Genomic DNA, 55,285 nt, shown 5'->3' with positions numbered 1-55,285 from the left:
TCCACGGCGCGGGAAACGCCCAGCAGCATCGATTCGATACGGCCCTTGCGGGTGAACTGCTCGCGCAGCTGGCGGTTTTCGCAGACCAGTCGGCGCTTGTCCTGGGCGCGGCGCACGCTGTCCAGCAGGCGTTCTGGCGTAAAGGGCTTTTCGATGAAGTCGTAGGCGCCCTGGTGCAGCGCCTGCACCGCCATCGGCACGTCACCATGACCGGTGACCATGATCACCGGCAGCTCGGGATCAAGCGCCACCACCTGTTCGAGCAGGGCGAGGCCGTCCAGGTCCGGCATGCGCACGTCGCTGACCAGCACGCCGGCAAAGTCCCGGTCGATCAGGCCCAGCGCTTCGCGCGCACTGGCGCAGGTGCGCACGCCGAACCCGGACAGCTCCAGCCATTGCTGCACCGCTTTGCGGATTGCCGCTTCGTCGTCGATGAAGATTACCTGGCCGCTCATGTTGCACTCCTTTACCGCTGGGCTGTTACTCGGCAGCGAGGTCTTCGGCGGCGGGCAGCTGCAGCTCGAATACCGCGCCCTGTGCATTGTTGCGCACTGCGAGGCTACCGCCGAGATCGCGCAGGATGCCATAGGACACCGCCAGTCCCAGGCCGAGGCCCTGACCAACCGGCTTGGTGGTGAAGAAAGGCTCGAACACCTGATCCAGATGCTCAGCGGAAATGCCGCCTCCACTGTCGGCCACGCTCAGCCGCCAGACGCCGGCATCGCGACGGCAGTCGATGTGCAACTGCCGGATGGCGCTGTCCTGCATGGCATCCAGTGCGTTGTTGAACAGGTTGATCAGCACCTGTTCCAGGCGGATCGCATCGGCACTGACCCAGGCGTCGACGGGCACTTGCCGCAGGATATCGACGTGTTCACTGCGGATACGCGGGGCGAGCAGTTGCAGGGCCTGTTCCACCACATCGTCCAGGCGCACGCGCTGGGGCAGCCCGGCGGGGTTCTTGCGGGCAAAGGTCTTCAGGTGGCTGGTCAGCGCCGCCATGCGCTCGATCAGCCCTTCAACCTGGCCAAGGCCTTCGCGCACCGCCTCGCTGCGACCACTGTCGAGCAGCAGGCGCTGGCTGGCCAGCTGCATGCGCAGGGCGGTCAGAGGCTGGTTGATTTCGTGGGCCAGCGCGGCAGACATCTGCCCCAGGGCGGCCATGCGTGCGGCGTGGACCAGGCCGTCCTGGGCGGTTTGCAGCTCGCGGGTGCGGGCTTCCACCAGGCGCTCCAGCTCGTTGCGGCTGCGCTGCTCGACCCGGCGCGTTTTGCGCCGCTGGGCCAGGTAGAGCAACAGGAAGGCCAGCGTCATCCACACGCCAGCCGCCGCCAGCCGATAGCTGCGGATGCTGGCGGCAACCTGTTGCGGCTCCTGCAACAGGTGCAGCGTCCAGTCCTCTTCGGGCAGCGGCAGGCGTTGCCAGAAATAGGTGTTGAGGCCGTCCGGGCCATCGACCTGCCGGCGCTCGCTGTTCTCGGCGATACGTTGCAGGGGCTTGCTGTACAGCGGTTGCAGGGTCTGCTCGGCATAGCGGCGGGCATCGATCAGGCGGTTCCGTACCTCGTCACTGAGCGGCTGCAGATAGCGGAAGCGCCAGGCGGGCCGGTTGCTGAGAATCACGATATCCAGCGAGTCGGTGATCAGCAGAATGCCGGACTGGCCGGCCCATTCGCGCTGCATGTCTTCCAGCTCCAGCTTGACCACCAGCACGCCAAGCACTTCGCCGGTGGCGTTTTTCACCGAACTGGAGAGAAAGTAGCCGGGTATGCCGGTGGTCACGCCCACCGCGAAATAGCGGCCCGAGTCCTGGCTCATGGCGTCGCGGAAATAGGGCCGAAAGCCGTAGTTGCTGCCGACGAAGCTGCTCCATTCGCGCCAGTTGCTGGCAGCCAGGGTGTCACCCTGGCGGTCGATGAGGTACAGCACCGAGGAGCCGGCAGCCTGGTTCTGCTGCTCCAGTCGATGATTGAGATGGTCGCGCAGCTGCGGGTCGTCGGGATTTTCCAGCAGTTCGCGGATATCGCTGTCCAGCGCCAGCAGGGCCGGCACTGAGCGGAAACGTTCGACCTGGGTGTGGATCGCCTGAGCGTAAAGCTCCAGCTGCCCACCGGCTTCCTGGCTGCGTTCGGCCCAGGTGCGCTGCTCGGCCAGTCGTCCCGCCCAGTACATGCTCAGCAGCAGACCGCCGAGGATCAGCAGCACGATCAGGGCGACGCGAACACGGCTGGATAGGGCAGGCATGGCAGGCTTCGTTGTAGGAAGCCGGCATGATAAGCCAAAGCACCGGCATCAGGGTTTTCCCGGCGTGGCTGCCGGCACCCGCGCGGTTACGGGTCGCGGTGGCGGGATGATTTGGGTATCCTTGCCGCCCCCTGCGACCTCTTCGAACCGTAGAAGTCTGCAATCGAGACGAATGTTCATGATCTGGCTGCCTGGTCCGCCATAGCGCAACGCCCCCTCGCCTGATGTGACCGCCTGTCATGGGCGTGTACGTATGCTGCTGCGCGTCGTTTGCCCGCGCCAATCGTAGCGACTCAAATTTGTAAAACTGACCTTGTGACAGCCCGCGTTTCGCTTCAGCGCAGGCTGTGCTTTTGTACTGGATACCCTGATGCTCCATTCGATCAAACAGAACTGGTTCTCCAACGTCCGTGGTGATGTGCTGTCTGGCCTCGTTGTCGCGTTGGCGTTGATTCCCGAGGCCATCGCCTTTTCCATCATTGCCGGTGTCGATCCGCGGGTCGGCCTCTATGCCTCCTTCTGTATCGCCGTGGTAATCGCCTTTACCGGCGGTCGTCCCGGGATGATCTCTGCCGCGACCGGCGCGATGGCGCTGCTGATGGTGACGCTGGTACGCGAGCACGGCCTGCAATACCTGCTGGCGGCGACGCTGCTGTGCGGTGTGCTGCAGATCGGCGCGGGTTATCTGCGCTTGGGCTCGCTGATGCGCTTTGTCTCGCGCTCGGTGGTCACCGGCTTTGTCAACGCACTGGCGATCCTGATCTTCATGGCGCAGCTGCCGGAGCTGACCAACGTCACCTGGCATGTCTACGCGATGACGGCAGCGGGTCTGGGCATCATTTATCTATTCCCCTACGTGCCGAAGATCGGGCGGGTGATCCCCTCGCCGCTGGTCTGCATTCTTACCCTCACCGCAGTGGCCATGTACCTCGGCCTGGATATCCGCACGGTTGCCGACATGGGCGATCTGCCCGACACCCTGCCAGTCTTCCTCTGGCCGGAAGTACCGCTGACCTTCGAGACCCTGGCGATCATCTTTCCGTACTCTGTCGCGCTGGCCGTGGTCGGCCTGCTGGAATCGCTGATGACCGCGACCATCGTCGACGACCTCACCGATACCGGTAGCGACAAGAACCGCGAATGCAAAGGGCAGGGCGTTTCCAACATCGTCTCCGGCCTGTTTGGCGGCATGGCCGGTTGCGCGATGATCGGCCAGTCGGTGATCAACGTGAAATCCGGTGGCCGCACGCGCCTGTCGACGCTGATCGCCGGCGTGGTGCTGCTGTTAATGGTGGTATTCCTCAGCGACTGGGTCGGGCAGATCCCCATGGCCGCGCTGGTGGCGGTGATGATCATGGTGTCCATCGGCACCTTCAGCTGGGATTCGATCCGCAACCTCAAGCGCTACCCGCTTTCCACCAACATTGTCATGGTCGTCACCGTGGTGGTGGTGGTCTTCACCCACAACCTGGCTTACGGCGTGCTCGCCGGGGTGCTGCTGGCGGCGATGTTCTTCGCCAACAAAATCGGGCATTACCTGCATATCGAGTCGGCAGTGGATGCCGGCGGCGAGCAGCGTACCTACCGGGTGGTCGGCCAGGTGTTCTTCAGCTCCTCGGACAAGTTCGCCGCGGCGTTCGATTTCAAGGAAGCCCTCAGCAGCGTTACCATCGACCTGACCCAGGCGCATTTCTGGGATATCACCGCTGTCTCGGCGCTGGACAAGGTGGTGCTCAAGTTCCGCCGCGAAGGCACCGAAGTTCAGGTGCTGGGGCTGAACGAAGCCAGCGCAACCATCGTCGACCGCTTCGGGGTGCATGACAAACCCGAAGCCATCGATAAACTCATGAGCCACTGAGCAGGAGAGCGATATGACTCAGGTAATGGCATGCATCGACGGATCCCCACAGGCAGCCGCCGTCTGCGATTGCGCGGCCTGGGCCAGCCAGCGCCTGCGTGCGCCGCTGACGCTGCTGCATGTGCTCGACCGGCAGCGCTACCCGCTATCGGGTGATCTCAGCGGCATCATCGGGCTGGGCAGCCGCGAGTTTCTGCTTGAAGAGCTGGCCTCGCTGGACGAAAAACGTAGCAAGCTGGCCCTCGAGGAGGGCCGCATGATGCTCGATTCGGCCCGCCAGCGCGCCATCGAGGCCGGCGTTGCGCAGCCCGCGTTGCGCCAGCGGCACGGCGACCTGGTGGAAACCCTGCGCGAACTGGAAGGCGATACCCGCTTGCTGGTCATCGGCAAGCAGGGCGAAGACAGCGGCAACGACATCCAGATGATCGGCAGCCAGCTGGAAAGCGTGATCCGCACCATGCACCGTCCCATCCTGGTGACGCCGGCCAATTTCCGCGCGCCGACAACCGCCATGCTCGCCTTCGACGCCAGCGCCACCACGCGCAAGGGTGTCGAGATGCTGGCCGCAAGCCCGTTGCTCAAGGGCATGCCGATACATCTGGTCATGGTCGGTAGCGATACCGGAGAGGACAAGACAGCGCTGGAGTCCGCGCGAGATGCGCTGGCGGCTGCCGGCTTCGAGGTGCATGTCGCGGTCCTCGCAGGCGAGGTTGAACCTGTCCTGCATGCCTATCAGACCGAGCACGCCATCGACCTGCTGGTAATGGGCGCTTACGGGCACTCGCGGATTCGGCAGTTCTTCGTCGGCAGCACCACCAGCAACATGCTCCGCTCGACTACCACGCCACTGCTGCTGTTGCGCTGAGCCTGACGGCCACCGCCCTGGCGCGGTGGCCGGCGTTACCGGTACAGATCGGCGCGCGACCAGGGCACCTCATGGGAACCATCCGGTAACGGCTTGCTCGCCAGAATCTGGTGCAGGTTGATCCAGTTGCGCCGAAAACCATAGGCGCAGCCGGCCAGATAGACCCGCCAGATACGCAGCGCGCGCTCGGGAACCAGCCGCTGCGCTTCGGCCAGTTTCGCTTCCAGGCGCTGACTCCAGAAATCCAGCGTGCGCGCGTAATGCAGGCGCAGGCTTTCCACATCGACGATCTCCAGCCCCGACTCACTGATGCAGGCGCCGATCTTCATCAGATGCGGCAGCTCGCCGTGCGGGAAGACATACCGCCCGATAAACGCCCCCGCGCCGTAGCCCACGGGTCGCCCGTCGATGTGCCGGGCGGTGATGCCGTGGTTCAGCACCAGCCCGCCGGGGCGGACCACTTCCGCCAGTTGCTGGCAATACAGCGGCAGGTTGGCATGGCCGACATGCTCGAACATGCCGACGCTGACCACCTTGTCGAAATGGCCGTTTCCGGGCAGGTCGCGGTAATCCATCAGCTCCAGCTGCACGCGATCCTCCAGACCTTCGGCAGCGACACGTTTACGCCCCAGCTTCAACTGCTCGCGGCTGAGCGTGATGCCGAACACCTCGGCACCGAACTCACGCGCCGCAAAGCGCGCCAGCCCGCCCCAGCCGCAGCCGACATCCAGCAGCCGATCACCGGGTTTGAGCCGCAACTTGCGACACAGATGACGCAGCTTGGCCTGCTGGGCCTGGCCGAGATCTTCGGTTCCGGTCTCGAAATAGCCGCAGGAATACACCATGTCCCGATCCAGCCACAGCTGATAGAACTCGTTGGACAGGTCGTAGTGGTAGGAAATGGCCTCAGTATCGGTAGCCTTGTCGTGCGGCGTGCGTGTTGGCGGTGCCGCATCATCCTTGCCCAGCGCGCGACTCAACTCATCGCCGATACGGATCACCTCGGCCAGCGGCCCCTCCAGATCGACCCGCCCTTCAACGTAGGCCGCCCCCAACAAGTCGAGGCTGGGGTGCGCGAGATCGGCCACGATCCCGGGATCATTGATGGCCAGCGTCACCGTGGGCGCCGGCCCCAGATCAACCGCCTTGCCGTCCCACAGCCGAAGGCGCAACGGCAGTGATAGTCCACGCAATGCGGGTAGCAAAGTCGCCAACATGCCCGATCTCCTTCGTTTCGTTTCGTTTCAGAGAATCCTAGACCAACAGTCATGGACTATAGGACCGCGTGCGATTTTTTCCTTTTATGCGATTTTGATAGAGAACGTGGACTGTGTGGTTAAGGTAGGCTCTTTGGCGGGTAGGGGGCGCCTACGCAGCTTGTGAGGACCGGCGAAACAGCGGCCTAAGTAATGCATGCTCGACTCACATCGAGACAAAAGGTTGCTGGAAGAGATCGAAGCTGGGTCCGGTATCGCGTGCATGTTGGTGTGACTGTTATTCCATTGTGTTAGCTCCAGAGTGCAGGATATTCTCGGAGTTGATTTATGGGTGTGAGCGAAATTTAGATATGGTGTGCATTTATATTTCGACTCGAAAGCATTATTTTTCAGATGTCATTGGAGACTTAGCTGTGACTGAAGTAGCTTATCCTGGCGGTTCTAAGTCTCGTGTTAATCGCGCTGGTGATGCAGTGCGGAACGGCATAATGACTTCCGAAGACTTGGAGGTTATCGAGGATTGGCGTGCGGCGCATCGTGCTGTCCTGAATACGTTTCAAGCGATACTGCGTGGTAGGTTGCGCGGAAAAAGTGTCATTGTTGCTCAGCGGCACAAACGCAAGAATACTATTTTCGACAAATTGCAGCGGCTACCGAGCATGTACTTGGCGCGTATGGATGATGTGGCTGGATGCAGACTTATTTTTAAAAACATTAAGGAGCTAAATCGTTTCAGAGCTGATTTCCATAAGGCTCGTTTTAACCACAGAATGCGTAACGATCCAGGTAAGTATGACTATATTGCTCATCCAAAGAATACAGGGTATCGGGGTATTCATGACGTCTACGAATATGACGTGAACTCAGCATTAGGAAGGGGCTTAAAAGGTCTCTACATCGAAATTCAGTATCGAACTCCAGTCCAGCACGCATGGGCAACTGCTGTTGAGGTTGTCGGATTTGTTACAGAAAGCCAGCCAAAGTTTGAAAAAGGTGATGAGCGCTACCATCAAGCGATGGCTTACGCGAGTGAAATTCTTGCACGAGCTCATGAAGCCTTAAAGGGGCCGTTTCCTGCGCTGGCGGATCGGGAAGTGTTGGAGGAATTCTTAAAGCTAGACAGCGAGCTAGCTCTTATGCAGACCCTTCGTGGACTTCATCAAGCAAAGAGCGATATATCCGATAAAAAGAATAGTATTTTAATTTTTAGCCCAGATGGAAATCTCACAGTGAAGAGCTTTAGGGATGCAACGGATGCCCTGCGAGAGCTTTTTGAGCTAGAGAAAAGAATGCCAGAGAGCGATATAGTGCTAGTGCGTGCCGACTCTAGCGAGGAGGTAAGAACAGCGTTTCGCAATTACTTCAATGATGCTCGTGAGTTTGTAAAACTTATGGATATTGGCTGCGCACGGCTGGGCGGGAGCCCGCAAAATAATCGTTCTCGGAAGTAGAAAAATAAATTATTCCGTCGACGCCGCTGTTCCGCATGGCGGTGCGAACCAATTGAATAAGACTGGTTTATTTTAAATAAACACTTATTTCTCAAGGTGGATTTTTGAACTACTCAACTGAAAATTTATTCGATTGAGTAGATAAGGCCGGCACAAGCCGAAGCTATCAGGACCAAAATTGGCGGAAGGCAGTGAGAGCCGAACTCGTTTTTTTTCGCCTGCTTTATTCGGCAAAGTCCCGCATTGCTTGTCTGTCGGCTTTTTCGGTTCAGCTTAAATCGGCTTTGGTCTGCATTATTTTCGACGCATTTTCGACACTAGAACCCGCCTTTGCATGACTGCATGCGTTTTGCTTTGGCGATTGTGATCGGGTCCTTTGGAGCGTGTTCCCACCAGAAGCGGCACTCTCTGGAATCCCAGATTTCAGCTTTCTTGGCGTTTGCTGCCGCAATTTCGCGCCGCTGGATCTGTTGTTTCCTAGCTTGTTCTACTCGCTGCTGTTCTGCGGTTTGTGCCTTGAAATAGTCGGCCACTTCTTGAAGTGCGGATCTGATTCGATATTCGGTGATGGCGTCGTCTAAGTACTTGCCGCCCCATAAGCCAGTCACAAGTATCGTTGCTGCAACGATGACCGCAGTCCCGATTCCTATTCCTCCTTTGCCCTGCCTACGCTCCAGCCTTGCATGCCGTTCCTCGATCTCCTCGGCGATATCGAACTTCAGGTTTTTTAACTGTTCATCCATGCCGTCTATCTCCGGGCAATCCAGCGCCTAGCCACTTCTGTCGTTATCGCTATCCCGCGTTTTGATTGGGCAAGTTTCTGTTCGCCTCATCGTAGTCCGGGCTTCTATGTCCGTTCTCTGGCTCTATCAGGCCAGTTACTAGCCAGAGTGCGTATTCCGGAAACAACCTCGCAAGAATGCCGACTTCCTCGGTACCTGGCCGAATGATGCCTCTGCTTATGTTTTTCCAGCGGTCGTGATTCCCGCCAATCTCGCTGAGCTTTTTTGGCCCTGCTTGCTGGGGGCCGCGTAGTTCGGGGCTTTCAAACCGGGATTTGGCGGAAGGCAGTGAGAGTCGAACTCACCCAGGAACGGCTGCCGTCCCCAACCGGGTTTGAAGCCCGGCCGCAGCACCGGCTGCGATTGCCTTCCATGTTGATTTACAAAGGATTTTTCCTCTCCGGTTGAGACTCCGAAGCGGTAGTGTCGAAGAAGTGTCGAAAATCCTTAGCAGGGCCGAAAGCTAGCACGTCTTGAAGGTGATCTGGCGACAGGTGCGCGTAGCGCATCGTCATTGCCAAAGACGAGTGACCCAAAATCTTTTGCAGGGTCAGTATGTTGCCACCGTTCGCGATGAAGTGGGAGGCGAAAGTGTGCCGAAGGACATGTGATTTCTGTCCGGCAGGCAATCCGAGACCCGCACGCGAGACGGCTTCATCGAATCGGTCCCGGCAATTGCTGAATGCGCCATGCTCTCGCAGATGATCACGGATGCGGTCGGCCAGCTTCGGATCGATGGGCACCACCCGGCGTCGCTTCGACTTCGTGTTGACGAACTGGACCATCCCATCGCTCACCCGGCTGACCGTCAGCCCTTGTGCCTCACCCCATCGGCAGCCAGTTACCAGACAAATCATAGCGATCAGCTCGACATGCGGGTGCGTCATGGTGCGCAGCACCTGGAAGAGCCGGTCGATCTGCTGGGCGTTGAGGTACGACAGTTCCCGCTCTTGCAGGCGGATCGCGCGGAGCAGGGCTAGAGGGTTCTCGAACTCGATTTCACCGAGTCGCCGCAGCTCATTGAACAGCGCCCGCAGGTAGGACAGCTCATTGTTCATCGTTTTCGGGCTGATGCCGGAGGCGAGGCGCTTGGCGCGGTACTCCGCGAAATCGGTAGCAGTGAAGGCTATGGCCACAGGGTCTTTCAGGCGTTCGACCATGCGATCCATGATGATGCGGCGACCTTCGTAGTCGGCCAGCGAACCACCATGCAGACGCCCCCAGCATTCCACCAGTTGGGACAGGCGACGCCGATCCTTCGGTTTCGGTGACCATTGCGGACTTTCGATCAGCTTGGATCGACAGGTCGCCTCGAACCGCTGGGCTTCGCCCTTGGTCTTGAACGTCTTGCGAAAGCGCTTGCCCTTGATCGGCTCAACATCGACCCGCCAGCGACCATCGGAGAGTTGCTGAATCGCCATTAGACGGCGCGCCCCCATCTCACATGCCGCTCTTGAAGCAGGTTCTTAATGTGCTTGTACAGGTCGCGTTCAGTCATATCCTTGGAAGCGTAATGGTCACGGATAACCGGCCAGCATTCCCATTGCTTCAGTCGATCAAATGCGGTCTTAGCGCCCACTCGCTCCCGTGCCAGCAGGCTTACGAAGTTTCCCAGGAACAGTTCCACGTTCTTGCCCGAGAAGCCCCGCGAGGTTTTGTAGTAGCGCTTGTACTCGGTTTCATCCAACAGGGAATCGACCGGCACATCGACCCGCACGTCATCACGCATCAGCGTCCAGATCGGCTCGAAGTACCCAGGGCGTGCAAGCAACTTGAATTGGCCCAGACCATAGCGCCAGAGGCCGTCCAGATGACCCGAGAAGGTGGCGAACGAATCGGTCTCAATGGCCTCACCGGTCTTCGCACTGATCGAGCCGCTGGCGAACTGCTGGATGACCGAATGGTGATAGCGCAGCTCGACACGCCACACATCCTGATCTGGGTTGTAGTTCTCGGGATCGGCAGGGTCGAATGAATCCCGACGACGCCAGACGCTTTCCCAGAAGTCGAGCTTATCGGTCGCGCGGGCCTGTTCGGTCTTGTTGTAGATACAGAGCTGAACGCCGCTGGCAGAGCCGAACATGGATGTTTCGCCCCGACCGTAGACGCTGGACTTGGTGGCCCACTCAATTTCCTTGATGCCCGAGATATCCCGGTGTGTTCTGGCCCGGCAATGCAGACGAGCTACCAGATCAACCGGAGGCTTCCAGCCCTGGAGGTCCAGCGCCAGATGGACGGCGCACTGGTTGCGTTCGCGGTGGGTCATCACGGCGGCGGCGTAGTAATCCATCCGCTCTTGCAGACGTTCCGGTGACAGCGCGTCGATGGCGTGCGGCGACACCTCGATTTTCAGGTGCGGCCCGATGTTTTCCAGCTTGGCATTGAAGTTCTTGATCAGCAGGATGAAGCCAAGGTCGGCGTTCTGAAGTTTGTACTGGTAGCCCGAGTCTCTACCTACCCGACCGGAGTGCCAGAACTCCCCGGCGAACTCGACCATCACGCCCGGTTTCTCGAACAGCGCCATGATTTCCGGGCGGATGAGTCCGCGATAGAGCTGGCGGACCGTATCGACGCCACAACGGAGCAAACGGACCTTGGACAGATCCACGATTGCCGCCGTGCCTGGGTCGACGAACAAGCGTCCGTGTTTCGAGGGAATCCCGCTTACCCGATCCAGCCTAGCTTGATCCTTAACGCTCATTCTTGAATCTCCAACAATGCCCATTAACGGACGGTTTCAACTCTGTTTATCTGACGTGTTACAGGGACGTCAGCGCCCGCTTTTCGCGGCGCGCTCGTGCCTCGCAGCGCCTGCAAAAAGCGAGAACGTCCCTGCTCACCACAGGAAGCGGCCTTTCTGATACGGAATGTGGGTGATCGGATTCGTAGCGACAGGCTCATTGAGTAAAGCCGTAGGGGCTTCAGGCTTGCTGTCTGCCGGCTGCTGCTGGCGACCTTGCTTCCATGGATCAAATGCACCACGTTTCACGAACGCTTCACAGGCCGCTTTAGGTGTCTCCAACGGCGTGCCCTGCTGCGTGTAGCAGCTACAACCCCGCTTCTCAAACTGGACACAGGCAGCGATGCGGGGGAAGTCATTGGGGCGAGTGAGGTGGTCATAGATAGGGGCGGACCACGGCATGCCTTCGATTCGGGACGTGAGGTTGTCAGGCTGCCATGACGCATCAGCGCCCACAGCCGGCGTCTGCGTTAGCCCATCGAACGGCGTGACGCGAGCCGAGGTTGACTGCTGGTCGATAACAACAAGATCTGCCGACCCCTCATCTACATCGGGTTTTTCACCCATGCCGAGAAGCCGTGAAACAGCCATAGCCGTACCACCTAAGAGCAGCGTTAAGGCCAAGAGCGCGACGATGATCAGCTTCCACGGCGGCGCAGCCTTGTGTGTATCGAGCACCGTTGAGGTAAAGAGCTGGAAAACGCGGGGATCGGGTTTCACAAAGCGCGACTGGCTGCTTTTGCGTGCGGCCTTGCTGGTCGGATCGTTCTGCACCGAGTCCCATTGATGGCGGACCATCTTCATATTCCAAGGGCGGTGATAGTGAACGTGCGGCTTGGCCAGCTTGCGAACGAACGGATCGAGGAACATCGGGTCTTGAGTTGTGGCGATGAAGTCCTTTCCGCCGTGACGATGGCGGGCGAGTTCGCGAATCCATTCGGGGACTTCCCTGCCGGACCGCTGGCCAAGGTAGTCCTGCACCTCGTCAATGAAGATCACCGCGCCATCGGGCAGATCGCGCCAATCCTTGATATCGGCAATCTGGGTCACGCCATGCTTGGCGGCATCGAAACCCTTGATCGGCGTGCAGAACTTTTCCCGGCCCTTGTATTGCTTGGCGTTCAGGAACTCCCACAACTCATTCGACGTTTTGCCATCACCGGGCTTGCCGGTCACTAGCTTGAACATGGCTTACCCCTTCTTGCTGGCTTTGGCTGACGCAGCAGCCTTTGCGGCCTGAATACCGATCAACATCAGGTAGGCCGAGAAGATGATGGCGACCGCGTCATAAACGCCGAGGTAGGCAAGGAAGTCGCGAACGCCCGGAGGAAAGCCGGCCATCTGACCTAAAACCTTGTCCTGTAGGCCAGTGATGATCGGCTTGATGGCAATAGTGGAAATGGCGAATACGCCGACCGCAGCAGCTATGCGCGGCAGCAGTGCACCAATTGCTGAGCCGACTGCAGACGCTATGACTGGAAACATGGCGAGGCCTCCTAAATGGCACGCGAGACAATGCGAGCCGCACCGAGGTAGGCCATAGCGATGACGGCGTATCGGAGCAGCGCGAGGTAAGGACAGGCTTTAGAAATGGGCAGAACGAAGGTCTTGCCCATGACGGTGAATTCCTCATCAGGCAAGCAGGTGCCTTGTCTGGAACCACTACCAACACCGGAGTTGAACTGGTTCATCAGCCCGGACACATCGGAATTGAACTCGTCTTGAATAACTTGCTGGTCCGCGATGGCTTGCGCTTTCTGGTCAGCGATCTTCTTCAAATCTGCTTCGGTTGGCCCGGCCAGCATCGCGCAGCGATTACTCCAGGACTGAGCAAGGATTGCGCACTGAAAAACGTCCCCATCGCAGGACGGAGCGACCTTGCAATCATTGGAGTGACCGGCTGAATTGCCATCACCATCTTCGCCGCCACCGTTAGCGGGAGGCTCTGCACCAGTGCCGCCACCGGAGCCGTCATCGCCACCGTCACCCCCATCACCATCGTCACCATCGTCACCACCATCACCACCATCACCACCATCATTGCCGCCGTTGCCCCCACCGCCCCCGCCACCAGTACCACCATCGTCGCCGCCGGGATTGGCCGGATCGGTAGGATCGGTAGGATCGGTAGGATCGGTAGGATCGTTCGGGTCTTTGGGAGGGAGCTTGTGACACGTGGTGCCAGACACACTCCAGCCGGGAGGACACAGAGTCGGAGGCGGATCGGCAGGATCCGGCGGAGGATTCAGCGGAGTGCCAGAGGAAGCCAGCGTGTAGGACTCAGCAGAGCAGCTTTGTCCCGTGCCTTTGATAATGTAGTTGCAATAACCCATGGACGCATCAGAGCCAGAAATATAGCAACCGCTTGAACGGGTTTCGCCGGGTGTGCCGGAATAAGAGCAAGAGTTGAAGCAAACATTGGTCGGAGGCTGAGAAACGACCGCTTTTGTGCCGTCACCAACAACAACTATCGGAGAGTCAGGACCGCGCGCTGGAAATAGATCATCTACTTTGCATTCTTCAGGCGGTTCCGGGGGGTTGTTGTCAAGACAGATTCGAGCGTCATAATCATAAGACTGATCAACAGTACAGTTCGTTGTTTTTCGCTCAGCATCGAATAAGTATGAGCCGTTATACATCATGCAGCGAACGCGATCAGCTGTAACAGTCTGCGTATAACTAACGTTAGCGTTCGCAGCTTTGCAGGCGGCAATAGCAGTTGGTGCATGAGGGGCAGTTGCTTGTCTTGCCTGCCAATAAAACTCATTTGACGCAACGAAGCCAGAAGCGAACAAGCAACAAAGCCCAAAAAAGATACGCCCTAGCAAACTGGTCTTATTCATCAGTGAGGCCCGATACTTTCAGTGCCATGAAAAAGGGCCCGGATAACCGAGCCCTATTTATTGCCGGTGTTGCTTACAGCGCCCCACGCACGTACTTGAACACGCGCACCACCACTACGATGGAGAGCGCAGCAGTACAAACCGCTGTAACGGTGATGATGGCGGCACCGAGAGTTCCAACCACATCAGCCACATCGATATCGATGATGGCAGCAGACGCGAAGTTGCTTGCAGCCAGCAAACCAGCGGCAAGACCAGCTTTGGCAGGGGCAGTACGGGAGAAGCGTTTCAGCGAGTCCAGCATTTTGGTTTTCATGTTGTATTTCCTCGGGTGAGTTTCAATCAGTTTCAATCGCTTTTTTAATCTGGCGGAAGATGAAGAACAGAGCCCAATAAGCAAGCCCCCAGTAAATCCCCTCTGCCACCAACTCCGAAAGCTTCACAGGGTCAGCCGCTGGCGTTACTTGTAAAGTTTCCGAACAGGTCACCCGATTGGCCTCAGTCTCCAGTTGCGCAATGCCTGGGCAATAGAAGTTCGTGGCCATTCAGGTTTACTCGGTTTGTTCCAACGGCTCGCAATCAGGACAAACTGCGAAATGGGGCGGCAGGTTGAGGTCGGGCAGCAGATCGCTTTGCGGCGCGGGCAGTGACATGAGCTTGCCCATGTCGTTGCCGCAGCAGTCGCAGATCACCCGGTCTTCGATCAACATGGCCGCCCCTCCCGATTAGTTGGCTTTGGCCGGCTCCGGCTGGACGCCGGGGGCAGGCTTGGCGGGTTGTTGGGGGTTCGGCTTGGCGGCTTGAGCGGTAGCAACTTTCACCGGCTCGACGTGCAGGACGATGAACTTGCCGGTGTTCTTGGAACCGCGCTCGATCTCAGTGGTGACGCGGATCGGCTCCAGCACATCGAGGCCTTCGCAGGCGGCCCACACTTCGTCCAGGGCTTCTTCGGCCACATTCATCGACAGGATGGAAATGCCCAGGTCACGTTTGCCGTCCGGCTCGTCACCGACAAACAGCTTCACCAGCTTTACGTTGTCGAACTCAACTTTCTCAGCACTGAGAAATGCAACTTCCATGATCGAACGTGCCATTTGTGTTTCCTCTCTCTAGTTGCGCTTTATTGCGCTGCTTTGCTTTCTGTAGGCCGAGCGATCCCGAACCGGTGAACTCGCAAGTTCGCCGAGGTGATCTGTTACTTGGCCTACGGGTTAAAACGTCGCGTTGTGCGTGTTCTCTTGTTGGTTAACACCAAGGGCTTTGCCCTTGTCATCCCACTCTTGCCGCCGAGGGCTCAGGAGCGCGGGGAGAAAAGCTTTCCCCACACTCCCGAGCAGAGGCTGTTTCGGTTCGTGCCGGGTCAAGGGTGCGCTGCGCCCGTGCTTCCGTTTTTCCGAACGGTGAAGCGTGTTCGGACAAGCCGGGAGCGCGGCCCTGGACCTGGACAGGCCGAGCGGGGTTGGCAAGCCGGCTCAGCACATGACCGCCCCACTGCGCAGCAATTGCCTCGGCGATGCCCTGATAGGTGCGCGAGCGGTTCTTCCAGCGATCCGGCCCCGGTGCCATGTGGTGTACGGTCGGTTCACGACCGTCGACGATTTCGGTCGGCACCAGGAGCGGCAGGTTCTGGAGCCAGAAATGCGTTTCCTTGCGCTCGCCATGACCAAACATCCAGGGCTGGATGATCTGGTCCGGTTTTCGGATCTGGCTGGAGATCACCGATTTCGGATTTTCCAAGGCCTTGAAACGGATCGGAGCGGCAAGCAGCTTGCGCACGAACTCCAGAGCACGGGCCTGACGGCCATCGGCAATCTTCTCGGGAAACCAGCGGGCACCAGACGTTGCCAGATCCGTGCAGGGTGGATGGGCAATCAGCAGATCCCAGCCCCAGTCGAGCACGTCCAATACATCGCCCTGGATGTGTTCGCCTTCTGTTTCGGATGGCAGCAGGTCACAGCTGACGGCATAGAACCCTGCACGGGTCAGCGCATCACGGACGCGACCGGAGAACTCGCAGGCAACGAGGGCGGTTGGCTGTCTCATACAATCACCCCACCAGATCGAACGGTTCGTGAATCGGAACGTAGGGCGTTGACTTGCCCGAGTCGTAGATAACGCTCCAGTACTTCGGCGGTCGGTCGGGTCGCGTGTGTTTCTCGCAGATAAAGGCCGGTTCCACTTTCCACTCCGAGAGCAGAGGCTTCCAGATCCCACCGACGCGGCCCATTTTTAGCGTGCGGATCGGCACCGCAGACGCGGGGCGGCATTGGGCGCAGGGTGTGGACCGGGAGGGAGCGGGTTTCGCCATTTCGCGTCTGGACCAGCAAACAGAGCAGTCGCAGTGTTCGGTGTGTGGCAGGCGCTGGTAGTTGTTCATAGGCCATCCCCTCCCCTGGCTTTCCGTAGACGGCGCGGATCATGTGTCCCACTCCTTTTCCATCAGTTGCTTGGTCAAGAGCACCACATTGACCATCACGTATTTACCGACCTTGTGAGACGGGATGTAGCCGTTGCGAATCCAGCCCCAGACCACGTCGTGTTCTTCGCCCATGCGAATCCAGTCGGCGAACTGGCGCCACGGCATCACTGGCGGGGCGTTGTGAAAATCAATCGGCGGTAGGTTTCCTTCCATGTCCTTGGCCTTTGTTGCACTATGTTGGTCTTCTTTGGAGCTAGGCGTATGGAATAAATCCATATGGACAGTATCCATACCTCATTGGATTATGGCAATAGTCCATACGATTCATTTTGATAATGACGGCCCGAATGCTTGATAGAGCCCTTAAATTGCTTGAGGCGACGAGCCTGAAAGACCTTGCCGAGGTGAACAGCAAGGAATACGTCAGGTGGCAGAGCATCAAGCGTGGGAAAGCGCGAATGAGCGCAGAGGAGATCGAGCAGCTGGGTTTGCTGTACCCAAGCTATCGGTGGTGGCTGATGACCGGGGAAGTCATGCCGGATAAAGGCCAGACCAGCCCAGACTACGACGAGGCCAACCGAAACTTGACCAGTCAAGACGCGGGATAGCGATCACCAAGGAAGTGACTAGGCGCTGGTACGCCCGAAGGACAGGGAGAGGGAGATATGAAGGCTGAATGGAACGACGCCCCGGACTACATCAGAAGGCGCCCGCGCAAGGGAGCCGTAGAATGGCTGATACCAGGGCTGATCGGCACCGTAATCATGCTAGCTGCGCTACAGATGGTGAGTTCAGCATTCCTCAAAGGCACCGCCCAGGACATCGCCGATAAGCGCGCCCAACCCACGGCAGCCCCCGTAGCCGAGATCACGCGAGCAGAGCCAGCAGCGGCCAAGGATTGGGATAGGGTAGTAGAGGAAGTGGCCGCAAGAGGTGCAACGCCTCAGCCGCAATCAGCCCAGCCTCAAGCCGCTACGGCAGAGGCACCGCCCAAGCAAACCGTATTTAACGACAAAAACTACGTTCCCCAAGGCGCGACCAATGTCGTTCCAGCTATACAAGTGGCCCTCGATCCAAGGGCAACTGCTTCCAGCAAGAAAGAAATAGTGATAGTAGGTAAGGAATCACGATTAAGAGACCTTTGTCCTTATCGAGAAGGGAGTATTGAGCGCCGGAACTGTAAGATGAGTGTTGACTTGAATAGGCGAGACTAACAGTTGGTAGAGTTGAGTAAGATAAGCGCCGGGCATGGATTAAATCATATGAAAGACACAAAAGCCGTTAAGGCTGAAAACGATAGCAATAGGCGCATTGAAACTGATGTATTTCATGCCGGAATTGTTGCCGCTAACACTTGGATAACTCTAGTGGCGCCAATACTTATTGGTTTTTTTATAACGAGATTATTTGATAAAGATAATTTTACTATCTCTGAAAATACTATTTTTGCCGTTAGTATAGTGTTGCACGTATTCTTTACCATCACTATCTACAAAGCATCGACAAGGCGTTCGTTGTCGCTTGAAGTGGATGGCCTGGTAGAAGAGATCGAGCATTTGCAAGGAACAATTATTCCTAGAGCTGCGCAGCTATACGATACATCTAAAGTTCAGCAAACTGTTATCTACTTAATGACGCTTGAACTTGAAAATATGATTGATGAGCTAAATGAGAAGGCAAGGCTCAGTACTGACGAAGAAAACATTAAAAGATGGGATGAGGGGCTGAATAAAATTCTTGCCCCTCTTGTAAAGTATAGGCACGAGCTTTTCGGCTATGAAGGGCAAGATTTGTATAATATTTGTCTATATGTATACGATATCCCCAATGACAATCTAACCATCAAATGGCGTAGGTTTGATGACCGTCTGCAACCCTCAAATCGTAGTTGGAAGCCTGGCGCAGGCCACGTAGGGCTAACTTTCATTCTCAATGAGCTAAAGATCTGCCATGATATATATGACAGTACGGAACTTTCTAATAGTGCTTTAGGTCCTAATGATAAGGCTAAGTATCGTTCTTTCTTATCAGTGCCAGTTAAAGATTCATCTAAAGTTCTAACTGGCGGAAAGCCCTTGGGTGTGCTAGTATTTACAAGCAGTGCACGAGGGCAGTTTTCTCCAGATAGAGATAAGCTGTTTGCTTTAACAGCAGCTAAATTAGTTTCCATATATGTGGAAAAATGCTTAAAGTCTTTCGCTTCGTGAGGCGCATATGAAAAACTTTTTTGATTTTATTTCAAAGAAAACTAAGCCTAGCGTTACGGTAGTTAGCTCCCGAGATGGTGCGTTTTCAATTCCTATGGACTTTGAAGATCGAATTTTATTTTCTTCTGGCGAAGTTGACTCTTTTTCAGAGAAATGGGTCAATAAAGAGCTTGAGCGAAGCAAGATATATTTCTATGAGCAGCTTAAAGAAGCTTAACAGCATAGTATAAGCAGTATTGCGAAAAAGCCCTCTACAAATTGAGGGCTTTTTTTTTGGCTCTAGATCACGATGCGATCGTTTTGAAGTGTCGAAAAAGTGTCGAAGCCAAATGCTAGTAATACCCAACGTTAGCAGCTGCTGAGGAAGCAAGAGGCGCTGCTAGTCCAGTATTTGCCGGAATATACCTTTAATAGGTAAGGTGAATAGAGGATTTGAAGCCCGGCCGCAGCACCGGCTGCGATTGCCTTCCTTGATAGGCGCCGGGGCGTCTGCCACGGCGTTTTGCGAGTGACAGACCCTACCCGATCTCCACGGCGGTGGCCAGTGCGCTATCGGAGCGAATTTTGCGTTCGTTGCCGAAGCGGCGGGTCAGGCCGATGCGGTCGAAGTGTTCCAGCAGCTGGATGCTGCGCTTGCGTCCGAGGCCGATGCGGTCGCGGAAGGTGGCGGCGCGGATCACGCCGGCCTCGTGTTCGATTTCCATTAACAGGCGGGCCAGCTGGCGGGTGGCGGCTTCGGTGTAGAAGAGGTCTTTGACCACCTGTTGCAGTTCACCGAGGCGGGCCAGTTTGCGCAGCAGGTTGCGTACCGATTCTTCGTCAATGGCCAGCGCCTTGGCCATGTCGCGTACCCAGGGTGTATTGAAACCGTCGGCTTCGAGTAGCGGCCACAGCTGCGCCTTGAGGACTTCCTCTTCGTCACTCAGGCGTACGCGGTGTTCGGGCAGGTGCAGCCAGGGGCCGCTGGCCTGTACCGCGCCTTCGGTAAGCGCCTGTTCCAGCAGGGCGATAAAGACTGGCCGCTCCAGCTGGGGCAAGGCGTAGCGACGCAGGCGGTCGCGGTCGGGGCCGAGTTCGTCGGGTTGTTCCTCGTGGAAGCGTTGCAGCGCGGGGGCCAGGCTTTTCCCGAGATAGTCCCAGTAGGAGCGCTCGAACAGCCGCGTGCCCTGGCGAGTGGTGATTTCCACGGCGGCGTCTGGCAGTTGCCAGGTCTCTCGGGGGCGGTTGAACTGGCGTTCCAGATACGCCGGTTCCACACCGTTGACGGCGCTGGGCAGCAGTTGCGGAAGTATGTCTTCCAGCGTATTGCCTGCCAGCGCACGCAGTTGGGCCAGCCGCGCCTGGCGGTGACGATTGCGCGGCGGCGCGAAGGGGTCCAGCACACGGCCACCGCCGAGGGTGCGTTGAGCGGACTGGTCGCGCAGGACGACCCGGTCACCATGAATGGCGTGAACGGGGGCGTTGAGTTGCAGCTGGGCATGCACCTGCCCGCCGGGCGCAACGCATTCGCCTTCGAGCAGGGCGATGCGTCCGGTGACGTCCTGCGCGCCCAGGTGGATGTGCACGGGCGTCCAGTGTTTGAGGGCGCGGGCTTCGCTGGCCAGCAGGGTGAATTCGATATCGATGCGTTGCGAGGCGGCCTGCAGCGTGGGCGCCAGCAGCCAGTCACCGCGGCTGACCTGCTCGACGGCCAAGCGCTCGCCGGCCAGATTCAGCGCGACCCGCTGGCCGGCGTGTGCCTCGTTGGCTTCGCGATTCTGCGCATGCAGGCCGCGCACCCGTACGCGACGACCGAGGGGCGACAGGGTGAGTTCATCGCCGACCTGCACGCGACCGGCGAAAGCGGTGCCGGTGACGACCACGCCAGCCCCGGTCACGCTGAAGGTGCGGTCGATGGCCAGGCGGAAGTGGCCGCTTTCGCTGCGTGCATTGATGCGCGCAGCCTGATCAAGCATGGCCTGACGCAGCGGTTCGAGGCCCTGCCCGTCGATGGAGGAAACCGGAAAGATCGGCGCCCCGGCCAGCGGGCCGGGCTGCAGCAACGCCGTGATCTGCTGGCGAACTTCATCGACCCGTGTGGGCTCGACCCGGTCGATCTTGGTCAGTGCCACCAGCGCCCGGCGAATGCCCAGCAGTTCGACGATGGCCAGGTGCTCGCGGGTTTGTGGCATCACGCCGTCATCGGCAGCGACCACCAGCAGCATGCAGTCGATGCCGCTGGCGCCGGCCAGCATGTTGTGGACGAAGCGCTCATGGCCCGGCACGTCGATAAAGCCGGTCAGGTGGCCGTCACCGAGGTCGGCGTAGGCGTAGCCCAGATCGATGGTGATGCCGCGTTCGCGCTCTTCACGGCGGCGGTCGCCTTGCTGACCGGTCAGGGCCTGGAGCAGGGCGGTCTTGCCGTGGTCGATGTGGCCGGCGGTGCCGACGATCATGGTGCCAGCTCTCGCTGCAGCTGGGGCAGCTGAGCGAGGAACGCAGGCTCGTCGTCCAGTTGGCGCAGATCCAGCCATAAGGCATCTTCGGCCACACGCCCGAGGATCGGGATCGGCAGGCTGCGCAGGGCTTCTTCCAGTTGGCGCAGGCTGCGGCCACGCAGGCGTTTCGGTTGTTGCGGGCGGATGCACAACGCAGCGCTTGGCAGACGAGCGACGGGCTGTGCGCCGCTGCCGATCATGCCCAGTGCATCGCTGACGCTGACCTGCCAGGTTTCGTCGAGTACTGCGCCGAACCTTGGCGCAATGCGTTCGGCCTGCAGGCGAATCTCCTGTTGCGGGCGGCTGAGCAGGCGCAGGCTGGTGAGGCGTTCGGCGAGACGGTCGGGGTCGCGATACAGATTGAGCACCGCTTCCAGCGCGGCAAGGGTCAGTTTGTCCACACGCAAGGCGCGCTTGAGCGGGTTTTTCTTGATCTTCGCGATCAGCGCCTTGCTGCCGACGATCAGTCCGGACTGGGGGCCACCGAGCAACTTGTCGCCGCTGAAGGTGACGATATCGGCGCCGTCGCGCAGGGCTTCCTGCACGGTGGGTTCTTTCGGCAAGCCCCAGCGTGAAAGGTCCACCAGGCTGCCACTGCCGAGGTCTTCCAGCAGCGGCAGGCCATGTGCATGGGCGATGGCCGCCAGTTCGGTGGTGGCAACGCTGGCGGTGAAGCCCTGCACGCTGTAGTTGCTGGTATGCACGCGCATCAAGAGGCCCGAGCGCGGGTTGATTGCTGCTTCGTAGTCCCTGGCGTGGGTGCGGTTGGTGGTGCCGACTTCATGCAGTTTCACCCCGGCGCGGGCCATGATGTCCGGGATGCGGAAGGCGCCGCCGATCTCGATCAGCTCGCCGCGGGAAATGATGCCTTCCTTGCGCGCGCCCAGGCTGTTGAGCGCCAGCAGCACGGCGGCGGCATTGTTGTTGACCACGGTGACGGCCTCGGCGCCGGTCAGCTCGCGGATCAGCCCTTCGATGAGGTCGTCGCGGTCGCCGCGCTTGCCGGTGGCCAGGTCGAATTCCAGGTTCAGTGGATAGCGCGCGGCGAGGGTAATGGCCTCGATGGCTTCGTCCGGCAGCAGGGCGCGACCGAGGTTGGTGTGCAGTACCGTGCCGGTCAGGTTGAATACGCGGCGCACGCGGCTGCGGTGCTGACTGGCCAGGCGTTCGCCGGCGCGACCGGCCAGCACTTCCTCGGTCAACTCGGGTGCGCTGAGCTGGCCCAGCAGCGCCGGTTCGCGCAGCTCGTCAAGCAGACCACGCAGGGTTCGGAGCAGAGCCTCGCGCCCGTAGCGATCCAGCAGCGGCATGCAGGCGGGGCTGCGCAGCAGGCGGTCGATGGAAGGCAGGCGGAGAGAAGAGCGCCGAACCTCGGCAGCTTGGCTGGTCATGCAGGAACTCCCGGTGCAGGGTTTGACCGGGCAGTTTCCCGGACCGGAGCAGTGTGCCGCAAGGGGATGGCGTCGGATACGGCGCTGTGTCTCCCGGTTCAGCCGAAGCCTGCGCACTGCCGGATCACACTCACCGGCTAGTCGGGCGCTGCGGAAGCCGATGCCTGGTTCGCCAGCCAATGCGACCAGCGAAGAGCGCTCCGTGGAGTTCGGGGTAGGTCAGGCGGCAGTTCTATTCCTCATCTTCATCTTCCCCACCATCGCCCATGCCCAGCTCCTTGATCTTGCGGGTCAGGGTGTTGCGGCCCCAGCCCAGCAGCAGGGCGGCGTCGCGGCGTCGGCCAGCGGTATGTTTGAGTGCGGTTTCGATCATGATCCGCTCGAAGGCCGGCACCGCTTCGTCGAGCAGGCCGGTCTGGCCGCGTGTCAGTGCATGGTCGGCCCAGTGACGCAGCGCCTGCTCCCAGTTATGTACCGGCGTGGCGTCGGCGGGCTGGTTGAGCAGTTCCGGTGGCAGGTCATCGACATGCACTTCGCGTCCCGAGGCCATCACCGTGATCCAGCGACAGGTATTCTCCAGCTGGCGCACGTTGCCGGGCCACGCGAGGTTCTGCAGATACAGTGCGGTTTCGGGGCGCAGCAGCTTGGTCTCCACTGCCAGCTCCTGCGCGGCGCTGGCGAGGAAGTGTTCGGCCAGTGCCGGGATGTCCTCGCGGCGATCGGCGAGTCGCGGAATATGGATGCGGATGACGTTCAGGCGGTGAAACAGGTCTTCGCGAAACTTGCCTGCCTGCACCAGGCTTTCGAGGTCCTGGTGGGTGGCGGCGATGATGCGCACGTCGACCCGCACTGGCGTGTGTCCGCCGACCCGGTAGAACTCGCCATCGGCCAGCACCCGCAGCAGTCGCGTCTGGGTGTCGGCCGGCATGTCGCCGATCTCGTCGAGGAACAGGGTGCCGCCATCGGCCTGCTCGAAGCGGCCGCGACGCTGGTTGGCCGCGCCCGTGAAGGCCCCTTTCTCATGGCCGAACAGCTCCGACTCCATCAGGTCTTTGGGGATTGCCGCCATGTTCAGCGCGATGAACGGCGATGCTGCACGCGGGCTGTGGCGATGCAACGCGTGCGCGACCAGCTCCTTGCCGGTGCCGGACTCGCCATTGATCAGTACCGTGATATTGGAATGGCTGAGGCGGCCGATGGCGCGGAACACCTCCTGCATCGCCGGCGCCTCGCCGATGATTTCGGGGGTGTGATGACGGCCTGCCGGCTCCTGCAGGTTCTGTAGCTCCTGGGTGTGCTGGTGAGCACGCTTGACCAGGGATACGGCGTCATCGACGTCAAAGGGCTTGGGCAAGTACTCGAAGGCGCCACCCTGATAGGACGCCACAGCGCTGTCGAGGTCCGAATGCGCGGTCATGATGATCACCGGCAGGCGCGGGTAATGCTCGCGGATCTTCGCCAGCATCTCCAGGCCGCTGGCGCCGGGCATGCGAATATCGGAAATGATCACGTCCGGTTGTTGCCGGGCGAGTCGGGCGAGGACGCCATCGGCGCTGTCAAAACTCTGTGTGACCATGCCTACCTGTTGCAGGGCCTTTTCCAGTACCCAGCGGATGGAGCGGTCGTCATCGACGATCCAGACGTTTTCGCTTTGGCTCATGCTCAGGAGACTCCTTGTTCCAGCGGCAGGAAAATCGAAAAAGCGGTGTGGCCGGGGTGGCTCTCGCATTCGATCAGGCCCTGGTGCTGGCTGACGATATTCTGGGTGATGGCCAGGCCCAGGCCGGTGCCGTCCGGGCGGCCACTGACCATGGGGTAGAACAGGGTGTTCTGCAGTTCGGCGGGAATGCCCGGGCCGTTGTCGATGATTTCGATACGCGCCACCAGTCGATGGCGCACATGACCGATGGTGAACTGGCGCAGGGTGCGGGTGCGCAGGGTCAGGCGGCTCAGGCCCAGTTCGCTCTGGCCGGCAAGCGCCTGCATGGCGTTGCGCATGATGTTGAGCACCGCCTGGATCATCTGCTCGCGGTCCATCAGCACTTCCGGGATGCTCGGATCGTAGTCGCGCACCAGCGTGAGGCTGCCCTGGCATTCTGCTTCGATCAGGCTGGCGACATGTTCCAGCACTTCATGAATGTTGGTCATCGACAGCGACGGCAGCTTGTTCGAGCCGAGCATGCGATCCACCAGGTTACGCAGGCGGTCGGCTTCCTCGATGATCACGGCGGTGTAATCGGTGAGGTGTTCGTCGGGCAGCTCGCGGGCCAGCAGCTGTGCCGCGCCGCGAATGCCGCCGAGGGGATTCTTGATCTCGTGGGCGAGGCCGCGCACCAGCATGCGCGTGGTTTCATGGGTGGACAGCTGCGCCTCTTCCTTGCTGATGCGCAGTAGCCGGTCGCGCGGTATCACTTCCAGCAGCAGCCAGGTCTGCTGGCGGCTGAGAATGGGTGTGACCGCATAATCGACCGTCAGCGACTGGCCGCTGGCCGAGGTCAGCGTCGCTTCGCGCTTGGTAAAGGGATGCGCCTCTTGCACCGCTTGGCGCAGAGCTGCGAGCGCTTCCGCCGATTCGGTGAACAGCTCGCTGATGAACTGGCCGTGGCTGCGCTGGCCACTGATGGCGAGCAGCATTTCTGCAGCCGGATTCATGTATTCCAGGTGCAGGCGTGAATCCAGCAGCAGGGTCGCAGTGGTCAGATTCTCGATCAGCAGGCGTTGCAAGGCTTCGTTGATCATGGCTGTCTGCATCCGGTGTGAAATGCGGAAAATGCAAGAAGCAAACCAAATGCTCGTTTCTTAGGCGAGAAGCGTCATGCACCAGAGCGGCGCGCCCTTGTTAAAAATCAAACGGGGCGAGTGAACGCAATAATGCACCATTCAGGTGCGTCAAGTGCTCACAGAAAGGGCACGAAGGGAATATTTCGTTTCTCGGGTGGTTTGTCCTTCAGTGGACATTCCGGGCGGACGCCGTAATCGGCTTTCTGGCAGGGTCTCACCATGCGCCGCTGAGCCAGCGAGGTGCGCAACATATGGAAGGTCCGGGGCGGGCTGTGGAGCAGCGTCTTGCCCTGGCTGTCGATGATTTCCACGGCCAGTTGGTGGCTGCCACGGTCGATGTATTCCAGCGCCAGGGTCGCGCTGTCGCCGGTGGCGGTCGGATTGCCATCCAGCAACAGACGGTACTGATGGCCCGGCTGCAGCGCCGGCTCGCTGATCACGCTGACGAGCAGCGATCCGGCATTGTCGCGCAAAGTGGCATCCTGCTCCGGTTGCAGGATCTCCAGCCGCTGGTAGGCGGCTGTGGATTCACTGCGGATTTTTTCCCTGACCGTCGTAGGTGCTGCCACCGGCTGCGCCGGCATGCTGTTGGTGGGCCTGGATTTTAGCGTTTCGACAGCCCGACCACCGGGGCGGTCGGTGAAGACGCGATTGCCCTGCTCGTCGATATAGGAATAGATCTGGCCAGCCGCAGGCAGTGCAAGTGCCAGCAGCAGGCCAAGCGCCCCGAGCCGGGCATATCGCCTCATCGACGTGCCGGGCTGGAGGTGTGAACGCGCTGCACGGTGAAGGTCTCTGCGGTGCGCTGCAGCACCTGCTCGCCGGCGAGCACTTCGACTTCCAGCTGGTGAGTGCCGCGATCGACGTTGTTCAGCTGTAGCGAGGTCGACCGGCTGGCCGGGGCCTGAGGTATGCCATCGAGCAGAAAGCGCAGTTGATGGCCTTGTTGCAGCGCCGGATCGAGGTGCGCCGTGACGGTGAAGGTGCCGTTGTTGGCGCGCAGCGCCTCTTCATCAGGAATACCCCCGATCGCCAGGCTTCGGTAGGGTTGCTGCCGTTCGCCCTGGGCGTCGTCGGGCAGTGGCGGGGGTAGCTCGGGGGTTTTGATATTCACGGTATTGGCCGGGGGCAATTTCACTTCGTCCACGGCTACGCCATCCGGTGGCTGGTTGGTGAAGACGGTGTTGCCCTTGTCGTCGGTGTATTTGTAGATCTGCGCCAGGGCCGGGACGCTCAGAATCAGAAGCAGGCTGAACAATGCAGTGCGCATGGGAAGCTCCGCGTGGTTTGAAGGCTGAAGCCTTGCACCGCTTTGGCCCGCCGGCAAGTTCGATCGGTGGGATTTGCGAACGCTGGCGGATTGCAAACGACAGAAACGAACAAGGCCTCCCGAGGGAGGCCTTGTCATTTACAGCTGCCGCAGATCAAACGCTGTAGTACAGATCATATTCCAGCGGGTGAACAAAGGTGCGGACCTTGATTTCTTCCTCGCTCTTCAGCTCGAGGTAGGCATCGATGAAGTCGTCGCTGAACACGCCGCCTTTGGTCAGGAACGCGCGGCCCTTGTCCAGCTCTTCCAGGGCTTCTTTCAGGCTGCCGCACACCTGCGGGATCAGCTTGCCTTCTTCCGGCGGCAGATCGTACAGGTTCTTGTCAGCGGCATCGCCGGGGTGAATCTTGTTCTGGATACCGTCCAGGCCAGCCATCAGCAGTGCGGCGAAGCACAGGTAAGGGTTGGCAGCCGGATCCGGGAAGCGCGCTTCGATACGGCGGGCTTTCGGGCTCGACACGTACGGAATGCGGATCGAGGCGGAGCGGTTGCGGGCCGAGTAGGCCAGCATGACCGGTGCTTCGAAGCCCGGAACCAGACGCTTGTAGGAGTTGGTCGACGGGTTGGTGAAGCCGTTCAGCGCCTTGCCGTGCTTGATGATGCCGCCGATGAAGTACAGCGCGGTCTCGGACAGGCCGGCATAGCCTTCGCCGGAGAAGGTGTTCTTGCCATCCTTGGAGATGGACATGTGTACGTGCATGCCTGAGCCGTTGTCGCCGTACAGGGGCTTGGGCATGAAGGTCGCGGTACGCCCGTAAGCGTCAGCGACGTTGTGCACGCAGTACTTGAGGGTCTGAACTTCGTCCGCCTTCTTCACCAGCGTGTTGAACTTGACGCCAATCTCGTTCTGGCCGGCAGTCGCCACTTCGTGGTGATGCACTTCGATGACCAGGCCCATCTCTTCCATGGCGTTGCACATGGCAGTACGGATTTCATGGTCGTGGTCGCACGGCGGCACCGGGAAGTAGCCGCCCTTGACGCCCGGACGGTGGCCCTTGTTGCCGCCTTCGACGTCCTGGTCGGTCATCCAGGAACCCTGCTCGGAGTAGATCTTGAACATCGAGCCGGAGATGTCCGACTTGAACTTGACCTGGTCGAAGATGAAGAACTCCGGCTCCGGACCGACGAATACGGTGTCACCAATGCCGGTGGACTTGAGGAATTCCTCGGCGCGCTTGGCGATGGAGCGTGGGTCGCGGTCGTAACCCTGCATGGTGCTCGGTTCGACGATGTCGCAGACCAGAATGAGGGTCGGCTCTTCGGTGAACGGATCGAGCACGGCGGTTTCGTCGACGGGCATCAGGATCATGTCGGAAGCTTCGATGCCCTTCCAGCCATGGATGGAGGAGCCGTCGAACATCTTGCCATGCTCGAAGAAGTCTTCATCCTCTGCATCACGTGCCGGAATGGTGACGTGGTGCTGTTTGCCTTTAGTGTCTGTGAAGCGCAGATCAATCCACTTCACATCGTAATCTTTGATCAGTTGAAGCGACTTCGACATGGTGTTCTCCAGATAGTGGAAGCGCTGACAGGGAATGCTTCCGAAGCAGGGTGAAGCCGGGCGGCGATGTTCCGCCAAAGGCGACCTGCCTCACAAGAGAGCAAATTGCGTGCCAGTGCTCTTTTGTGGGCAGAAGGGTCTAACTCGGGGTGCTTTTAAGGGGCACAAATCCCAGGCCGACAGTCGTTGCCTGTTTAGCGCACCATAATAGTGCGGCGCCTCGGTTTTTCGAGCGATTTAAGGGCAAAATAGGGCGTCGGAGAAAACTGCCTAAAAGTTGATCGAATTCCGATATACTCCGCCCCCCTCTTTTTATGCCATGCCGGCGCGTGCGCTGTTTTTCATGAAGCTGATCGTCAAGGTTTTCCCCGAAATAACCATCAAAAGCCCACCGGTGCGTAAGGGCTTCATTCGTCAGTTGGCGAAAAACATCCGCACCGTGCTGCGCGAGCTCGATCCCGAACTGCGGGTGGCTGGCGTGTGGGACAACATCGAGGTGGAAACCACGCTCAGCGACGCGAAAGTGCTGCGCGAAATGATCGAGCGCCTGTGCTGTATTCCAGGTATCGGCCATTGCCTGGAAGTCCACGAATACCCGCTGGGCGATCTCGACGACATCGTCGAAAAGTGCCGGGCGCACTTCGCCGAACGCCTGCCCGGCAAAATTTTCGCGGTGCGCTGCAAGCGCGCCGGCAAGCATCCGTTCAGTTCCATGGACGTGGAGCGCCACGTCGGCAGTCGCCTGCGCGAGGAGTGCGGTGCGGCGGGGATTTCACTGAAGGCGCCCGAGATCGAAGTGCGCATGGAAATCCGCGATCAGCGCCTGTTTGTCGTGCATGCCCAGCATGACGGCATCGGCGGCTATCCGCTGGGCGCGCTTGAACAGACCCTGGTGCTGATGTCCGGAGGTTTCGATTCGACAGTCGCCGCCTACCAGATGATGCGCCGGGGGCTGATGACGCATTTCTGCTTCTTCAATCTCGGGGGGCGCGCCCACGAGCTGGGCGTGATGGAAGTCGCCCACTATTTGTGGAAGAAATACGGCAGCTCGCACCGCGTGCTGTTTATCAGCGTGCCGTTCGAGGAAGTGGTCGGCGAGATCCTCGACAAGGTCGATAACAGCCATATGGGCGTGGTGCTCAAGCGCATGATGATGCGTGCTTCGACACAGATCGCCGAGCGCCTGCGCATCGATGCGCTGGTCACCGGTGAGGCGATTTCCCAGGTTTCCAGCCAGACGCTGCCCAACCTCGCCGTGATCGATTCGGCCACCGACATGCTGGTGCTGCGTCCGCTGATCGCGGCGCACAAGCAGGACATCATCAATACCGCATTCGAGATCGGCACCGCCGAGTTCGCCAAGAACATGCCCGAATATTGCGGCGTGATCTCCAAGAACCCGACTACCAAGGCCAAGCGCTACCGTATCGAACACGAAGAAAAACAGTTCGACATGGCCGTGCTCGAGCGTGCTCTGGAAAATGCCCGCCAAGTGGCCATCGACCATGTGATCGATGAGCTGGGCGAGGATATCCAGGTCGAGCACGTGGCGGAGGCGACAGCCGGTCAGGTCATCCTCGACATTCGTCATCCCGACGAGGCCGAGGACGAACCTCTGCAACTGTCTGGCATCGAAGTGCAAACATTGCCCTTTTATGCCCTCAATAATCGCTTCAAGGAACTGGATGCGAATCGCCAGTACCTGCTCTATTGCGATAAAGGTGTCATGAGCCGCCTGCATGCTCATCATCTGCTCTGTGAGGGGCATCAGAATGTGCGGGTCTACCGGCCTGCAAGCCTGAAGCCCGAAGCTGGAAGCTCGAAGTGAAGAGCCTCGGTCCTACCAGCCACTTCGTCATCAGGCGCAAGCACCCCCCCGACCCCGGAGACTGTGCTGCTTTCGGTTTCAACTTACAGCTTCATGCTTCCAGCTTCTTTTCAGGTATCAAACAGTGATCGAGAATCTCCGTAACATCGCCATCATCGCCCACGTCGACCATGGCAAGACCACCCTCGTCGACAAGCTCCTGCGTCTGTCCGGCACCCTGGACCGCAAGGAACTGGAAAACGAGCGCGTGATGGACAGCAACGACCAGGAAAAGGAACGTGGCATCACCATCCTGGCCAAGAACACCGCGCTGAAGTGGAACGGCTACGACATCAACATCGTCGACACCCCCGGCCACGCCGACTTCGGCGGTGAAGTCGAGCGCGTGATGAGCATGGTCGACTGCGTACTGCTGGTGGTCGACTCCATCGACGGCCCGATGCCGCAGACCCGCTTCGTGACCCAGAAAGCCTTCCAGGCCGGCCTGAACCCGATCGTCGTGGTCAACAAGATCGACCGTCCGGGCGCACGTCCGGACTGGGTTGTGGACCAGATCTTCGACCTCTTCGACAACCTCGGTGCCACCGACAAGCAGCTGGACTTCCCGATCGTTTACGCCAGTGCCCTGAACGGCCTGTCCGGCCTCGATCACGAGAACCTGCAAGACAACATGGACACCCTGTTCCAGGCCATCGTCGATCACGTGCCGGCGCCGGACGTCGATGTTGACGGTCCGTTCCAGATGCAGATTTCCCAGCTGGACTACAACAGCTTCCTCGGCGTGATTGGCGTTGGCCGCATCAAGCGCGGCAAGATCAAGACCAACACCCCGGTCATCGCCATCGGCGCCGACGGCAAGAAGCGCCAGGGCCGCATCCTCAAGATCATGGGTCACTCGGGTCTGCAGCGCGTCGAAGTTGCCGAAGCCGAAGCCGGCGATATCGTCTGCGTCAGCGGCATGGACGAGCTGTACATCTCCGACACCCTCTGCGACATGAACAACGTCGAGGCCCTGCCGCCGCTGACCGTCGACGAGCCGACCGTTTCCATGACCTTCCAGGTCAACGACTCGCCGTTCTGCGGCCGTGAAGGCAAGTTCGTCACCAGCCGCAACATCAAGGAGCGCCTGGAGAAGGAGCTGCTGCACAACGTCGCCCTGCGTGTTGAAGAAGGCGACTCGGCGGACAAGTTCAAGGTCTCCGGTCGTGGCGAGCTGCACCTGTCGGTACTGATCGAAACCATGCGCCGCGAAGGCTTCGAGCTGGCCGTGGGCCGCCCGGAAGTGGTGATCAAGGAAGTCGACGGCGAGAAGCAGGAGCCCTACGAAAACGTCATCATCGACATCGAAGAGCAGCATCAGGGCTCGCTGATGGAGCAGATGGGTCTGCGCAAGGGCGATCTGACCAACATGGCGCCGGACGGCAAGGGTCGTGTGCGTCTGGAATACACCATTCCGGCACGTGGTCTGATCGGCTTCCGCAACAGCTTCCTGACCATGACCTCGGGTACCGGCATCCTCACCTCCACCTTCAGCCATTACGGGCCGATCAAAGGTGGTGAAGTCACCAGCCGCCAGAACGGCGTACTGGTCTCCATGGCCACCGGCAAGGCGCTGACCTACTCGCTGGAAACCCTGCAGAGCCGCGGCAAGCTGTTCCTCGAGCCCGGCCAGGAAATCTACGAAGGCCAGCTGGCCGGCATCCACAGCCGCGACAACGACCTGACCATCAACCCCACCAAGGGCAAGAAACTCGACAACATGCGCGCCTCCGGCAAGGATGAAGTCATCGCCCTGGTACCGCCGATCAAGTTCACCCTTGAGCAGGCGCTGGAGTTCATCGACGACGACGAACTGGTCGAAGTGACGCCCAAGTCGATCCGCCTGCGCAAGAAAATTCTCGACGAGAACCAGCGCAAGCGCGCCGCCAAGAACTGATAGCTGCTGAGCCAAAACAAAGGCGCCTTCGGGCGCCTTTGTTGTTTCTATCCGTCGGAACGTGCACGCGCGCTTGAACCGTGACGTCTGACCGGGCTACCTTCCCAGCCAGCATGGATGGCATTTCGCTATCCTCTCGGCAGGGAACGCCGCCATTCATACCCATACGCCCTACCATCGTTCGCCCCACTGCTCACCCCAGTGGGCTGCGCACGCCCGCAAACGCCTGGCCCAGCACATGGGTATAGATCTGCGTGGTGCGCACGTCGGCATGTCCGAGCAGCGTCTGCACCGTGCGGATATCGCTGCCCCGGCGCAGCAGCTCGGTGGCGAAGGTATGCCGAAAGGTGTGAGAGCTCGCCGGCTTGCCCAACCCACACGCCTGCACCGCCTGCCTGACGGCACGTTGAATGGACGTGACATGCACGTGATGGCGAACCGGATCACCATCCGCGTCCACGCATACCCCGGCAGACGGGAACAGCCATTGCCATTGCAGCGAACTGGAGGCGCTGGGGTACTTGCGCTTGAGCGCGAAGGGCACTGTCACCGGCACTTGATAGAACGGCTCCCGCACCTGCCTGCGCCCGCGAATCAGCGCAATGCGCTCCGTCAGCGGCGCAATCAGGCTGGCCGGCAGCAGGGTGGTGCGATCCTTACCGCCCTTGCCGTCACGCACGATGATGAGCTGCTTGTCGAAATCGATGTCCTTCACCCGCAACCGCGAGGCCTCCACCACCCGCAAGCCAGCGCCATACATCAGCGACGCCAGCAGATCGTAGGGTGCAGCAAGCTGCCCGATGATCGCCATCGCCTCCTGATGCGAAAGCACCACCGGCAAGCGCGGCGGACGCTTGGCCCGGATCGTCTCGCCAATATCGCCCAGCGGTCGCTCAAGTACACGGGCGTAGAGAAACACGATGGCATTCAATGCCAGATTTTGTGTGGCCGCCGCCACCTGGCGCTCGCTGGCGAGCCAGCTCAGAAAGTGATTGACCTCGGAAGGCCCCAGCTCCAACGGATGGCGCATCTGGTGAAACCGCAGGTAAAAGCGAATCCAGTACCAGTAACTTTTCTCGGTGCGGATGCTGTAGTGATGTGCACGCATCAAGGCGTGAAACTGCTCCTGCAGGCGCGGCTTAGGTGGCTTGCTGTCCATGTGATTCCCTTCACTGGTTTTTTGTACAGTAGTAATAGATTTACAAAGGACAGCTGTCAAGCGAATACAGTCGAAGGCATGAGCACTCAGTCAAAACATTGTTTTAAAAGGGGATTTATTCCCAAGGCGACTCCGGGTTTCCGGAGTTATACCGAACGCTACCGTTATGCGTTAACACCGCATGCGGTCTAATCACTGTTAGCCAGATGATCATCTAACTAAGGAGTAAATAGTTGCCAGGATTCAGTAGTAGTTCAAGGCCTATTAGCAAAGTGGTTGGCGCAATAGAGGATCACGGTTTTGTTATATTGAATGCGCTAGGGCCACTAGGAGTGGCAGTTTTCCTAACATTTGTCGTTGATTGGTGGAGCGCCAACAATTTAGGGGCTATATCTTCTTTCAAGGAGTTGTTGTCCGCACTCAAGTTTTTCGTATGGAATCCAATTTCAGGGTCAATATTTTTCCTTTTGTTAACATTGTGGGGCGCTATTGGCCAGGCCAAAGACCTTCGAGCACTTAAAGCTACCACTGACTCTAGAGCCGAAGAAATATCGAGACTTAAACTAGAGAGCGAGCAGCTAAGAAGTGAGAGTTTACTTCGAGAAAACAGATTAAGAGTAGAAGTTGAAAACAATTATTTGTTAGCAGAAGAATTAATTATCTCTTTCAAGAGGATCGCACATCTTTGGACATGCCAAATATTTAATGAACTGGCATTCACAGTCAAGCATAGAATATCTATCTATTACTTAGATAGTGATAAGAAGAATCTTGTTCTTCTCGATAGATTTGCAAAAAACCATGAATTCAATCAGCCGGGTCGACCATTCTTTGCAAGAAACCAAGGTGTAATCGGAAAGGCGTGGGGCGAGGGAGAGTATTTCGAAAAAAAGATTCCCTTATTTAACCGAAAGAATACTAACTACTATCAATATCTTGAAGGTAATTACGGTTTTTCAAGAGATATTAGCTCTCGGCTGAGAATGAAGAGCTGTACTATTGGTGGATTTGCCATTGAAGATGCTCACGGTCATCATATAGGTGTAATAATTTTTGAAAGTCAAGATCAGAACGATTTTGATGATTCTAAACTAAGAGAGCTGGTAAAAAGAGAGAACCACCGATTGGTTGAATTCATATCGGATGCTTCGTCACGAGATATAAGACCTTTGCCAGCAAAAAATGACAACAGAAACGAAGGAGAGGTTGATGAACAAAAAGTTGCATGACCTTATGGCGTTTCTTTACTCAAAAATAACCCATAAGGCTGACTTGTCTAAGGCTAGGTTTACTAAGTTGGTGTACCTCGCTGACTGGAAAATGAGTCAAAGACATGGCCGAACCATATCAAATATAGAGTGGCTTTTCAATCACTATGGTCCATATGTAGATGATGTTGTTAATCTCGCAAGAGATAGTTCTGATTTTAATGTGGTTGTCACACGAAACCCGTATGGAAGTTTAAAAGAACAAATTGAATTTGTGGGTGATATGAAAATCTGTAACTCCATCGATACTGATGAGGCTCAAGTTGTCGAAGAAATTGTTCGTGAAACTGATGCTCTGTATTTCAACGATTTCATTGATCATGTCTATTCGACTTATCCTGTAAAAGAAAGTAATCGATATTCTGTGTTAGATCTTCCGAAAATGGCACAGAAAGAAGTGCTGGCTAACAAAGCGTTGCACCGGCCAAGCCGGTGAAGGCGGCGTTAGCCCCCTATGAGAATGAGCCTGAGAGTGCGACGCTATTTAAACGTTTTTTTGTCTGCCACGCTGCCATTCTTTGCTGCAGCGGTCTTTACTGTGCCGAACCTATTTCTCGGGCTTCACTGGGGGCAGATGAACTGGGTGATGCAACCCCTAGCCACTGTTTCGCTTGTTCTTTCACCAATCGCATGGTTCTTATTTGTTCTAATGGGGGTAAGTTGGGCTCGATTCAAAAAGCTCCACAAATCCATACCAATCGCGGGTCTAGTGGTAGGACCTATAAGCCTCGTGCCTTGGATCGTTTTCATTATCCCTTTAATCTTGATGTTGCCCGCGATTGTCCTGGCAGTTCGGCTTGTGATTTATCATCTAGAGGATGCAGCCAGTGCGCAGGTGGGCTAACCAGTCACGGAAGGCGGACGCGTGAGACGCGCCGCTTCGTTCAGCGTTAGGCTATATGGAAATCATACTTTATCGTCATCCTGGCTATCTGGGTCGAGCAGTTCCGCTGGATGTCTTCGTAAATGGGGAGCGGGTTGCGGCAATTCAGAGTGGGACCTCGCTAAAGATTTTTATCCCTGATGGTGATGCCACTCTGAAAGTTGAGATGAAAGGTGCGGTTACTAGCCCAGCATTCAACGTCTCTTCGCATTATGATAGCCGGGCTTTTGAATGCGGTACCCGACTCTGGGTTCTCTTTGATGTTATAAACCTCTGCTATTTGCCGTTTTTAAAGCGGCATGCTTTCTTTATCCGACCAGGGCGGCCGAGCTTATCCAATGCCTAACCAGTCGCTCAAGTCCGTTCCGGCCCTTTGGGCCTCCACCGGACGCCCTTGTCAGGGCGCCGCTTAGCTTTGCGTTAGGCTCTCAGGGGATCGGAAGCATGGGCATCATTTCGCGATTGTTTGGCGGCAATAGCAAACCGCAGCATGACGACAAACCACCGATTTACGGCGGTGACGGGCTTTCAGATCGTTCTCCGGCAATCATCAACTGCGCGAGCATGGCAATGGCTCAAGCACTCATCGACGGTTTTATTTCAGAGCGGTGCGGACCGGGTTCCGAGCGAGGAATCGAGTTCACGCTCGAAGCCCCAGACAACCCTGACAAGCTCATCAAAATGATTAGCGTCACTGCTCAGGATTGTTCCGAGCATAAGTTCTACTTCGATCTATCACGTCCGGTTGCTGTGGCAATGAAAATGAGCGGGCTATGACGCGCAAGCGGCATGAGCCTAACAAGTCAATGCAGCGGACGGCGTACCGCCGCCGCTGATTTCCAGCGTTAGGCAATATAGGAGAAATCAATGGAAGCCGTACTTGGAAAATTAATCGCGGGTGTTATTTGGGGTGTAATCGTTGGCCTGTTGGCTAAGCGAAAGAACAGAAACCCGTGGGGGTGGGGCATAGCAGGGGCTTTATCGTGGCTTATCGCACTTCTAATTCTTGCCTTCATGCCTTACAAATGCCCCAAGTGCAGTCAGTCAATCACAAACAAACAGGGCAAAGAAAAAGAGTGTCCCTCGTGCGGGTCATTCAATCCTGCCTAACAAAGTGTTCATGTTCGTTCGCTTCGCTCACTGGGACTGCCAAAACGCTGCGCGTTTCGTCAGCCCCTTAACACGACGTTAAGCGGTAATCGATCAACGAGGTTCTGATCATTGAAACGAGAGGCATTGGAAAAATATCAGGTATTTATCTACCTGACCGGAATCCTTATAGGATTACTGGTCGGGGTGAAATTTCCTGAACAGTCAGAGATTCTAGAGTGGGCTTTGTGGCCTTTGCTAGGCATGCTTCTGTATACGACTTTTACTCAGGTTCCTCTAGGGCATCTGCGAGAAGCATTCTCTGACTCCCGCTTTATGCTGGCAGCGGTGATTGGTAATTTCGTTGTTCTCCCGTTAATTGTGTGGGGGTTAATGTCCGTTGGGCCTAACTTGCCTGCGGTCAAGTTAGGCATACTCTTGGTGTTATTGGTCCCGTGTACTGACTGGTTTATCACCTTCACACACTTGGGTGGGGGGGATACAAAGCGGGCCATTGCCTTTTCGCCAGTTAGTCTTTTGCTTCAGCTAATTCTCCTGCCAGTTTATATATGGCTTTTCCTTGGTTCGGAAATAACAACCAGCGTGATGCAGCGAGAGCTAGTTCTGGCCTTCTTCGGACTTATCGTCCTCCCCTTGGCGGCGGCATTTGCAACCGAAAAATGGGCTGAAAAACGAGAGGGCAGAGAAGCTATTCTGAATGCTTTTGGCTGGCTTCCCGTTCCGCTACTGGCATTGGTTGTGTTTTCTATAGCAGCGGCACAAGTCAATGTAGTCATTGATTCATTGGGCATACTCCCAAGCTTGTTTGCAGTGTTTTCTGCATTTCTTCTGATAGCTGGGGTTTTATCTTTAGTGCTTTCAAAAATATTTTCATTGCCAACAAATCAAGGCAGAGTTCTTGCCTTCAGTTTAGGTAGCAGGAATTCATTTGTGGTTCTTCCCCTAGCACTCTCTCTGCCTTCATCCTTTGAGCTTACGGTTGTAGTTATCGTATTTCAGTCATTGGTTGAGCTATTTGGGATGGTCGCTTACATATGGTGGGTTCCAAAAAAATTATATCCTTCAGCTATATGAATGCGGTGGCGCTTAACAAAGCCAAGCACAGCGACAGCTTTTCCGTTGCGGCTTCGCCTCCACTACAAAGCTGCGCGTGTTGGCGGCGTTATACGCTCACAAGGAATCCGAAGTGCTTTATAGAATCGAAGTTGACAATGGTGTATTTGAGAAAATAGAGCCGGTTGAGTTCAAGGATTTCTCTAGTTTTGGAAAATTAGAAAAAGACTTAGAAAATCTCATCGCGCAAAACATATTAGATGTTTTGTTTGAAGACGCGAAATTAATGCCGATTTTTCAAGAGCGGCAATGGCAGTCCGAAGCCGACATATATGCACTTAACGAGACGGGCGAACTAGTAATTTTCGAGCTTAAAAGAGCCTCAGCAGGAGACGGTGCAGTCCAGCAAGCCCTGCGGTATGCGCAAGACTCCGGACAATGGACTTACCAAAAGATTGAAAGAAAATATCAAGAATACAGCAACTCGAAACTATCTCTAGTAGACGCCCACAGAGAAGCATTTAGCCTAGAACACAAGCTAGAGCCTAAAGAAATAAACAAAAAGCAGCATCTAATAATAATAGGCAGCGCCGCAGATGACTCCTTGATTTCAGCGGTTGACTATTGGAAGAAAAGTGGTGTCTCAATAGAGTTTCTTCCGTATAGAGTTTACGAGCTAGGCGGAGAAAAGTATTTTGAGTTTTTCGCTCCGCCATACGATAGGCACAAAAACCCTAGTGATGTTAAAGGGGTTTTGTTTGACACTAACCGTAGCTGGGACGAAGAATCCATTTGGTCAATGATGGAGAATAGTCGCCTAGAGGCATACGGCGAAGCAAAACGTTTCGTTACTCATGTCCACATTGGCGACATCGTATTTTTCTCACACAAAGGCTACGGAATAATTGCTGCAGCAAAAGTAAAAGGCGAAGTCAAGGCTCCAGACGAATACACACTTTATCGAGATGTGGAATTCCTAACACCAAGATTAAGCAGAGGCATGCCACTCAAGGCAATGCCGTTTTCAAAGGTTGCAGAGTTCACCGAAAAGAGCTTTTACTGGGCAAGAACAATTAAAGTGCCATATCTTAGTAAGTCAGAAGCATTAGACCTCGTTGCCGAGTTAAAAAACTACCTATGAGCGTATAACAACTGGTTCAAATCGCTCACTGCGCTCGCTGGGACGGGCTAAAGCCCGCCCCTTAACCAAACGTTAGAGCAATTGGTAATCCATGCCATATTTAGCACTCTTTAGAATGCCAACCCCGATGAAGGTCACGGGGAGGTCATCAAGTATCACGAATGCGTTTATAAATTCGATAATCCCAGTCATCCCTCCAACGTCTGGAGAAGTAGAGGAAGCTCTGCGTGTTCTGGGTATGAATCACGAGAATTACTGTTGTGCTTATTGCGGCGATACAGCATCAGAATGGGATCATCTACGGCCGTTGGTGAAAGACAGGAAACCCACAGGTTATGTTTCTGAACTTTACAATCTCATTCCCTCTTGTGGGAAATGCAATCAGTCGAAGGGCAACAAGGATTGGGAAAGTTGGATGCGAAGTTCCGCCCGTCTATCACCTGCGACAAGAAAGGTTCATGACCTTGAAAATCGAATAGAGCGAATTCGGTGTTATGAGCACTGGGCCAAGCCTACCAAGATAGATTTTGAAGAAATAGTAGGTGCTGATGTTTGGTCCCAGCATTGGGAGAATTGGAGTAAGATCCAGCAGTTGATGAAAGAGGCTCAAACCCTGGCTAAGCAGATTAATCAATCCGTGGCGGAATTTAGAAAAAATGAGCTCTAACAAGGCCAATCACGGCGACAGCTTTTCCGTTGCGGCTCCGACTCCACTTCAAAGCTGCGCGTGTTGGCGGCGTTAGAAGCGGCTATTAATTCGGGGGTTGGAAAAGGGAACAGATTTAATTTTCCACTTGATCGACTAAGTTGAAGGTCTCTAAGGGAAGGAGGTCGTTATGCCAAGTAAGGGTCGCATTGTCTTGCCTAACTATCCGCATCGTGTAGTGCAGCGTGGCCACAATCGGCAGGTGGTGTTTGCCGCTGAGCAGGACTATCAGCGCTACATTTCTGATTTGCGCGAGTTGAAAGATATCTTCGGGGTCAAGGTCCCCTTCTGTGCCGGCGCGCCGTATTATCGTGCCCTGTCAATCAAGCGCGCCTACCGATGAGCCTGCCTCACGCAAATCCGCTGACCGAGCTGTACCGGGACGACTGGCTGTTGGCTGTGCACAAGCCTGCCGGGCTGCTGGTGCACCGCAGCCCCATCGACAGGCACGAAACCGAATTTGCCCTGCAGTACGCCCGCGAGCTGAACGGTGGCGAACACGTCTACCCGGCGCATCGTCTGGACCGGCCGACATCGGGTTTGCTGTTGTTCGCCCGCGACCCGCATACCGCCAGTCTGCTCGGCCAAGCCATGATGGCCAACGCCGTGCACAAGACCTATCAGGCCGTGGTACGGGGCTGGCCGCCGGAAGACGGGTTGATCGACCACGCCCTGCGCGAGCACGCTGTGGACAAGCGCCTCAAGGACGAGCCCCAGCCCCTGCGCGATGCCCAGACTCGCTACACCCGCCTGGCTGCCACGCAGCTGCCGGTAGAGATCGAAGGCTTTGCCACCAGCCGCTACAGCCTTATGGCCCTGCACCCGCTCACCGGCCGCAAGCACCAGCTGCGTCGGCATATGCAGCACATCGCCCATCCCATCATCGGCGACACCAATTACGGCCGCACCCGGCACAACCACTACTTCGCCGAACGCTTCGGCCAAGGCCGCCTGATGCTCGCCGCCACAGAGCTGCGTTTGACCCACCCGGTCACCGGCATGCTTCTGCACCTGCAGGCATCGCTCAGTGAGGACTTCCAGCGTGTGGTGCAGGCGCTCTTTTCTGGTGAGCTCAATCTATAGGGCTGGGCTGCTACACCTCTGGCGAAGTGCCGCAGTAGGTAAAACACTGCCTAAAACGAATGAAGTCATCGCTCTGGTACCGCCCGATCCAGTTCACCCTTGAGCAGGTGCTGGAGTTCATCGGCGACGAACGGGTCGAAGTGACGGCCAAGTCGATCCGCCTGCACAAGAAGATTCTCGATGAGAACCAGCGCAAGCGCGCCGCCAAGAACCGAGTGCTGCGGTAGCTGAAAGCCCCCGTCAGCTGGCGGGGGCTTTTTGTTTCTAAGGGCTTCATGTCAGGGCGCAACGCCTATTTCTTTCGATACGCAAAAACTTGTACATCCTCTTAGGAAAGCACTGATTTCTTACCTTAAACGTCGTTTTTCATCAGAAGAGAAGATAAAACTTGTACACGCAGGGTCAAAATGCCACTATTTGTACAGGTTAGGGTTTCTGCCGATTACTGATTCGGTGACCGCAACCACTCACGCATTGGCTGCGTCGCAGCCAGGCACAGGAGCGTTCAATGAATAAGCAGATGTCGGTATCCAGGCGCCTTGGTCTGGGCTTTTTCGTGATTCTGGCGTTGATGGTTGCGGTGGCGGTAGTCAGTGCTTGGAAGGTCGATGTCATTGACCGGACCATGAGCCAGATCAGTGCTCAGGCAGGGTTGAAGCAACGCTACGCCATCAATTTCAGGGGCAGCGTGCATGATCGCGCCATTGCCGTGCGGGACGCCGTCAGCGCCGCTGATCCTGCTTTCGCCCGTCAGCAGGTCACCGAGATCGAGCGGCTGGCGCAGTTGTACGCCGACTCGGCGGTACCGATGAAGGCGATGCTCGCGCAGCCCTCTGCCGATGCGGCAGAAAGGCAGCTGATGCTGCAGATTGAAGCCATCGAGGCGAAAACCAATGCGCTGACGCGCCAGGTGGTCGAGCTCCGCTTCAATGAAGGTTCGGACCTGGCCTACGAATTCCTGCTTGAAAATGTCGCCGGGGCCTATACCGAGTGGCTGCGGCTGATCAATGCCTTCATCGATCATCAGGAGCTGAGCATCAACGAGGACGTTGCGATCGTGCGTGACACGGCAAGCGGCTTCCTTGCCCTGATTGTCGCGGTAACCGGGGTGGCCGTACTGCTCGGCGCGACCATCGCGCTGCTGATTATTCGCAAGTTGCGCTCGACGCTGGGTGCCGAACCCGACGAGGTGGCGCGCGTGATTGGCAATCTGGCCGAAGGCGACCTGGGCCAGACAATTGTTACGCCTTTCCCCGATAGCGTCATGGGCGCAACTGCAAAGATGGCCAGTCGATTGACCGCAATCATTGCCGAGGTGCGGGCTGCTGCTGATGGAGTTGGCGTCGCCTCGGGTGAGTTGTTGACCTCTTCAGCGAGGAGCAATCAGCAGATCGAGCATCAATCGACCGAGGCCGAGCAGGTGGCAACGGCGATCAACCAGATGGCCACCACGGTGAACGAAGTGGCCAGCTTTGCCGCACATGCCGCCACTGCTGCACGAAGTGCCGACGAACAGGTCGAGACGGGAACCCGCATTGTCGGCGAAACGGCCATTTCGATTCACAACCTGGCCAAGGTGTTGGAAAGCGCTACACAAACCGTGAGCCATGTCTCCGAGGAAAGCGGCGACATTGAAAAGATCCTGCAGGTCATCACGGCAATCGCCGAGCAGACCAACCTGCTGGCGCTCAATGCCGCCATCGAGGCCGCCCGTGCCGGTGAGCATGGGCGCGGCTTCGCGGTAGTGGCCGATGAAGTGCGCTCGCTGGCCAACCGCACGCAGCAGTCGTCCAGTGAAATCAGCACGATGATTGCCTCCCTGCAGGCGGGTGCAGGCAAGGCGGTAGAGGTGATGCAATCGAGCATGCAGCTGGCGCAGCAGACCGTTGAACAAACGCTCCAGGCTGAAAATGCCCTTGGCCGGATTCGCCAGGAGGTTGGCTCCATCAATGAAATGAACGCACAGATTGCGACGGCCTCAGAGGAGCAGAGCGCGGTGGCCGAAGAGGTCAACCGGAGCGTGACGCGTATCCATGATTCAACCGTCGCCAGTGCCGCAGCCGCGAATCAGGTTGCATCCTCCAGCCAGGATCTGACGAGGCTGGCGCAGGAACTGAATCGCAAAGTCGGTTACTTCCGCGGCTGATGGGCTGCGGGTATCCGCCGGGCGCTGGTCGGTCCGGCACTTGAATGCAAAAGCCCCAACCGCAAGGCTGGGGCTTTTCTGTGGGTCGGCCAACGAGTGCTGGCACGGCTTGATTGCGTTCAGCCTGCCTCGTTCTCAGTCATCCAGCAGCGCATCGATTGAACAACCGACGCGGGTGTTGCCCCAGTGGCGGCCACCGATGTAGATCGGCATGGCCAGGTCGCAGAGCAGTTCACCGGTGTCGCGGATGTAGGTGCGTACCAGCAGGGGTGTGGTGTTCTTCGCGGCCCGCAGTTCGCCGGGGTTCTCGAACTTGCGGTAGCAGCGGTTGCCAACCAGGTCGACAGCCTGGTCGCCGGTCAGGGGTTTGGAGAATTTCAGGTTGTGCGCCGACAGGTAGCCATCGACGTTGACCCCCACCGCATAGTTGCAGCCAGGTGTGGCCGCCAGGCCGGCTTCCAGGTGTTTCTGGCAGCGCTGGACGAAGGCCTCGCTCCAGGCCAGCTTGTGCTTGGGCGGGATGCAGTTGCCGAACGGCTTGTAGTTGCGGTCGAAGACATCGATGCCTTCGCGGCTCATCTCGATCAGTTCCGCCTGCAGGGCATCGCGCAGCTCGCGGGTTTTGGCCACGGCCAGATCGAAGACGCCAATGCCGATCTTGAAGCGCGAGACCAGTTCCTGAACGGCTTCGGTGTCCTGCGCCAGCGCGCCGGTACGGATTTCCGAGTCGTTCATGTGACTGGCCACGTCCGCTGACAGCTGGTGGATGTGGGTGACGTTCTCGTGCACCTGAACGTTGGAGGCGGACAGCTGTTCCATGGCGCTGGCGATATGCAGCAGTTGCACGCCGGTCTGCTCGAAATCCGAGACCATTCCTTCGAACTGCTGGGCTGATCGGCTGACCACGTCACGGGTCTGTTGCACGTCGGCGTTGATTTCTTCGTTCGCCTCGCGGGTGTGGTTGACCAGTTTGAGCATGGTGTCGATGTTGCCGGTGATCTCCACCGAGGCCTTGTTGACGCGCTCGGCCAGGGTGCGTACTTCATCGGCGACCACCGCGAAGCCGCGCCCGGCTTCCCCGGCGCGGGCGGCTTCGATGGCGGCGTTGAGCGCCAGCAGGTTGGTCCGGTCAGCCACGTCGCGGATCAGCGAGGCGATCTGGTTGATGCTCGCCGAACGCTGGGACAGGTCCTCGACGGTCTGGTTGAAGGTCTGCACCTTGTCACCGACCTGGTTGATCTTGCGGGAAATGTCCTGCATTTCGCCCAGCGAGACTCGCGCGTTGCCGAGGTTGGTATTGGTCGAGTCGGAGATGATCTGGGTGCTGCGCGACACTTCACTGATGGCTGCCGTGGCTTCGGTGCTGGCGGTGAAGACGGTTTCGGTCATGCTCACCTGTTCGCGGGCGCTTTGCCCGGTGTCGGCGATGCGGGTCTTGACCAGCAGGGCCTCGCGGGCGATAGGGATGGTCATCTTGCGGATCTCGCTGATGACCTGGCGCATCTGCGCGGCGAAGCGGTTGTAGCTTTCGGCCAGCTCTCGAAACTCGTCGTATGAGCGGGGTTTGAGATTCTGGGAAAAATCACCGCCATCGTCGCCGATCTCGTTGAAAGCGGCGATCATCGAGCGGACCGGCGTGAGGATCAGGTGGCGCAGGTAGAGCGTTTGCCCGACGAGCCAGACCAGCCCCAGCAGGCTCAGGATGATGACCGCTGTGAGCCCGCCATCCAGCGAGGCGTTGATATTCGCCGCCAGCTCGGGTGAAACCTCGTTGCTGGCCAGCGCCGCCGTGATGTAGCGCTTCTGCTCAAGGTAGACGTAGAGATAGCCAAGGTTGATGGCGTAGAGCAGGAAAAAGCTTGCCAGTTTCTTGCTCAGCGAATTCCAGATGGTTCTTTCGCTCCAGTCGTACAGCTCCCTCAGGATGCCCATCAGGTTTCTCCTAATATTCTTGTTGTTATGCGGTACAGGTGCGTTGAGTACACGGTGGATCCGGCGAGCAGCATAGGGTCACCCAATCGTTTTTGCCGATGTCTTCGATCAATATCGGCACCCCGCGGGTAAATATGAATGACTTCACAAACGAAGTCAGCCCGTCGGCAGGGCACGCTCACTATATACTTGCTGACCATCAGCGGTTGCTCGCCGCGGGCAAGCTGCGGACACGCAACCTGCCAACCATCGTGCCCCGTGCGCAACGAATCAATAGACCGAACCGGTGACTGCATTGCTGTACGGGGTCGGTCGCCAGAAAGGAATACCCATGCTCAACAATGATGTCCTGCGCAGCCTGCGTTACACCCTGAATGCAAGCGACGCAAAAATGGCCGAAATCGCCCAGCTCACGGGATGCGAGATACCTGCAGCTGAAATGGTGGCCTACCTGAAGAATGAGGATGAGGACGGTTACAAGCCATGTGGTGACCGGATCATGGCGTACTTCCTCGACGGGCTGGTGATTTACAAGCGTGGCAAGGACGAAAGCCGGCCTGTACCGCCCATCGAGCTGCCCATTACCAACAACCTGATACTGAAGAAGCTGCGCGTGGCCTTCGAACTGAAGGAAGAGGATATGCACGCGATTCTCAAGGCTGCCGATTTCCCGGTATCCAAGCCGGAACTCAGCGCGCTGTTCCGCAAAGCCGGGCACAGCAATTACCGCGTCTGTGGCGACCAGCTGCTGCGCAACTTCCTCAAGGGTCTGGCACTGCACGCCAAGTGATCGGATAGAGCGCCTCTGTCGTAGCGTGCATGCGGAGCCGGTCAGCGGATGGAGCTGGCCGCCGTTCTAGCGCATGCGCCATAGCCGAACGTCCCGACCCGCCGATGGTGTTGCGCGTCTGTGTATCGCGCAAACATCGGTCTGCCGCACTCTACGGGTGCCACCATCTTTGCTCCCGTCAGCGGGAATGCGTCTGTCGATATATTCTTACTGCAAGGTCGCGCGTCGTGATCGACCGTGTGCCGCAATGCGCTGAAACAAGCCGGAGGGGAAACGCGAAGGAACGTCGTGGCTGTGCTCAGTCCAACCAACGACTCGCCACCAAGGAGTAACCGTGATGGATCAGACCGGATTGCGTCGCTGCTGGGCCGACGGGCTGGGCTGGGCGCTGCTTTACGGCGTGCTCTGGGCATTGTTTACCGGCGGTAGCGGTTGGTGGTTGGGCGTGCCGGGCATCTTGTTGGCGGTGGGGCTTTCGTTGTGGCTGGGCAACAGGCCCTGGAGACTTTCGCTGGCGGCTCTGCCGGGCTTCCTCTGGTTCTTCATCTGCAGGATGGTCATGGGTGGCTGGGACGTGGCGCGGCGCGCCCTGCATCCCCGATGTCCGCTGCAACCGGCGTGGCACCAATATTCGCTTACCAGCCAGTCGCCGCGGGTAAGTCGGTTGCTCTCGGCCATGGTCGGGCTGCTGCCCGGCACACTGGCCTCGCGCATCGATGGCCAGCAGATGCGCGTGCACGTACTGGATGATCGCCTGCCCTGGCAGGCCACCACCGCTGAACTCGAAGCGCATCTTGAACGGTTGCTTGGCGAAAGGGAGCCGCGGTGATGGCAGTGTTTTCGGCGCTCCTGTTGCTGACCCTGATCATCGGTCTGTGGCGCGTACTGCGCGGACCGGGGCGGGTCGACCGGCTGCTTGCCGTGCAGCTGTTCGGCACCACCGGCACAGCGCTACTGCTGGTGCTGGCGCAGTGGCAGGCCGCTCCGGCGCTGCGTGATGCGGCACTGGTGCTGGCCCTGCTGGCGGCGATGATCAGCGCCGCGCTGGTGCAACTGCTGCGGCGCAGTCGCCATGAGTGAGTGGCTGAACATAATCAGCGGGCTGCTGCTGGCCGGCGGCCTGCTGTTCTTCGCCGCCGGCAGCGTCGGCCTGCTGCGTTTTCCCGACACCCTGAGTCGCCTGCATGCGCTGACCAAGGCCGACACCCTTGGCCTCGGCCTGGTGGTCGCCGGACTTTCGCTGCGCGCCGGCAGTCTGCTGGAAGTCGCGCAGATGCTGCTGATCTGGCTGCTGGTGCTGGCCTCTGGCGCCACCGCCTGCCAACTGCTGGCACGCCAGTGCGACGAGGAGGGCGGCGATGACTGAGTGGCTGCTCGATGGCGTGCTCGGCCTGTTGCTGCTGGGTCTGGCCGGTGGTGCGTTGCATGTGCGTCAGCTGTATGCCGGGGTGCTGTTGTTCATCTCGTTTGGGCTTGTCCTGGCGCTGGTATGGGCGCGTCTGGGGGCCGCCGATCTGGCGCTGGCGGAGGCTGCCATTGGTGCTGGGCTGACCGGCGTGTTGCTGTTCGCCGCGCTGGCGCGCCAACCGCAGGCTGGAAGCGAACCGCGCCTGTCGCGGCGCCGCCGCCTGGCTGCGGTGCTGGTGTTGCTGCCCTTGTTGATTCTGCTGCTGCCGCAGCTGGAACCCCTGGCTGAACTGCAGCCGACGGTGCCAGCGCAGATCGACGCGGCTCTGGCGCAAAGCGGCGTTGAGCATCCGGTGACCGCGGTACTGCTCAACTTCCGCGCCTGGGACACGTTGCTGGAACTGGCGGTATTGCTGCTGGCGCTGCTCGGCGCCCGCCAGCTCGGGCCGCTGCAGCCGCAGTTGAGTGAACCCTGGCCGCTGCTGCAGGCCTGGGGTCGCACGCTGGCGCCGCTGCTGGTGCTTGCTGGGGGGTATGTGCTCTGGCGTGGCGCGGCCTCGCCGGGCGGCGCATTTCAGGCCGGGGCGTTGCTGGCGGCGGGCATCGTGTTGCTGCGTCTGGCGGGCGCTTTGCCGGCCTTGCACTGGAGCTTCTGGCCGCTGCGCCTGCTGGTGCTGGCGGGGCTGTTGTTGTTCATTGGCGTGGCCGCTGCCTGTGCCTGGTACGGCGATGGCTGGCTGCATTACCCGGTCGGGTCGGCCAAGCTGCTGATCCTCTTGATTGAAGCGGCGGCGACGCTGTCCATCGCGGCCAGCCTGAGTCTGCTGGTGATCGGTGACGAACCGGAGACGCAGCCATGAGCGCCACGCTGTTCTGGATCGCCATCGGCTTCGCCCTCTGGCTACTCGGCCTGCATGGGCTGCTGACACTGCGCCATGCGCTGCGGCGGATCATCGCCATCAACCTGATGGGCAGCGGGGTGTTCCTGGTGATGATCGCCCTGGCGGCGCGCCACGACCCGAGCGATCCGCTGTTGGTGGCGCTGGTGGTCACCGGCCTGGTGGTGGCTGTCAGTGCGACCGCCCTGGCATTGAGCCTGAGTAGTGCGCTGGCTTCTTCGAAGGAGCAAAAGCGATGAATGCCGCCCTGGTCAGCCTGCTGCTGCCCTTGGTCGGCGCGTTGCTGCTGATCCTGCTGCGCCCGACGCGCAGTGGACGCTGGGTGATCGCACTGAGCCTGGGCGCGCTGGTGGCGGCGATCATGGCGCTGCAGGTGGTGCTCGATCATGGTGAGCGCAACCTGCTGGTCGGTGGCTGGGAGGCGGGGCTGGCAATTCGCTTTCGCCTGACGCCGCTGGCCGCGCTGTTGCTGGTGTTCACTGCCGGATTGCACCTGCTGGTGGCGCTCTATACAGCGCGTATCGCCCATGCCGCTGGCAAGGAAGACTACTGGGCCCTGTCCTGCCTGCTGCATGCAGCCCTTGCCGCACTGTGGCTGTCGGCGGACCTGTTCAACCTCTACGTGACCCTGGAACTGCTCAGCCTGGTGGCCGTGGCACTGGTGTCGCTGGCCGGGCGCAAGGCCTGGAAGCCGGCGCTGAACTACCTGCTGCTGTCGCTGGCCGGCTCGCTGGCCTATCTGCTGGGTGTGGCGCTGATCTACGGACGCTATGGCGTGCTCGATCTGGCTTTGCTGGCGCAACTGACCGAAGCCGATGGCGTGACCCATCTGGCGCTGCTGCTGATGACCCTCGGGCTGATGCTCAAGGCTGCGCTATGGCCGCTGCACCTGTGGTTACCGCCAGCCCACGCGGCGGCACCGACGGCGGTCAGCGCGCTGCTCTCGGCGCTGGTGGTCAAGGGGCCGCTGTACATTCTCTGGCTGATCTGGAGCGAGATCGCCCCGGTTGAATTCGGTCGCGATGCCGGCCTGCTGTTCGGTGCTGCCGGTGTGCTGGCGCTGCTCGCCGGCGGCTGGTCGGCGCTGCGTGCGCCACGACTGAAGACCCTGGTGGCCTACTCGACGGTTGCCCAACTGGGATACGCACTGCTTGCGCTGGGGCTGCTCCTGCACCTGAATGAACCGCGCCTGCATGCGGCCTTGTGGCTGTTCGTGCTGGCCCACGGGTTGGCCAAGGTGTCGATGTTCCTTGCCGCTGGCGAATTGCAGAGCATTCTCGGCAGCAAACGGGTGACCGGCATGCGCGGCGCCAGCCAGAACGTACCGATCGCCCTCGCCGCATTCGCCGTGGCCGGCGGCAGTCTGGTCGGGCTGCCACCCAGCGGCGGCTTTCTGGCCAAATGGTTGCTGCTGCAGCCGTTGTTCGAGCGGCCGCAGCACTGGCCCTGGGCGGTGGGCGTGCTGCTCGGCACGCTGATGTCTGCTGCCTATGTGTTCCGCGTTGTTGCCCATGGTTTCGACCGGGCGCGACCGAATCCGCCGAGCATCCGCCCGGATCGCCTGGCGCAGTGGCTGGCCTTGCTGCCAGCGCTGCTGGTGTGGGGGCTGGCGCTGATCAGCGAGCCGCTGCTGCTTTGGTTGGGAGGGCTCGGACGATGAGCTGGCATGCGTTTCTGCCACTGGCCATTGTGCTCAGCTCGTTGCTGCCGGGACTGGTGATCTTCGGTCTGCGCGAGGACCAGCAGCGCCTACGCGTGACCCTCAACCTGCTCGGCGTGACGCTCAAGCTGCTGCTGGTGGGCAGCATGCTCTACGGCGTCAGCCAGGGCAGCGAGTACCGCTTCAGCGTACCGCTGCTGCCGGGCGTGCCGCTGGTGCTGCAGGCCGATGCCCTGGCGCTGCTGTTCGTTGCGCTGTCGTCGCTGCTCTGGGCGCTGACCACGGTCTACGCCATCGGCTATCTGGAAGACTCGCCGCTGCGCTCGCGCTTCTTCGGCTACTTCAGTCTGTGCGTCAGCGCCACGGTAGGGCTGGCGCTAGCCGGCAACCTGGTCAGCTTCCTGCTGTTCTACGAGCTGTTGACCCTGGCGACCTTTCCACTGGTGGTGCACCGCGGTACGCCGGAGTCCCTGCGTGCGGGGCGGGTCTATCTGGCCTATACGGTGGGTGGCGGCACCCTGGTGCTGATGGGCGTGGCGCTGCTGCACAGCCTCGCCGGCACACCGGATTTCCAGGCGGCCGGCTATCTGCTGGAGCAGGTCGATGAACATGACATGGCACTACGTGTGGCCTTTGCCCTGCTGATCCTCGGCCTTGGCGTGAAGGCCGCGCTGATCCCGCTGCATGGCTGGTTGCCGCAGGCGATGGTCGCGCCGGCACCGGTCAGCGCCTTGTTGCACGCAGTCGCGGTGGTCAAGGCCGGGGCATTCGGCATCGTGCGGGTGGTCTACGACGTGTTTGGTGCCGAGGCGCTGACGCAGCTGGATCTCACCAAACCGCTGCTCTGGCTCGCAGCGGCGACCATCCTCTACGGCTCGCTGCGTGCCTTGCAGCAGCAGGAGCTGAAGAAGCGCCTGGCCTACTCGACCATCAGCCAGGTGTCCTACGTGACCCTTGGCGTCGCGCTGCTCGGGCCGATTGCTGCGGTGGGCGGCCTGGTGCATCTGGTCCATCAAGGGCTGATGAAGGTCACGCTGTTCTATTGCGCGGGTAATTTCGCCGAAACCCTGGGGATTCACCGCATCCGTGAGATGGACGGCGTCGGCCGGCGCATGCCATGGACCATGACGGCATTTTCAATCGGTGCGCTGGGCATGATCGGCATTCCGCCCATCGCCGGCTTCATCAGCAAATGGACGCTCGGCCTGGGCGCCCTTGAAGTCGGCCAGGACTGGGTGCTGCTGGTGCTGCTCGGCTCGGCGTTGCTGAATGCCGCCTACTTCCTGCCGCTGCTCTGGCGTGGCTGGTTCGCCGAGCCGGCCGACTGGCACAAGAATCGTTGGGCCGAGGAGCGTTTTGAAACCCACTGGATGTTGCTGCTGCCGCCCGTGATTACGGCGCTGCTGTCGCTGCTGGTCGGGCTGCTGGCTGCCACCGCGTTGAGCCCACTGGGCTGGAGCCAGTTGATCGTCGAGCGGGAGTTCGCCATATGAGCGCCTGGCTGTGGTTGCTGGTGCCCTTTGCGCCGCTGCTTGGCGGCGTGCTGCTGCTCTGGCTGCGCGAGCGTTGTCTGCCGTGGTTGTGGCTGGCCTGTGTGCCGGCGTTGCTGGTGGCGCTGCAGCCACCTTTGGCGCTCGAATTGCCCTGGCTCTGGGAAGGCGTACGCTGGGGTTCCAGCGACGCGCTGACCCGCGCCTGGCTGGGTTTTTCCGCATTGCTCTGGGGCTGCGCAGCAGTTTTCGCCAACAGCAGCCTGACCCGCGATCCGCGCCGGCTGCGCTTCTGGGCCTTCTGGCAACTGGCGCTAGCCGGCAACCTGTTGCTGATCATCGCCACCGACGCGCTGAGTTTCTACCTCGGCTTCAGTGCCATGAGCCTGTCCGCCTACGGGCTGATCGTCCACCGCGGCGGCCCAGGGCCGCGGCGTGCCGGGCGGCTGTATCTGCAGCTGGCCATCTGCGGCGAGATGCTGCTGCTCGCCGGTCTGCTGTTGCGCACCCATGCCACTGGCCAGGCGTTCGACTTCGCCAGCTGGCAGGCGCACCCGATCGACCATCTGACCCTGGCTCTGTTGCTGCTCGGCCTCGGTTTGAAGGCCGGCTTCTGGCCGCTGCACGTCTGGCTGCCGCTGGCCCACCCCGAGGCGCCGGCACCGGCCAGCGCAGTGCTGTCCGGGGCGATGCTCAAGGCCGGTATCCTCGGCATCTGGCGCTGCGTACCGGAGGCCGATCCGACGCTGGCAGCCTGGAGCACACCGCTGCTCGCAGCCGGCCTTTTCGGCGCGCTCTACGCGGCTGCCCTGGGGCTGTGCGCCGGCAAGTCGAAGGCCGTGCTGGCCTATTCCTCGGTGAGCCAGATGGGCTGGATGCTGATGATCCTGGCATTGGCCTGGAGCCTGGAGCAGCCGTCGGCGGCGCTTGCCTCGATACTGCTGTTGTTCGGCATGCATCACGGCCTGGCCAAGGGCGCACTTTTCCTGGCGGCGGCGATGGTCCACGAAGGGCGCCTGCCACGACTGGCTTGGGTGCTTTTGCTACTGCCGGCGCTGGCGATCATGGGCGCGCCGCTGAGCAGCGGAGCGGCGGTGAAATACCTGCTCAAGGACGCCTGGTACGACAGTGCCTTTGCTGCATGGGCGCCTTGGTTGACGCTGGCCAGCTTCGCTACCGCACTGCTGCTGTTGCGCGCGCTCTGGCTGATATGGCGCGACCAGCAGCACGCCCCGGCGCAGCGCCCGCCGGCTGGTCAATGGCTGCCATGGGCGGTGCTCAGCGCGGCCTCGCTGCTGTTGCCCTGGGTCTGGCCGGCGCTGCGTGAACCCTTGCTGGACGGGCTCTATCCCGGCGGCTTATGGGCAGCGCTCTGGCCGCTGCTGGCTACTCTGGCGCTGACCGGGTGGGCGCTGCGCCGTGACTGGCGAGTGCCGTCGCGCTTGGCACAGCTGCCGAACCCGGCGCTATGGGCGTCGCTATATGTCACGCGGGTGCTGCGGCAGCCACCGTTGCCTGTCCCCGCGATGCAACTTGAGCGCCACCGCTGGCGTCAGCGCGAGCGACGCTGGAATCGGCAGTGGGAGCGCGGTGCCCTGACGCTCAGTGCCTGGCTGCTGGTGGCGCTGCTCTGGCTCGGCTGGCTGTGGTGAGCTGCTGGCTCAGGGTAGGCCTTTTTCGGCGTAGTGGCGGGTATCCAATCTCATCGGCGTGGCAGTACTCCCGCTTCAGTCAGCCCGCAGGCGGATCTGGAAGATTGCGCCGCCAAGCGCTGATTCACCGAGACTGAGTTCGCCGCCGTAGCTGTCGAGGATGTCCTTGACCACCGCCAGACCGATGCCCTGGCCGGGGTGCTGGCCGTCGAGGCGTTCGCCGCGGCGGATGATCCGCGCGCGCTGGTCGACCGGCACGCCTGGGCCGTCGTCCTCGATGCCGAGCAGCAGGTCGCCTTCGCTGTTGCGGGCGCTGATGCGGATCTGCCCAAGGCACAGCCGGTAGGCGTTTTCCAGCAGGTTTCCGAGCAGTTCCATCAGCGCGCCCTGTTCCATCGGTACCAGGCAGTGCTCGGCGAGCTGCATCTCGACCTCTACGTGTTTGTCACGGTAGACCTTGTCCAGCGTGCTGCACAGGCTGACCAGCAGTGGCTGGAGCTGGACCCGGTGACGCACCAGGCCGCTCTTGCCCAGGCTGGCCCGTTGTAGCTGATAGCCGATCTGCTGGCTCATGCGCTCAATCTGCGCCTGCATCACCTGTGCCTGCTCGCGACTCTGGGCTTGCGCCGCGAGGGTTTCACCGACGCCCTGCAGCACGCTGAGCGGGGTTTTCAGGCTATGCGCCAGGTCACCCAGGGAATTGCGGTATTGCTCGCGCTGCCGCCGTTCGCTGTCCAGCAGGCGGTTCAGCGAGCGGGTCAGGCGCAGCAGCTCGTGCGGGTGATCATCGCTCAGCCGATCGCGCTGGCCGGCTTCGACCTGATCGAGCTCGGCGCTGACCCGCTTGAGGGTGCGAAAGCCCCAGGTCAGGCCGAGCCAGAGCAGTACCAGTAGCACCAGCAGGCCGCTACCCAGCCACACATAGAGTTGCCGGCGAAACTCGCCGAACAGGCTCAGGTACTCGCTGGTGGGTTGCATGGTGACGAAGCTGAAGGCGTTGGCGCGGCTGCCGGCCAGCTGCAGCTCGACGTCGTAGACGAAGTACTCGACCCCCGCCGCATCGTGGGTGCGCAGAAATTCGCTGGTACGGCCCTCGTAACGCGGGCGGTAGTCGATACGCTCGTCGGCGGCCGAACGCGAATGCCAGACCAGCTCGCCGCGACGGTCGTAGATGAAGCCGAGTAGCTGCGCGTCCGGCAGGTCGAATTCCTCGTCCGGCAGCCGCTCGGGCATTTGCAGTTGACCGTCTTCGATCTGTGCGGCGCTTATCAGCGTGCTGGCGTCGGCGGCGAGGCGCTGTTCGATGACCTTCTCGAAGGACAGGCTGAACGCGCCCTGCAGCGCCGGTAGCAACGCCAGCATGAACAGTACGGCAAGGCTCGCCGCGCCGAGCATCAGTCGCAGGCGCAGCGACATGGCGCCGGTCAGTTGGTGGCGAACGCGCGCCTGCAGGCGGCGCCAGCGTCGACTCATCGGCAGCGCTCGGTGAACAGGTAGCCAAGGCCGCGCACGGTTTCGATGGGTTTCATCGCGCACTGCGCTTCGAGCTTGCGCCGCAGTCGCCCGACCAGCACCTCGATCACGTTCGGGTCGCGCTCCTCGTCGCCGCTGTAGAGCTGCTCCATCAGCCGATCCTTGGCCACTACCTGCTGCTGATGACGCATCAGGTATTCGAGGATGCGGTATTCGTAGGCGGTCAGCGCCAGCGGCTCGCCATTGGCGGTGGCCTGCTTGCGATTGAGGTCGAGCAGCAGCGGCCCGGCTTCGATGGTGGCCTGGGTGAAGCCGCTGGAGCGGCGCAGCAGTGCATTTAGCCGGGCTTCCAGTTCCTCGAACTGGAACGGCTTGACCACATAATCGTCGGCCCCTGCAGCCAGGCCTTCAACCTTGTCCTGCCAGTTTCCACGGGCGGTGAGGATAAGAATCGGGAAGGTCTTGCCGTGACTGCGCAGCTGACGGATCAGGTCCAGCCCGCTGATACCCGGCAGGCCGAGATCGATGATGGCAAGGTCGTGATTGAATTCGTGGGTTTGATACAGCGCTTCTTCGGCGTTGGGCACGGCATCGACGATATGCCCGCTTTCACCGAGCCGCGTCTGCAAGTGGTGGCGCAGCAGCGCCTCGTCTTCCACCACCAGCACTTTCATGTTTGTGCTCCTATGCAAACGGCCGAGCATTGCCCGGCCGTCTTCAATGTTCTGTCAGCCCAGCAGCCGTCAGAAGTGATAGTTCAGACCCAGGTAGGCCTGCTTGCTGCTGTGCACGTCAATCGAACCCAGCTTGCCGACGCCGCGCTCGGACACTTCGGTGCCGGCATTGCTGCGCAGATAACGGTAACCGGCTTCCACCGAGGTGTTGTCGCCGAGCTTCTGCAGGATACCGGCCTGCAGGCCGACCAGGTAGCCGATGTCGCTGTCACGCCTGTAACCCTTGGACTCGTTCTCCAGCTTGGTCAGGCCGGCGCTGGCACCGCCGAACAGGCGAGTGGTGTCGCCCAGCGGGACAAACATGTCGTAGCTGCCGATCAGGTTCTGCTGACGCAGCTTGAGGCTGCTGCCGTAGTCGTCGGAGACGTTCTCGTAGGTCATGTAGTAGCGGGCCTCGTCGGTCATCTGACCGGCGCGTACGCCCCAGGTGCCGCTGTTCTTGATGGTGTCATCGAAGCGATTCTTGCCGCCCATGTTCTGTTTCAGGGTGCTGGAGCGATCAGTGTTGACGGTGCTTTTGCCCCAGGTGAAACCGGCGAAGTTCTCAGCGGCGTGGGCGCCGAAGCTGAAGATGCCGAGGGTGGAGGCGAGGGCCAGAGTGCTAAGTTTTTTCATCGGTGACTCCTTTTCAGGCAGCGGGATACTGACGGCCCCTAGCCTGAATGGTTGTCACTGAACCCTGCCTGAACGCCGCCTGAACCTGCGCTGAACGAATCCGGCATGCCATGCCGTTGGTCCGGTGCAAGCTTCATGACAAAGGCTGGAACTTCCCTTTTTTGGCAGGCTGCGCCCTGTCAGAGCCCTGGTGTCATGCCTGACATTGCTCGGG

General features: G+C 59.2%; 56 protein-coding genes, 1 tRNA gene and 1 pseudogene (2 of these 58 cut by a window edge). 28 read left to right on the top strand and 30 right to left on the bottom strand.

Features of this window, described 5'->3' with window-relative positions:
* Window positions 1–455, bottom strand: the start of a protein-coding gene (locus NAV32_RS05990; protein WP_256051885.1) for a sigma-54-dependent transcriptional regulator. It extends 910 nt beyond the left edge of the window; the window shows 455 of its 1,365 coding nt (coding positions 1–455); the start codon lies at window positions 453–455; the stop codon falls past the left edge of the window.
* Window positions 456–480: 25 nt separating this feature from the next.
* Complete coding sequence (locus tag NAV32_RS05985; RefSeq protein WP_256051884.1) at window positions 481–2,244, bottom strand: sensor histidine kinase; 1,764 nt, start codon at window positions 2,242–2,244, stop codon at window positions 481–483.
* Window positions 2,245–2,614: 370 nt separating this feature from the next.
* Here NAV32_RS05985 and NAV32_RS05980 point away from each other — a divergent pair, with 370 nt between their 5' ends.
* Together NAV32_RS05980 and NAV32_RS05975 are read left to right on the top strand one after the other, a co-directional pair.
* Window positions 2,615–4,102 (top strand): SulP family inorganic anion transporter, encoded by a 1,488-nt coding sequence (locus tag NAV32_RS05980; protein WP_256051883.1) that lies wholly within the window; start codon window positions 2,615–2,617, stop codon window positions 4,100–4,102.
* Window positions 4,103–4,115: 13 nt separating this feature from the next.
* Window positions 4,116–4,967, top strand: a complete 852-nt coding sequence (locus tag NAV32_RS05975; protein ID WP_256051882.1) for a universal stress protein — start codon at window positions 4,116–4,118, stop codon at window positions 4,965–4,967.
* A gap of 35 nt (window positions 4,968–5,002) precedes the next feature.
* Here NAV32_RS05975 and cfaB read toward each other — a convergent pair whose 3' ends face one another.
* Window positions 5,003–6,184: a C17 cyclopropane fatty acid synthase CfaB gene (gene cfaB / locus NAV32_RS05970; RefSeq protein WP_256051881.1), complete on the bottom strand. Its 1,182-nt coding sequence runs from the start codon at window positions 6,182–6,184 to the stop codon at window positions 5,003–5,005.
* Between the two features lie 488 nt (window positions 6,185–6,672).
* Between cfaB and NAV32_RS05965 the strand changes: the two genes are divergently transcribed.
* Window positions 6,673–7,635 carry a RelA/SpoT domain-containing protein gene (locus NAV32_RS05965; RefSeq protein ID WP_256051880.1) on the top strand — a complete coding sequence of 321 codons (963 nt, stop codon included), beginning with the start codon at window positions 6,673–6,675 and terminating at the stop codon, window positions 7,633–7,635.
* Window positions 7,636–7,952: 317 nt separating this feature from the next.
* Here the strand turns inward: NAV32_RS05965 and NAV32_RS05960 are convergent, their stop codons facing one another.
* The 14 genes from NAV32_RS05960 to NAV32_RS05890 form a co-directional block, all read right to left on the bottom strand.
* Complete coding sequence (locus tag NAV32_RS05960; RefSeq protein WP_256051879.1) at window positions 7,953–8,378, bottom strand: hypothetical protein; 426 nt, start codon at window positions 8,376–8,378, stop codon at window positions 7,953–7,955.
* A 315-nt stretch (window positions 8,379–8,693) separates the two neighbouring features.
* Window positions 8,694–8,789: transfer RNA gene (locus NAV32_RS05950), tRNA-Sec, on the bottom strand.
* An 8-nt stretch (window positions 8,790–8,797) separates the two neighbouring features.
* Window positions 8,798–9,838 carry a phage integrase gene (locus NAV32_RS05945; RefSeq protein WP_256051878.1) on the bottom strand — a complete coding sequence of 347 codons (1,041 nt, stop codon included), beginning with the start codon at window positions 9,836–9,838 and terminating at the stop codon, window positions 8,798–8,800.
* Window positions 9,838–11,118, bottom strand: coding sequence for a hypothetical protein (locus NAV32_RS05940; RefSeq protein ID WP_256051877.1), 1,281 nt, complete (start codon window positions 11,116–11,118; stop codon window positions 9,838–9,840). Before NAV32_RS05940 ends, NAV32_RS05945 begins: the two co-directional genes overlap by 1 nt.
* Window positions 11,119–11,253: 135 nt before the next feature.
* Window positions 11,254–12,345 (bottom strand): zonular occludens toxin domain-containing protein, encoded by a 1,092-nt coding sequence (locus NAV32_RS05935; protein WP_256051876.1) that lies wholly within the window; start codon window positions 12,343–12,345, stop codon window positions 11,254–11,256.
* A 3-nt stretch (window positions 12,346–12,348) separates the two neighbouring features.
* Window positions 12,349–12,642: a DUF2523 family protein gene (locus NAV32_RS05930; protein ID WP_256051875.1), complete on the bottom strand. Its 294-nt coding sequence runs from the start codon at window positions 12,640–12,642 to the stop codon at window positions 12,349–12,351.
* Window positions 12,643–12,653: 11 nt separating this feature from the next.
* The gene (locus NAV32_RS05925) at window positions 12,654–14,000 is read right to left on the bottom strand and encodes a virulence factor TspB C-terminal domain-related protein (RefSeq protein WP_256051874.1); all 1,347 of its coding nucleotides are present in this window, start codon (window positions 13,998–14,000) and stop codon (window positions 12,654–12,656) included.
* Between the two features lie 73 nt (window positions 14,001–14,073).
* Complete coding sequence (locus NAV32_RS05920; protein WP_256051873.1) at window positions 14,074–14,316, bottom strand: major capsid protein; 243 nt, start codon at window positions 14,314–14,316, stop codon at window positions 14,074–14,076.
* A 22-nt stretch (window positions 14,317–14,338) separates the two neighbouring features.
* Window positions 14,339–14,545, bottom strand: coding sequence for a hypothetical protein (locus NAV32_RS05915; protein WP_256051872.1), 207 nt, complete (start codon window positions 14,543–14,545; stop codon window positions 14,339–14,341).
* A 6-nt stretch (window positions 14,546–14,551) separates the two neighbouring features.
* The gene (locus tag NAV32_RS05910; protein WP_256051871.1) at window positions 14,552–14,710 is read right to left on the bottom strand and encodes a hypothetical protein; all 159 of its coding nucleotides are present in this window, start codon (window positions 14,708–14,710) and stop codon (window positions 14,552–14,554) included.
* 15 nt (window positions 14,711–14,725) lie between these two features.
* Complete coding sequence (locus NAV32_RS05905; RefSeq protein ID WP_256051870.1) at window positions 14,726–15,094, bottom strand: hypothetical protein; 369 nt, start codon at window positions 15,092–15,094, stop codon at window positions 14,726–14,728.
* A gap of 175 nt (window positions 15,095–15,269) precedes the next feature.
* Window positions 15,270–16,043 (bottom strand): DNA cytosine methyltransferase, encoded by a 774-nt coding sequence (locus tag NAV32_RS05900; RefSeq protein ID WP_256051869.1) that lies wholly within the window; start codon window positions 16,041–16,043, stop codon window positions 15,270–15,272.
* 4 nt (window positions 16,044–16,047) lie between these two features.
* Window positions 16,048–16,377, bottom strand: a complete 330-nt coding sequence (pflM, locus tag NAV32_RS05895; RefSeq protein ID WP_256051868.1) for a lysogeny maintenance protein PflM — start codon at window positions 16,375–16,377, stop codon at window positions 16,048–16,050.
* 39 nt (window positions 16,378–16,416) lie between these two features.
* Entirely contained in the window at window positions 16,417–16,632 is a 216-nt protein-coding gene (locus NAV32_RS05890) for a DNA-binding protein (protein ID WP_256051867.1), read from the bottom strand.
* A gap of 134 nt (window positions 16,633–16,766) precedes the next feature.
* On the opposite strand from NAV32_RS05890, the gene NAV32_RS05885 reads away from it, so the two are divergent.
* Genes NAV32_RS05885 through NAV32_RS05870 form a run of 4 tightly spaced genes read left to right on the top strand, consistent with a single transcriptional unit; the run spans window position 16,767 to window position 18,843 of the window.
* The gene (locus tag NAV32_RS05885; RefSeq protein ID WP_256051866.1) at window positions 16,767–17,027 is read left to right on the top strand and encodes a DNA-binding protein; all 261 of its coding nucleotides are present in this window, start codon (window positions 16,767–16,769) and stop codon (window positions 17,025–17,027) included.
* Between the two features lie 57 nt (window positions 17,028–17,084).
* A complete protein-coding gene (locus NAV32_RS05880; RefSeq protein WP_256051865.1) occupies window positions 17,085–17,633 on the top strand; it encodes a hypothetical protein in 549 nt (182 codons plus the stop codon).
* 48 nt (window positions 17,634–17,681) lie between these two features.
* Window positions 17,682–18,626: a GAF domain-containing protein gene (locus NAV32_RS05875; RefSeq protein ID WP_256051864.1), complete on the top strand. Its 945-nt coding sequence runs from the start codon at window positions 17,682–17,684 to the stop codon at window positions 18,624–18,626.
* 7 nt (window positions 18,627–18,633) lie between these two features.
* Window positions 18,634–18,843 carry a hypothetical protein gene (locus NAV32_RS05870; protein WP_256051863.1) on the top strand — a complete coding sequence of 70 codons (210 nt, stop codon included), beginning with the start codon at window positions 18,634–18,636 and terminating at the stop codon, window positions 18,841–18,843.
* 301 nt (window positions 18,844–19,144) lie between these two features.
* On the opposite strand, the gene selB is transcribed toward NAV32_RS05870, so the two are convergent.
* From selB to glnA, 7 genes are all read right to left on the bottom strand, one after another.
* Window positions 19,145–21,061, bottom strand: coding sequence for a selenocysteine-specific translation elongation factor (selB, locus tag NAV32_RS05865; RefSeq protein WP_256051862.1), 1,917 nt, complete (start codon window positions 21,059–21,061; stop codon window positions 19,145–19,147).
* Window positions 21,058–22,494, bottom strand: a complete 1,437-nt coding sequence (gene selA / locus NAV32_RS05860) for an L-seryl-tRNA(Sec) selenium transferase (RefSeq protein WP_256051861.1) — start codon at window positions 22,492–22,494, stop codon at window positions 21,058–21,060. Before selA ends, selB begins: the two co-directional genes overlap by 4 nt.
* 232 nt (window positions 22,495–22,726) lie before the next feature.
* Window positions 22,727–24,154: a nitrogen regulation protein NR(I) gene (gene ntrC, locus NAV32_RS05855; protein WP_256051860.1), complete on the bottom strand. Its 1,428-nt coding sequence runs from the start codon at window positions 24,152–24,154 to the stop codon at window positions 22,727–22,729.
* Between the two features lie 2 nt (window positions 24,155–24,156).
* On the bottom strand, window positions 24,157–25,233 hold the full coding sequence (gene glnL, locus NAV32_RS05850; protein ID WP_256051859.1) for a nitrogen regulation protein NR(II): 1,077 nt from the start codon (window positions 25,231–25,233) through the stop codon (window positions 24,157–24,159).
* Window positions 25,234–25,391: 158 nt separating this feature from the next.
* On the bottom strand, window positions 25,392–26,024 hold the full coding sequence (locus NAV32_RS05845; protein WP_256051858.1) for a DUF4124 domain-containing protein: 633 nt from the start codon (window positions 26,022–26,024) through the stop codon (window positions 25,392–25,394).
* Window positions 26,021–26,545, bottom strand: coding sequence for a DUF4124 domain-containing protein (locus NAV32_RS05840; protein WP_256051857.1), 525 nt, complete (start codon window positions 26,543–26,545; stop codon window positions 26,021–26,023). Before NAV32_RS05840 ends, NAV32_RS05845 begins: the two co-directional genes overlap by 4 nt.
* Window positions 26,546–26,699: 154 nt before the next feature.
* On the bottom strand, window positions 26,700–28,106 hold the full coding sequence (gene glnA / locus NAV32_RS05835) for a glutamate--ammonia ligase (RefSeq protein WP_256051856.1): 1,407 nt from the start codon (window positions 28,104–28,106) through the stop codon (window positions 26,700–26,702).
* A gap of 343 nt (window positions 28,107–28,449) precedes the next feature.
* On the opposite strand from glnA, the gene thiI reads away from it, so the two are divergent.
* Window positions 28,450–29,934: a tRNA uracil 4-sulfurtransferase ThiI gene (gene thiI / locus NAV32_RS05830; RefSeq protein WP_256051855.1), complete on the top strand. Its 1,485-nt coding sequence runs from the start codon at window positions 28,450–28,452 to the stop codon at window positions 29,932–29,934.
* Window positions 29,935–30,058: 124 nt separating this feature from the next.
* Window positions 30,059–31,870, top strand: a complete 1,812-nt coding sequence (typA, locus tag NAV32_RS05825) for a translational GTPase TypA (RefSeq protein ID WP_256051854.1) — start codon at window positions 30,059–30,061, stop codon at window positions 31,868–31,870.
* A gap of 193 nt (window positions 31,871–32,063) precedes the next feature.
* On the opposite strand, the gene NAV32_RS05820 is transcribed toward typA, so the two are convergent.
* Window positions 32,064–33,029, bottom strand: coding sequence for an integron integrase (locus NAV32_RS05820; protein WP_256051853.1), 966 nt, complete (start codon window positions 33,027–33,029; stop codon window positions 32,064–32,066).
* 233 nt (window positions 33,030–33,262) lie between these two features.
* Here NAV32_RS05820 and NAV32_RS05815 point away from each other — a divergent pair, with 233 nt between their 5' ends.
* From NAV32_RS05815 to NAV32_RS05770, 10 genes and pseudogenes are all read left to right on the top strand, one after another.
* Window positions 33,263–34,258, top strand: a complete 996-nt coding sequence (locus NAV32_RS05815; protein ID WP_256051852.1) for a hypothetical protein — start codon at window positions 33,263–33,265, stop codon at window positions 34,256–34,258.
* Window positions 34,239–34,733, top strand: coding sequence for a Panacea domain-containing protein (locus NAV32_RS05810; RefSeq protein ID WP_256051851.1), 495 nt, complete (start codon window positions 34,239–34,241; stop codon window positions 34,731–34,733). The genes NAV32_RS05815 and NAV32_RS05810 overlap by 20 nt, the downstream gene beginning before the upstream one ends.
* 891 nt (window positions 34,734–35,624) lie before the next feature.
* The gene (locus tag NAV32_RS05805) at window positions 35,625–35,957 is read left to right on the top strand and encodes a hypothetical protein (RefSeq protein WP_256051850.1); all 333 of its coding nucleotides are present in this window, start codon (window positions 35,625–35,627) and stop codon (window positions 35,955–35,957) included.
* Between the two features lie 459 nt (window positions 35,958–36,416).
* The gene (locus NAV32_RS05800; RefSeq protein WP_256051849.1) at window positions 36,417–37,364 is read left to right on the top strand and encodes an arsenic resistance protein; all 948 of its coding nucleotides are present in this window, start codon (window positions 36,417–36,419) and stop codon (window positions 37,362–37,364) included.
* A 112-nt stretch (window positions 37,365–37,476) separates the two neighbouring features.
* Complete coding sequence (locus tag NAV32_RS05795) at window positions 37,477–38,484, top strand: hypothetical protein (protein ID WP_256051848.1); 1,008 nt, start codon at window positions 37,477–37,479, stop codon at window positions 38,482–38,484.
* A gap of 238 nt (window positions 38,485–38,722) precedes the next feature.
* Window positions 38,723–39,151, top strand: a complete 429-nt coding sequence (locus NAV32_RS05790; protein WP_256051847.1) for an HNH endonuclease — start codon at window positions 38,723–38,725, stop codon at window positions 39,149–39,151.
* 169 nt (window positions 39,152–39,320) lie between these two features.
* Window positions 39,321–39,482 (top strand): annotated as a pseudogene (locus NAV32_RS05785) (transposase); the annotation flags it as partial.
* Between the two features lie 47 nt (window positions 39,483–39,529).
* Window positions 39,530–40,273, top strand: a complete 744-nt coding sequence (locus NAV32_RS05780) for a pseudouridine synthase (RefSeq protein ID WP_256051846.1) — start codon at window positions 39,530–39,532, stop codon at window positions 40,271–40,273.
* 59 nt (window positions 40,274–40,332) lie between these two features.
* A complete protein-coding gene (locus NAV32_RS05775) occupies window positions 40,333–40,500 on the top strand; it encodes a hypothetical protein (protein WP_256051972.1) in 168 nt (55 codons plus the stop codon).
* Between the two features lie 281 nt (window positions 40,501–40,781).
* Window positions 40,782–42,419, top strand: coding sequence for a methyl-accepting chemotaxis protein (locus NAV32_RS05770; RefSeq protein WP_256051845.1), 1,638 nt, complete (start codon window positions 40,782–40,784; stop codon window positions 42,417–42,419).
* Window positions 42,420–42,554: 135 nt separating this feature from the next.
* On the opposite strand, the gene NAV32_RS05765 is transcribed toward NAV32_RS05770, so the two are convergent.
* Complete coding sequence (locus NAV32_RS05765) at window positions 42,555–44,351, bottom strand: methyl-accepting chemotaxis protein (protein ID WP_256051844.1); 1,797 nt, start codon at window positions 44,349–44,351, stop codon at window positions 42,555–42,557.
* 331 nt (window positions 44,352–44,682) lie between these two features.
* Between NAV32_RS05765 and NAV32_RS05760 the strand changes: the two genes are divergently transcribed.
* From NAV32_RS05760 to NAV32_RS05720, 9 genes are all read left to right on the top strand, one after another.
* A complete protein-coding gene (locus NAV32_RS05760; protein ID WP_256051843.1) occupies window positions 44,683–45,141 on the top strand; it encodes a DUF1456 family protein in 459 nt (152 codons plus the stop codon).
* Window positions 45,142–45,478: 337 nt separating this feature from the next.
* Complete coding sequence (locus NAV32_RS05755) at window positions 45,479–45,970, top strand: Na+/H+ antiporter subunit E (RefSeq protein ID WP_256051842.1); 492 nt, start codon at window positions 45,479–45,481, stop codon at window positions 45,968–45,970.
* Complete coding sequence (locus tag NAV32_RS05750) at window positions 45,970–46,221, top strand: monovalent cation/H+ antiporter complex subunit F (protein WP_256051841.1); 252 nt, start codon at window positions 45,970–45,972, stop codon at window positions 46,219–46,221. Before NAV32_RS05755 ends, NAV32_RS05750 begins: the two co-directional genes overlap by 1 nt.
* On the top strand, window positions 46,214–46,507 hold the full coding sequence (locus NAV32_RS05745) for a cation:proton antiporter (RefSeq protein ID WP_256051840.1): 294 nt from the start codon (window positions 46,214–46,216) through the stop codon (window positions 46,505–46,507). The genes NAV32_RS05750 and NAV32_RS05745 overlap by 8 nt, the downstream gene beginning before the upstream one ends.
* Window positions 46,500–47,408, top strand: a complete 909-nt coding sequence (locus tag NAV32_RS05740) for a Na(+)/H(+) antiporter subunit B (protein ID WP_256051839.1) — start codon at window positions 46,500–46,502, stop codon at window positions 47,406–47,408. Before NAV32_RS05745 ends, NAV32_RS05740 begins: the two co-directional genes overlap by 8 nt.
* Window positions 47,405–47,686, top strand: a complete 282-nt coding sequence (locus NAV32_RS05735) for an NADH-quinone oxidoreductase subunit K (RefSeq protein ID WP_256051838.1) — start codon at window positions 47,405–47,407, stop codon at window positions 47,684–47,686. The genes NAV32_RS05740 and NAV32_RS05735 overlap by 4 nt, the downstream gene beginning before the upstream one ends.
* A complete protein-coding gene (locus NAV32_RS05730) occupies window positions 47,683–49,107 on the top strand; it encodes a complex I subunit 5 family protein (RefSeq protein WP_256051837.1) in 1,425 nt (474 codons plus the stop codon). The genes NAV32_RS05735 and NAV32_RS05730 overlap by 4 nt, the downstream gene beginning before the upstream one ends.
* Complete coding sequence (locus tag NAV32_RS05725; protein WP_256051836.1) at window positions 49,104–50,600, top strand: complex I subunit 5 family protein; 1,497 nt, start codon at window positions 49,104–49,106, stop codon at window positions 50,598–50,600. The genes NAV32_RS05730 and NAV32_RS05725 overlap by 4 nt, the downstream gene beginning before the upstream one ends.
* Entirely contained in the window at window positions 50,597–52,249 is a 1,653-nt protein-coding gene (locus tag NAV32_RS05720) for a complex I subunit 5 family protein (RefSeq protein WP_256051835.1), read from the top strand. Before NAV32_RS05725 ends, NAV32_RS05720 begins: the two co-directional genes overlap by 4 nt.
* A gap of 75 nt (window positions 52,250–52,324) precedes the next feature.
* Here the strand turns inward: NAV32_RS05720 and NAV32_RS05715 are convergent, their stop codons facing one another.
* The 4 genes from NAV32_RS05715 to NAV32_RS05700 form a co-directional block, all read right to left on the bottom strand.
* Window positions 52,325–53,722 carry an ATP-binding protein gene (locus tag NAV32_RS05715; protein ID WP_256051834.1) on the bottom strand — a complete coding sequence of 466 codons (1,398 nt, stop codon included), beginning with the start codon at window positions 53,720–53,722 and terminating at the stop codon, window positions 52,325–52,327.
* Complete coding sequence (locus tag NAV32_RS05710) at window positions 53,719–54,396, bottom strand: response regulator (RefSeq protein WP_256051833.1); 678 nt, start codon at window positions 54,394–54,396, stop codon at window positions 53,719–53,721. Before NAV32_RS05710 ends, NAV32_RS05715 begins: the two co-directional genes overlap by 4 nt.
* A gap of 69 nt (window positions 54,397–54,465) precedes the next feature.
* On the bottom strand, window positions 54,466–55,071 hold the full coding sequence (locus tag NAV32_RS05705) for a hypothetical protein (protein ID WP_256051832.1): 606 nt from the start codon (window positions 55,069–55,071) through the stop codon (window positions 54,466–54,468).
* Window positions 55,072–55,264: 193 nt separating this feature from the next.
* Window positions 55,265–55,285: the final stretch of a helix-turn-helix transcriptional regulator gene (locus NAV32_RS05700; protein ID WP_256051831.1), read on the bottom strand. Its footprint extends 642 nt past the window's final position; the window shows 21 of its 663 coding nt (coding positions 643–663); the start codon falls outside the window, past its right edge; its stop codon occupies window positions 55,265–55,267.

Source organism: Stutzerimonas stutzeri, assembly GCF_024448695.1.
Lineage (GTDB): Bacteria > Pseudomonadota > Gammaproteobacteria > Pseudomonadales > Pseudomonadaceae > Stutzerimonas > Stutzerimonas stutzeri_T.
The sequence above is the reverse complement of the archived record's forward strand: the minus strand, read 5'-3'. Positions and strand labels throughout refer to the sequence as shown.

What these genes read in the sequence shown, in the direction of transcription:
- selB (WP_256051862.1), bottom strand. Translation starts at nt 21,061, where the DNA reads ATGATCGTCGGCACCGCCGGCCACATCGACCACGGCAAGACCGCCCTG.
- NAV32_RS05705 (WP_256051832.1), bottom strand. Translation starts at nt 55,071, where the DNA reads ATGAAAAAACTTAGCACTCTGGCCCTCGCCTCCACCCTCGGCATCTTC.
- NAV32_RS05735 (WP_256051838.1), top strand. Translation starts at nt 47,405, where the DNA reads ATGAGCGCCACGCTGTTCTGGATCGCCATCGGCTTCGCCCTCTGGCTA.
- pflM (WP_256051868.1), bottom strand. Translation starts at nt 16,377, where the DNA reads ATGAACAACTACCAGCGCCTGCCACACACCGAACACTGCGACTGCTCT.
- NAV32_RS05880 (WP_256051865.1), top strand. Translation starts at nt 17,085, where the DNA reads ATGAAGGCTGAATGGAACGACGCCCCGGACTACATCAGAAGGCGCCCG.
- NAV32_RS05730 (WP_256051837.1), top strand. Translation starts at nt 47,683, where the DNA reads ATGAATGCCGCCCTGGTCAGCCTGCTGCTGCCCTTGGTCGGCGCGTTG.
- glnL (WP_256051859.1), bottom strand. Translation starts at nt 25,233, where the DNA reads ATGATCAACGAAGCCTTGCAACGCCTGCTGATCGAGAATCTGACCACT.
- NAV32_RS05755 (WP_256051842.1), top strand. Translation starts at nt 45,479, where the DNA reads ATGGATCAGACCGGATTGCGTCGCTGCTGGGCCGACGGGCTGGGCTGG.
- NAV32_RS05920 (WP_256051873.1), bottom strand. Translation starts at nt 14,316, where the DNA reads ATGAAAACCAAAATGCTGGACTCGCTGAAACGCTTCTCCCGTACTGCC.
- NAV32_RS05930 (WP_256051875.1), bottom strand. Translation starts at nt 12,642, where the DNA reads ATGTTTCCAGTCATAGCGTCTGCAGTCGGCTCAGCAATTGGTGCACTG.
- NAV32_RS05740 (WP_256051839.1), top strand. Translation starts at nt 46,500, where the DNA reads ATGACTGAGTGGCTGCTCGATGGCGTGCTCGGCCTGTTGCTGCTGGGT.
- NAV32_RS05875 (WP_256051864.1), top strand. Translation starts at nt 17,682, where the DNA reads ATGAAAGACACAAAAGCCGTTAAGGCTGAAAACGATAGCAATAGGCGC.
- NAV32_RS05935 (WP_256051876.1), bottom strand. Translation starts at nt 12,345, where the DNA reads ATGTTCAAGCTAGTGACCGGCAAGCCCGGTGATGGCAAAACGTCGAAT.
- NAV32_RS05985 (WP_256051884.1), bottom strand. Translation starts at nt 2,244, where the DNA reads ATGCCTGCCCTATCCAGCCGTGTTCGCGTCGCCCTGATCGTGCTGCTG.
- NAV32_RS05915 (WP_256051872.1), bottom strand. Translation starts at nt 14,545, where the DNA reads ATGGCCACGAACTTCTATTGCCCAGGCATTGCGCAACTGGAGACTGAG.
- NAV32_RS05750 (WP_256051841.1), top strand. Translation starts at nt 45,970, where the DNA reads ATGGCAGTGTTTTCGGCGCTCCTGTTGCTGACCCTGATCATCGGTCTG.
- NAV32_RS05805 (WP_256051850.1), top strand. Translation starts at nt 35,625, where the DNA reads ATGGGCATCATTTCGCGATTGTTTGGCGGCAATAGCAAACCGCAGCAT.
- NAV32_RS05845 (WP_256051858.1), bottom strand. Translation starts at nt 26,024, where the DNA reads ATGAGGCGATATGCCCGGCTCGGGGCGCTTGGCCTGCTGCTGGCACTT.
- NAV32_RS05945 (WP_256051878.1), bottom strand. Translation starts at nt 9,838, where the DNA reads ATGGCGATTCAGCAACTCTCCGATGGTCGCTGGCGGGTCGATGTTGAG.
- NAV32_RS05885 (WP_256051866.1), top strand. Translation starts at nt 16,767, where the DNA reads ATGCTTGATAGAGCCCTTAAATTGCTTGAGGCGACGAGCCTGAAAGAC.
- NAV32_RS05905 (WP_256051870.1), bottom strand. Translation starts at nt 15,094, where the DNA reads ATGGCACGTTCGATCATGGAAGTTGCATTTCTCAGTGCTGAGAAAGTT.
- NAV32_RS05775 (WP_256051972.1), top strand. Translation starts at nt 40,333, where the DNA reads ATGAAGTCATCGCTCTGGTACCGCCCGATCCAGTTCACCCTTGAGCAG.
- NAV32_RS05715 (WP_256051834.1), bottom strand. Translation starts at nt 53,722, where the DNA reads ATGAGTCGACGCTGGCGCCGCCTGCAGGCGCGCGTTCGCCACCAACTG.
- NAV32_RS05975 (WP_256051882.1), top strand. Translation starts at nt 4,116, where the DNA reads ATGACTCAGGTAATGGCATGCATCGACGGATCCCCACAGGCAGCCGCC.
- NAV32_RS05890 (WP_256051867.1), bottom strand. Translation starts at nt 16,632, where the DNA reads ATGGAAGGAAACCTACCGCCGATTGATTTTCACAACGCCCCGCCAGTG.
- NAV32_RS05925 (WP_256051874.1), bottom strand. Translation starts at nt 14,000, where the DNA reads ATGAATAAGACCAGTTTGCTAGGGCGTATCTTTTTTGGGCTTTGTTGC.
- NAV32_RS05790 (WP_256051847.1), top strand. Translation starts at nt 38,723, where the DNA reads ATGAATCACGAGAATTACTGTTGTGCTTATTGCGGCGATACAGCATCA.
- NAV32_RS05710 (WP_256051833.1), bottom strand. Translation starts at nt 54,396, where the DNA reads ATGAAAGTGCTGGTGGTGGAAGACGAGGCGCTGCTGCGCCACCACTTG.
- NAV32_RS05840 (WP_256051857.1), bottom strand. Translation starts at nt 26,545, where the DNA reads ATGCGCACTGCATTGTTCAGCCTGCTTCTGATTCTGAGCGTCCCGGCC.
- NAV32_RS05745 (WP_256051840.1), top strand. Translation starts at nt 46,214, where the DNA reads ATGAGTGAGTGGCTGAACATAATCAGCGGGCTGCTGCTGGCCGGCGGC.
- NAV32_RS05960 (WP_256051879.1), bottom strand. Translation starts at nt 8,378, where the DNA reads ATGGATGAACAGTTAAAAAACCTGAAGTTCGATATCGCCGAGGAGATC.
- thiI (WP_256051855.1), top strand. Translation starts at nt 28,450, where the DNA reads ATGAAGCTGATCGTCAAGGTTTTCCCCGAAATAACCATCAAAAGCCCA.
- NAV32_RS05900 (WP_256051869.1), bottom strand. Translation starts at nt 16,043, where the DNA reads ATGAGACAGCCAACCGCCCTCGTTGCCTGCGAGTTCTCCGGTCGCGTC.
- NAV32_RS05940 (WP_256051877.1), bottom strand. Translation starts at nt 11,118, where the DNA reads ATGAGCGTTAAGGATCAAGCTAGGCTGGATCGGGTAAGCGGGATTCCC.
- NAV32_RS05770 (WP_256051845.1), top strand. Translation starts at nt 40,782, where the DNA reads ATGAATAAGCAGATGTCGGTATCCAGGCGCCTTGGTCTGGGCTTTTTC.
- NAV32_RS05820 (WP_256051853.1), bottom strand. Translation starts at nt 33,029, where the DNA reads ATGGACAGCAAGCCACCTAAGCCGCGCCTGCAGGAGCAGTTTCACGCC.
- cfaB (WP_256051881.1), bottom strand. Translation starts at nt 6,184, where the DNA reads ATGTTGGCGACTTTGCTACCCGCATTGCGTGGACTATCACTGCCGTTG.
- NAV32_RS05965 (WP_256051880.1), top strand. Translation starts at nt 6,673, where the DNA reads ATGACTTCCGAAGACTTGGAGGTTATCGAGGATTGGCGTGCGGCGCAT.
- NAV32_RS05780 (WP_256051846.1), top strand. Translation starts at nt 39,530, where the DNA reads ATGAGCCTGCCTCACGCAAATCCGCTGACCGAGCTGTACCGGGACGAC.
- NAV32_RS05760 (WP_256051843.1), top strand. Translation starts at nt 44,683, where the DNA reads ATGCTCAACAATGATGTCCTGCGCAGCCTGCGTTACACCCTGAATGCA.
- NAV32_RS05810 (WP_256051851.1), top strand. Translation starts at nt 34,239, where the DNA reads ATGAACAAAAAGTTGCATGACCTTATGGCGTTTCTTTACTCAAAAATA.
- selA (WP_256051861.1), bottom strand. Translation starts at nt 22,494, where the DNA reads ATGACCAGCCAAGCTGCCGAGGTTCGGCGCTCTTCTCTCCGCCTGCCT.
- glnA (WP_256051856.1), bottom strand. Translation starts at nt 28,106, where the DNA reads ATGTCGAAGTCGCTTCAACTGATCAAAGATTACGATGTGAAGTGGATT.
- ntrC (WP_256051860.1), bottom strand. Translation starts at nt 24,154, where the DNA reads ATGAGCCAAAGCGAAAACGTCTGGATCGTCGATGACGACCGCTCCATC.
- NAV32_RS05980 (WP_256051883.1), top strand. Translation starts at nt 2,615, where the DNA reads ATGCTCCATTCGATCAAACAGAACTGGTTCTCCAACGTCCGTGGTGAT.
- NAV32_RS05765 (WP_256051844.1), bottom strand. Translation starts at nt 44,351, where the DNA reads ATGGGCATCCTGAGGGAGCTGTACGACTGGAGCGAAAGAACCATCTGG.
- NAV32_RS05910 (WP_256051871.1), bottom strand. Translation starts at nt 14,710, where the DNA reads ATGTTGATCGAAGACCGGGTGATCTGCGACTGCTGCGGCAACGACATG.
- NAV32_RS05720 (WP_256051835.1), top strand. Translation starts at nt 50,597, where the DNA reads ATGAGCGCCTGGCTGTGGTTGCTGGTGCCCTTTGCGCCGCTGCTTGGC.
- NAV32_RS05870 (WP_256051863.1), top strand. Translation starts at nt 18,634, where the DNA reads ATGAAAAACTTTTTTGATTTTATTTCAAAGAAAACTAAGCCTAGCGTT.
- NAV32_RS05725 (WP_256051836.1), top strand. Translation starts at nt 49,104, where the DNA reads ATGAGCTGGCATGCGTTTCTGCCACTGGCCATTGTGCTCAGCTCGTTG.